Genomic DNA, 53,613 nt, shown 5'->3' with positions numbered 1-53,613 from the left:
CCTGGCCGGTGTGTGTCTCCGGCGGGCGGCACCGCGTCAAGGCGGGAAAGCGTGCCTTGACCCGGTGCCGCCGGCCGTGTTGGGGCTTCGGATCGGGGTTGCGGGGGGCCTGGGCGCCGTGTGGTCCAGTCAGCCCCCGCCCTCCCTGGGGGGCGTGCCCTTGTCCAGCCTATCGGGACCCTCCGACGAAAAGCCGGAAACGGGGGCTCGCAAGCCCCCGTTGTCCACATCACGGCCTGGGTGGGGACAACCGGTCAGGAGTGGCTTGGGGAGGGTGCCGGCAGGGCGCTCGGGTGGTAGTCCGCCGCCACGAGCAACGGGCCCTCCGAATTCGTCGGGGGCCGGAACGACAAGACCCAGAACGAGCCCTTCTTGCTCGGTACCACGCCGCCTCGTGCTGCCCGGATCTCCACGCCGTCGCGGTCGGCCAGGGTGCTCACCAGGTCCGGGATCACTCCGCCCTGGCTGCACACCACCGGTGTTCCGCCGTCGCCCGCCAGGGCCAGCAGGCGGGCCACCCCCAGGACCGGGTCCGGCCAGTAGCCCTCTTCCGACAGCAGGGGCTCGTGGCGCACCTCGGCGCCGATGTCCTCCGCCACGCCGTGGACCGTCTGCACGCACCGCAGGCGGGGGGCCGACAGCACCCGGTCCGGTCCGAACAACGTCAGCACCCGGCGCAGGGCCGCCGCCTGGCGCTGGCCCGCCTCCGACAGGGGGCGGAGGTCGTCGTCGCCGGTCCACTCGTCGCGCTTGCCCGCCTTGGCGTGGCGGACCAGCAGGACCGTCGTCAGGCCCACCGGCAACTCGCAGAACGACCGCAGCACCCGCACGTCCTCGGGCCGCGTCAGCGCTTTCTCGGCCGCCGCCGGTTCGAGCCAGCGCAGCTCGTCGACCTCGTCGTTCGGCGTGAACTCGCCGGTGGCCGCTTCCGCCGCGAAGTAGTCGACCGTCTTCGGCACCGTTCCGGAACCGTGCTTCGACGGCACCGGGTACGCCGTCCGGGTCAGGTAGCGGCCCAGGACCGCGGCGAAGCCGGTCTCCTCCCGCACTTCCCGGACCGCCGCCTCGGCGATCGTCTCGCCCGGGTCGAGCTTTCCCTTCGGCAACGACCAGTCGTCGTACCGCGGGCGGTGCACCAGGGCGACTTCCGTCACCCCTCCGGCGACGCGCCACAGCACCGCGCCGGCCGCCCGTACCTCCTGGGTCATCCGGCGGCCCCGTGCAGCTTCGCCAGCTCCAGCTGGTGGTCCCGCACCCGCGAGCCGTCGGCCGGGAACGGCGACCACTCGCCGCTCGCGGTCAGCACCCAGCACCGCGTCGCCGGGTCGAGCGCCGAGTCGAAGATGTTGTCGAGCTGCGCCGTGAGCTTCGGGTCCTTGACGCGGACCAGTGCCTCGATCCGGCGGTCCAGGTTGCGGTGCATCATGTCCGCGCTGCCGATCCAGTGCGTGCCGCCGGCGCGGAAGTTGAAGATCCGCGAGTGCTCCAGGAACCGGCCGAGGATCGACCGGACGTGGATGTTCTCCGACAGCCCTTCGACGCCGGGCTTGAGCGTGCAGATCCCGCGCACCACGATCTCGACCGGCACCCCGGCCTGCGACGCATGGTAGAGCGCGTCGATGACCTGCTCGTCGACCAGCGAGTTGCACTTGATCCGGATCCCGGCGTCCTGCCCCGCCCGCGCCAGCTCGATCTCTTCGCCGATCGCGCGCACGATGCCGCGGCGGATGCCGTGCGGCGACGTCAGGATCGTCCGGTAGGTGTCCTGGCGCGAGTAGCCGGTGAGCACGTTGAACAGGTCGGTGACATCGGCGCCGATGCTCGGGTCGGCGGTGAACAGGCCGATGTCCTCGTAGAGCCGCGCTGTCTTCGGGTTGTAGTTGCCGGTGCCGATGTGGCAGTAGCGGCGGATCGTCGCGCCCTCCTGGCGCACGATCATCGACACCTTGCAGTGCGTCTTCAGCCCGACCAGGCCGTACACGACGTGCACGCCCGCGCGCTCCAGCGTCCGCGCCCAGGTGATGTTCGCCTGCTCGTCGAAGCGTGCCTTGATCTCGACCAGCGCGACGACCTGCTTGCCGGCCTCGGCCGCGTCGATCAGCGCGTCGACGATCGGCGAGTCGCCGGACGTCCGGTACAGCGTCTGCTTGATCGCGAGGACCTTCGAGTCGGCCGCCGCCTGCTCGATGAACCGCTGCACGCTGGTCGAGAACGAGTCGTACGGGTGGTGCACCAGCACGTCGCCCTCGCGCAGCGTCGCGAACACGCTCTTCGGCGTCTCGCGCTCGCCGAACGCCGGGTGCGTCGCCGGGACGAACGGCCGGTCCTTCAGCTCCTTGCGGTCCACTCCGGACAGCTGGTGCAGGCAGGTCAGGTCGAGCAGCCCGGGCACCTCGACGACGTCGGCCGGGTCGACGTCCAGCTCGCGCAGCAGCAGCTCGAGCATGTGCTCGCTCATGTCCTGCGCGACCTCGAGGCGCACCGGCGGGCCGAAGCGGCGCTGCGCCAGCTCGCGCTCGAGGGCCTGGAGGAGGTCCTCGTCGCGGTCCTCGTCGACCTCGAAGTCGGCGTTGCGGGTGACGCGGAAGACGTGGTGCTCGGTGACGTCCATGCCGGTGAACAGCTCGCCCAGATGCGCCGAGATCAGCTCTTCGAGGGGCAGGAACGTCGCCGTCCGGCTGGAGCGATCGGTCTCGACGCGCATCAGGCGCGGCACGTTGCTCGGCACCTTCACCCGGGCGAAGCGCTCGGTGCCGCCTTCCGGGTCGCGGACCGTCACCGCGAGGTTGAGCGACAGGCCCGAGATGTAGGGGAACGGGTGCGCCGGGTCGACGGCCAGGGGCGTCAGGACCGGGAAGATCTGCTCGGAGAAGTAACTCGACAGCCGGAGCTGGTCGGCGCCGGCCAGGTCGGCCCAGCCGACGATGTGGATGTCCTCCTCGGCCAGCTGGGGGCGCAGGTGCTTCTCGAACGCGCCGGTCTGCCGCTCGACCAGGTCCTGGTTGCGCTTGGCGATGTAGCCGAGCTGCTCGCGCGGGGTGAGGCCGTCCGCGCTGCGGACCAGCAGGCCGGTCTCGTCGCGGCGCTTCAGCCCGGCGACGCGGACCATGTAGAACTCGTCCAGATTGGACGCGAAGATGGCGAGGAACTTCGCCCGCTCCAGCAGCGGCTGCGACTCGTCCTCGGCCAGCGCGAGCACGCGGGCGTTGAAGTCCTGCCACGACAGCTCGCGGTTGAAGTACCGGTCGTCCGGCAGCGTCTCGACGGCGGTCGGCGCGGCGGTGACCGCGGGCGGCGCCGACGGGACGGCCCGGAACTCCTCGGCGTTGCGGGCGTTGCCCTGCGTGGAGCTGCGCCGCCGGGTCGTCGCCGGGGTGGCCGCCGCGGCGGTGGTCTTGCGGGTGCGCGCCTTGCCGGCGGTGGCACGGGCGGCGGCGTCGCGCGCCGTGGACTTCGACGGGACCTTCTTGGCCGCGGCCGGTTTGGCCGCGTTCGTCCGGGCGGCCGTCTTCTTCGCCGTCTCCGAAGATCCGTTCGCCGGGTTCCGTCGCCTCCGCGGTGCGGGCGTGCCGCCGTCGTCTGTGCTCACGGCCCCCATTCTTCACTAAGCCGCGCCGGATTGCGCAGGCCGCGGTGAAGGTCAGATGAACAGCTCGGCAGTGTGTTTTCCGACACCGAGGGCGCGCACGTGGGCGAGATCATCGGGGGTGTCGACGTCGCTGCGCAGGGTCGGGAGGGCCTGGCGCAGGGGGATCGCGCCGGAAGCGGCGTGCTGCCGCGCCGAGCCGGGCCCGAACCGGGGATCGAGGGGCTCGCCGGGCGCGGCCAGCAGGAGGGTGGTGCCGGTGCCCTGCCGATCGGCGGCGAAGGCCCGCTTCCCGGCGGCCTCGGTGAGGGCGGCGGTCAGGTCGCCGGCGGTCAGCGCGGGAAGATCGGCTTGGAGCGCGCCGACGACGGCGCCCGGATCGTCGGCTTTCAGCAGCGCTTCGCCGTGGCGGAAGGCGGCGTTGAGGGACTTCTCGGCGGGTTCGGCTGGTTCGGCGACGATCTCGATGCCGAGCTCGGCGAGCGCTTTGACGGCCTGCGGATCGGCGGCGACGAGCAGCACCCGCCGCACTCGCCCGGCCGACACGACGGCGGCGAGCGTGTCGGCGGCCAGCGCGAGGACCAGCCCCGGGTGCCGATCCGCCGCGACGGCACCACGCAGCCGCGACTTGCCGTCGCGGGGGTGTTTCATCGGCACGACCAGATCCACGTCCACGTGTCCATCTTTACCGGAAAGCCGGGGCGGGGGTGGGCGGGTGGGGTGGGTTGTCCACAGGTGACGGGTGTTGTGGACAACTTGGGGGTGGGGGCGGGCTGGGGGCGGGTTTTGTCGGTCGGGGTGGATACGGTCGGTTCGGGGGTGGGGCCCGGGGGATGGCGGCCCCCTTGGGTGGGTGGGCTGTGGGTGGGTGGGCTGTGGGTCGGCCAAGCCGCAGCGAACCGGCGGCCTCGGTGCCGATCGAGCCCAAGCCGGCCAGCGTTCTTGGCGCCGGTTGAGCCGCAGGGGCCAGCGGTCTTGGCGCTGATCGAGCCGCGGCAGGTCAGCGGCCTCGGTGCCGGCCGAGCCCAAGCCGACCAGCGGTCCCGGCACCGCCCACGCCGTGCGCCGCCGGCACACCCCGGCACCACCGAAACCGGTCGCGAGCTGCTCGAACCCACCCTCCCTGGACTGCTCCGAGCCCGGCGCGGCAGGATCAACGCCGGACGTTGCACATGGAGGAGGAGATCGTGGCCCGGCGTGAAAAGGGTGGCTTCTGGGTGGGGTTGGCCGCCGTTCTGTTCTACCCCCTCACCCGCATTGCGCGGCGGGTCTACGTCGGGGCCGAAAAGATTCCGCGGCAGGGGCCCGCTCTGCTCGTCCTGAACCACATCTCGCACCTCGATCCCGCCGTCGATGCCGTCTTCGTGCACCGGCAGAAGCGCGTCCCGCGGTTCCTCTACAAGGAGAGCCTGCAGCGCGCGCCGATCCTCGGGCCGATCGTCTCGGGGTCCGGGCAGATCCCCGTCTCGCGGGGGTCGGCCGCCGCCGGGGACAGTCTCAAGGCTGCTCACCAGGCCCTTCAGGACGGCAAGATCGTCGTCATCTACCCCGAGGGCACCATCACCAAGGACCCGGCCGGCTGGCCGAAGGAGTCCTTCACCGGCGCCGCGCGGCTCGCGCTGCAGAACGACGTCCCCGTCATCCCCATCGCCCGCTGGGGGACCAGCCAGATCTTCAACGGCTACACGAAGAAGTTCACGCCCTTCCCGCGCAAGACCATCACCCACTCCGTCGGCGACCCGCTCGACCTCTCCGCCTACCGCGGCGGCAACACGCGCAGCGCGTCGAAACTGCGTGAGGTCACCAAGATCATGATGGACGACGTCACCCGGCTGCTCGCCGAGATCCGGCACGAGGAACCCCCGGCCGCGAAGCCGGAGGATCCCGCCTGATGCGCGCCGACGTGCAGCGGGTCACCGTGCTCGGGGCCGGTTCGTGGGGCACCGCCTTCGCCAAGGTGCTCGGCGACGCCGGGCGGGACGTCACCGTGTGGGCGCGCCGCGAGGAGGTCGCCGAGGACATCCGGGAGCGGCACACCAACCGTGCCTACCTGCCCGGCGTGGCCCTCCCGGAGAACATCACCGCCACCAGCGATCCCGCGGAAGCGACGAAGAACGCCGAAGCCGTCGTCCTGGCCGTGCCCAGCCAGAGCCTGCGCGCCAACCTGACCGCGTGGCGGGCACTGCTGCCCGAGGACGCCATCCTCGTCAGCCTCGCCAAGGGCGTCGAGCTCGGCACGCTCAAGCGGATGAGCGAGGTGATCGGCGAAATCGTCGGGATCGATCCGAACGAGGTCGTCGTCGTCACCGGGCCGAACCTGGCCAAGGAGATCGCCGCCGGGCAGCCGTCGGCCTCCGTGCTGGCCTGCGCCGACCACGAACGCGCGGTCGCGATCCAGCGGGCCTGCGCCAACTCCTACTTCCGGCCCTACACCAACACCGACGTCGTCGGCTGCGAGCTCGGCGGCGCCTGCAAGAACGTCATCGCGCTCAGCACCGGCATGGCCGCGGGCCTCGGCCTCGGCACGAACACCATGGCGACGCTCATCACCCGCGGCCTGGCCGAGATGGCCCGGCTCGGCGCGAAGCTCGGCGCCGACCCGCTGACCTTCGCCGGGCTGGCCGGGGTCGGCGACCTGGTCGCGACCTGCTCGTCGCCGCTTTCGCGCAACCGCACCTTCGGGGAGCGGCTCGGCCGCGGCGAGACCCTCGAGCAGGCGCAGGCGGCCGCCGGCGGGCAGGTCGCCGAGGGGGTCATGTCGTGCTCGTCGATCCGGGCGCTGGCGCAGAGCCTCGGCGTGGACATGCCGATCACCGACGCCATGCACCGCGTCTGCCACGAGGGCGTCGACCCCCGCCAGGCCGGCGCGGAGCTGCTCGGGCGGTCGCAGAAACACGAATGGTCCTGATCCGTGGGACGGCTTGACCGGGAAGGACGCGGCTGCGACTCTGGTCGCATGTTCGCGTACGCCATGTCCGAGTCGTGGGGCCGCATGGGCCTCCGCTCCGCCGTGCGCGCGTGTCGCTGTTGTCGGTGAACCCAGCCCCGGCCCAGCTCGACACTTTCTTCCCGTGAGGACCCTCATGTTCGCCGTTCCGGACAACACGCTGCTGCGTCCCGAAAACCCCGCCCTGCGCCACCCGGTGCGCGTCGCGCTCGAGGTCGCCGCCGACCGCGACCGCTGGCGCCACCTGCTGCGCTACGACCCCGAAGAGCGCTTCGCGACGCTCGTCTCGAAGGACGAGCGGGAGGAGGTGTGGCTGATGGGCTGGCTGCCCGGCCAGCACACCGACCTGCACGACCACGCGTTCGCCAGCGGTGCGTTCACGGTGGTCAGCGGCCACCTGACGGAGGCCGTGGCACGGCGGGCGCCGGACGGCCGTGCGGTCACCGAGCTGCACGCCTTGTCCGCCGGGCAGTCCCGGGTGTTCGGGCCCGGGTACGTGCACGAGGTCCGCAACGACGGCCTGGACCCGGCGATCTCGGTGCACGTCTACCGCGACGCGGGCCGCGCGATGCGCCCGTACCACCTGGATCCGGTCGAAGGCCCGGTCCGGGACTGATCAGTCCAGATCGCCGCGCGCCCGGAACTCCTGCTCGATCCGGTCGCGGCCCGCGCCGGACGCCAGGAGCGCGTGCAGCAGGATCCGCGCCTTCCGCGCGTCCAGCCAGCCCGCCATCGTCGCGCCCATCGCGATGAGGCTCGACTCGGAGCCGTGGAAGCCGTACGTCGAACGCAGCGTCGGACCCGCTCCCGTCCGAGAAGCGACCACCACCGGGATCGACGGCACCAGCCGCGAGATCACGTCGGCGGTGCCGGACGAGACGTGCCCCACACCCGTCGCCGCGACCACGACGCCGCGAACTCCCGGCTGCGCGGCCACCGCGGAAAGCACCGCGCCGGAGTCGTCCAGGCCCGCTTCGACCACCGGGACCAGCCCGCCGAAGTCCGTGCCCGTGAGCGCGGGCAGGCGCGGCGGCGACGGGTGGAACCAGTGCACCGCGTGCTCGACGACCATGCCCAGCGGTCCCGCGGGCGCCGACGAAAACGCGTCCAGCCGGCTCGAATGCGCCTTCCGGACCCAGCGCGCCGCGTGGACGTCGTCGTTGAGCGTCACCAGCGCGCCCCGGCCGCGGCTGCGCGGGTCGGCCGCCACGGTGAGGGCGTTGCGCAGGTTCGCCGGGCCGTCCGGGCTGAGCAGGCTCGGGTTGCGCATCGCCCCGGTGACCACCACCGGGAGCTCCGACGGCCAGGTCAGGTCGAGGAAGTACGCCGTCTCCTCGAGGGTGTCCGTGCCCTGGACGACGACGAACCCGTCGGCGTCCTGCCGCAACCCCCAGTCGCGGCAGCGCAGCAGCGTCGCGAAGTCCATCGACGCGCTGCCGATCCCGGCCAGCGTCTCGGCCAGGACGTCCATCGGCAGGTCGCCGAGGCCGCCGAGCAGGTCGGCCGCGCCGAGCCGCGGGACAGCGCCGCCTCCGGCGCCGGCCGGGGCCATCGAGATGGTGCCGCCGAGGGAGGCGAGGGCGATCAGGGGCATGCGGGCCACCCTATTCAGCCGCCCTTGACCGCCTGAAGCGTGTAGCTCGCCGCGAGGCGCGACGGTGTGTCCCTCAGCCGCCACTCGCCGGTGGTCTCGTCGAGTACCATCTGACCGGGCAGCGCGTTCCACGGGACGCTGTCGTGCTCGGTGAACGCCGTCAGGGTCAGGCCGTGCTCCAGCAATGCCGTGATGATCTCGCCCAGCGAGTGGTTCCACTCGTGGGTGACGGTGTGCCGCAGCGGCCGGTCGACGGCGACGTAGGTGCCGGGGTCGTCGAAGACCAGCGGCTCGGCGTGCTCGAAGTACGGGTACCGCGGCACCGGCGGGTCGTTCTCGTCCAGGGTGCCCAGCATCGGGTGTCCTTCCGGACGAAGAGCCGGCCGCCGGGCCGCAGCAGGCCGGCGACGACCGACGCCCAGCGCGTCACCGACGGCAGCCAGCACAGCGCGCCGATCCCGGTGTAGACCAGGTCGAAGCGTCCGGCGCCCAGCACCTCGACGGCGTCGTACACGTTGGCCTCGTGGAATTCGATCGACGCGCCCGCCGCCGCGGCGAGGCGCCGGGCTTCCGCCAGCGCCGCGCCCGAGAAGTCCAGGCCCGTCGTCGACGCGCCCAGCCGGGACAGCGACACCGTGTCCGTGCCGATGTGGCACTGCAGGTGGACCGCGCGCAGCCCGGTGAGGTCGCCCAGGCGCGGAAGGTCGAAGCGCACGACGTCGCTCAGGTGGGCCGGGTCCGCGGCGAACCGGTCGGAGGCGTAGTCCGGCGATGCCGCGTGCAGCACCGCGCGGTCGTCCCAGTTGGCCTTGTTGACGGCGAACGAATCCGTCACGACGTCGCCGCGCGCTCGGCGGCGCTGCGCAGCACGCAGAACTCGTTGCCCTCCGGGTCGGCGAGCACGGCCCAGCCCGTGCCGTCGGGGTTGCGCAGGTCGTTCACCAGCGTCGCGCCCAGGCCCAGGATCCGCTCGATCTCCTCGTCGCGCGCGATGTCCGGCTGCAGGCACACGTGGAGGCGGTTCTTCACCGTCTTCGGCTCCGGGACCCGGAGGAACAGCAGGTCGATCCCGCCTTCGAGCTCGATGGCCACCTCGTCGTCGCCCGGGGAGTCGGTGTCCGGGATCGGCTTCCCGGTGACCTCGCTCCAGAACTGGCACAGCTGGTACGGGTCGGCACAGTCGACGGACACGTGCAGGACGGACGAAGGCATGGCACTCCTCGAAGACGGGTACGGCCCGAGTCTGGCCGAGGCACCCCGAGGAGGGCGAACCGATTTCAGGACGCCAGCGCCAGGCCCGCCGTCCGGTGCACGCGGCGGCTGTCGTCGACGATGAGGATCTCGCAGTCCGGGCGGTCCGCCGCCCAGGTGATGCCCTCCTCGCCCATCGCGAACGCCGCGGTGGCCAGTGCGTCCGCCGTCACCAGGTCCCCGGCCACGACGGTGACGCTCATCAACCCCGTCGCCGGGGTGCCGGAGCGGCCGTCGAGGATGTGCGAGCCGCGCTCGTACGCCGCCGACGTCGCGATCGCGCCGTTGCGCGACTCCAGCACCGCGCACACCGCCAGGGGCTGCTCGGGGTGGCGCACGCCGACCCGCCACGGCCGCCCGGGCTCCGGTTCGCCCGCCGTGACGACGTCGCCGCCGGCGTTGAGGCAGAACGTCGTGGCGCCCTCGGCCTTCAGCAAGTCGGCCGCGCGCTGCACCGCCCAGCCCTTCACCACCGCGCACGGGTCGAGACCGCGGCCGGGCAGCCGCGCGCGGAACGCGCCGCCGGAGAGCTGCTCGTAGTACGCGCAGAGTTCCAGGACCTCCAGGAGGTCGTCGCTCAGCTCGGCGGCCGTCAGCTCGCCGCGGTCGTAGCGGCTGACCTCGCTGTCCTCCCGGAACGGGCTGAACCGGGCGTCGACGTCCCGGAACCAGGCGAAGACGTCGTCGACGACCTCGGCGAAGTCGCCCTCGTCCCGCAGGTCGAGGGAGATCGGCAGGCCCATCACCTGTTCGACGCGGTTCGTCATCGGTTGCCTCTCGCGTCGATCGCGGCCTGCAGGGACGTCTTGTACGACTCGCTGGTCTCGGTGGCGCCGGTGATCGTGTCGATGTCGGCGCTCTGCGCCTTGATCGCTTCCTCCTGCAGCCGCGGGAGCGCGGTGAGGGACCGGCCGCTGTCCGGGGCCTGCAGCAGGGTGATCACGGCGAGCCGGGCGCCGGTGAACGTCACCTGCACCTGCACGGTGCCGTACCGGCTGGACTCGGCGCTGCCCTGCGTGGTCACCGTCTCGGTCTTGGTGTCCCGGGTGGACGGTGCTTCCGAAGGGGCCGGAGCCGAAGACGACGGGGCCGGAGCGGTCGTCGGAGCGGCCGATGTGGACGGTGCGGTGACGCTCGGCGGCGGCGCCTGCGCGACGGCGGCGGTGTTCTGCACCGGCCCCGGTTCGAACCGCCAGACCGCGATGAACCCGGCGATGGACAGCGCAACGACGAAAATGGTCTTCTTCACGACGAGTTCCCCCTAGGCCGCGAGGCTGAAACGTTCGGCGTGCACCTGGGCGTTCGGCACCTTCAGCTCACGCAGGCTGCGCAGGACGGCCGAGGTCATCCCCGGCGGCCCGCAGACGAACACGTCCCGCTCGTGCACGTCCGGCACCATCATGTGCAGGTTCGCCGGCCCGAGCATCACCCCCCGCGGCCCGACCGCCTGGTCCGGTCCGGTGAGGACGCTCACGACGGCGCCGCGGGCCTTCGCCAGCTCGTTCAGCTCCGGCAGCAGCACCGCGTCGGCCTGGGTGCGCACCCGGTACAGCACGACGACGTGGCCGTCGATGTCCTCCAGCAGCGCGCGGATCGGCGTGATCCCGACGCCGCCCGCCACGAGCAGCGCGTTGGGCCGCTTCTGGTGGATCGTCGTGAAGGCGCCGTACGGGCCTTCGGCGAACACCCGCGTCCCGACCTTGAGGCTGCGCAGCCCGGCGCTGGAACCGCCGAGGGCCTTCGCGGTCAGCCGCAGCGTGCGGCCGTCGGGTGCGGCCGACAGCGAGAACGGATTGGCCTGCCACCAGCGGTCCTTCGTGAGGAACCGCCACAGGAAGAACTGCCCCGCCCGGGCCGGCATCTTGTCCAGGTGCTTGCCGGTCATGTACACCGAAACGACGTCGGGGGCCTCGGAAACCACCGCGGTGACGCGCAGCTGGTGGCGCAGGTTCCGCCACAGCGGAAGCAGGACGCGCCCGGCGAGGACGGCGGCGCCGGCCCCGAGCCAGAGCGTCCACCAGTACGCCTCCGCCCATTCCGACCCGGCGAACGACGTGCCGAGCGCGAGCTGGTGGGTGAACGCCAGCAGCACCGCCGCGTAGGTGTAGAGGTGGATGAAGTGCCACGTCTCGTACGCGAGCCGCTTGCGCGCGAACTTCGCCGACGCCCCGCCCACGATGAGGATCACCGCGAAGGCGACCAGCGCGCGCAGGATGCCTTCGAGCTGGTTGGCCATGTCGACCAGCTCGTCGACGACCCCGTGGCGCTCGACCTGGGCGTAGCCGAACACGATGAACACCAGGTGCGCCAGCAGGGTCCACAGGATCGTGAAGCCGGTCCAGCGGTGCCACGTGGTGAGCCGGTCCATCCCGATCCGGCGGTCCAGCCAGGGCAGCCGGGCCACCAGCAGCAGCTGGAACGCCATCGCCAGCCCGCCGTAGAGCCCGGCGAGCCGTCCGATCGTGATCAGCGAGTTCGGGGACAGCCCGGCCTGCGCGAACAGCACCGTGACGGCGGCCACGTTGGCGCCGAGGAAGAGGAAGAGGCCGGATTTCGCGGCGATCCGGGGGCGGATCGCCGGGCGCGCGGCCTCGGCGGTCTGCGTCATGGTGGTCACACGGATTCCCCTTCAGTTCGGTTCACGAAGGCCAGCCTCGCCGCGCAGGCTGTGGCGAGTCTGGGTACCGGCTGTCGGAATCCTGTCGGCCGCCGTCTCGGCTCGCCCGGCGCGCTCGCGGCGGGAGAAGATGCAGGGGTGCAGACCCCCGACCCCGTGCGCCTGCTCGTCGTCGACGACGAGCCGCACATCGCCGACCTCGTCGCCACCGTCGCCCGGTACGAGGGCTGGCAGGCGGTCACGGCCGGCACCGGGCAGGCCGCGCTGAGCCGGGCCGCGGAGTTCGGGCCGGACATCGTCGTGCTCGACCTGATGCTGCCCGACCTGGACGGCTTCACCGTGCTCGACCGCCTGCGGTCCGGTGGGAACGCGGTGCCCGTGGTCTTCCTCACGGCCAAGGACGCGACGGCCGACCGGATCGCCGGGCTCACCCGCGGCGGTGACGACTACCTCGTGAAACCGTTCTCGGTCGAGGAGCTGATGGCGCGGCTGCGGGCGGTGCTGCGGCGCAGCGCCGGGGTCGCGCAACAGCCGGAGGCACGCGGAGCCGTCCTGCGCGTCGGCGACCTGACCCTGGACGAGGACACCCGCGAGGTCCGCCGCGGCGACGTCCCGGCCGAGCTGACGCCGACCGAATACGAGCTGCTGCGCTACCTCATGCGCCGCTCGCCCGCCGTGCTGACCAAGGCGCAGATTCTCGACCACGTCTGGGAGTACGACTTCGGCGGCCGGTCCAATGTGGTCGAACTCGTGATTTCGCACCTGCGGCGCAAGGTCGACGCGGGCGACGGCGAACCGCTGATCCACACCGTGCGCGGCGTCGGCTACGTCGTGCGGCAGGCGCACCGGTGAGGCGCTGGTACGAGGCCTGGCAGCGCACCCGGCTGGGCACCCGGATCACCCTCGGCCTCGGCGCGCTCGCGCTGGTCGTGTTCGCGGCCGTCGGCGTCACGACGGTCGGGATCATGCACGGTTACCTCGACCGGCGGCTCGACGAGCAGCTGTCCAAGAGCCAGAACGGGCAGCTGCCGCTGCTGCGCGAGACGCACGGCTCGCCGCAGTCGGTGTACTCGTGGTACTCGGCGCTGTACAAGGTGCAGGGCGGGGTCGCCGTCCCGGAACCGGGCGGCAAGCTGCCGGGGGATGCCGGGCAGCTGGCGAACATCGCGGCCGAAGCGGTGCACGGCGACGTCACCCGCAACATCTACCTGCACGACGACGGCCCATACCGGGTGCGCGCGTGCCCGGTCGACACCGACTCGGTGCTGCTGTCCGCCGCGCCGCAGAAGGACCTCGACGGCACGGTCGAGCAGCTGATCTGGGTCGAGGTCGGTGCGTTCGCGCTCGCGCTGGCCGTGCTGGTCGTCGTGGGACGGCTGGTGCTGCGCCGCGGCCTGCGCCCGCTGGCCGACATGGCGGGCACCGCCCACGACATCGCCTCCCACGACCTCACCGCGAACCCCGCGCTGCCGGTGCGCGCGGCGGGCGCCGGCGGCGGCGCCGAGGTCGACGAGCTGCGGACCGCGTTCAACGTGATGCTCGCCCACATCGACACGTCGCTGGCCGCGAAGACCGAAGCCAACGAGCGGCTGCGCCGGTTCGTCGCGGATGCCTCGCACGAACTGCGGACGCCGCTGACGTCGATCCGCGGATACGCCGACCTCTTCCGCTACGCCGCGGCGAACGAACCGGCGGAACGCGAGGCGCACCTGGCGAAGATCCGCGAGGAGACCGCGCGGATGACCGTGCTCGTCGACGACCTCCTGCTGCTGGCCCGGCTCGACGCGCGGGCCGCCGAGACGCCGTTGCGGCCCGAGCGCGTCGACCTGGCCGAGCTGGCCGGGGACGCGGCGGACGCGTTCGCCGCCGGCCGGCCCGACCACCCGCTGACTTCGGCGTTCTCGACGGCTTTCGTGGACGCCGATCCGGTGCGGCTGCGGCAGGTGCTCGACAACCTGCTGGCCAACGCGGCCGTGCACACCCCGCCCGGGACGTCGGTGCACGTCTCGGTGACGGCTTCGGGTGGGTTCGCCGTGGTGCAGGTGACCGACACCGGGCCCGGAATCGCCGCGGGGGACCAGGAGCGGATCTTCGACCGGTTCTTCCGCGTCGACGATTCCCGCACCCGCGGCAACGGCGGCACCGGGCTCGGGCTGTCGGTGGTCCAGTCCCTGGTCACGGCGCACGGCGGCACGGTGTCGGTGGCTTCCGAGCCGGGCCGGACGACCTTCAGCGTGCGGCTGCCGCTCGCGCGGTGACGTGCTCCGGCGTGGTCCAGCCGGGGGAGAGGTCTTCGGACGGCTCGGGCTCGCCGTAGACCGTCCGCACCGGCAGCACGCCGGCCCAGGCGACGTCCGCTTCGACGTCCTCGGGCTCGTCGCCCGGGCCTTCGGCGCGCATCTTCACCGACGCCTCGGCGAGGTCGAGCGCGAGAACGCTCACGGCCGCGAACTCCTTCGCGTTGACCTCCCGCGCGTGTTCCCACGAACCGGGCGCGAGGTGGTCGGTGAGCACCTTGAGGCCGTGCATCTTCGCTTCGGCGTCCAGGACCGGCTTCGCCTGGCCGAGGATGACGGCGCTGCGGTAGTTCATCGAGTGGTTGTTGACCGAGCGCGAGTAGACGATGCCGTCGAGGAGGGTGACGGTCACGCAGACGTCGAGGCCGTCGGCGGCGGTGCGGAGGCTGGCCGCGCCGGTCGAACCGTGCAGGTAGAGCGTGTCGCCGTCGCGGCCGTAGCCGGTGGGGAGGACCAGCGGCACGCCGTCGCGGACGACCCCGAGGTGGCAGATGAGCCCTTCGTCGAGGACGGCGTGCAGCGCGGAGTGGTCGGTGACGGCGCGGTGCTTCTTGCGGCCGAGCGTGGTGCGGGGCGTGGTCGACAACATGCGACCAGCGTCTCCCGCGGCAGTGGCCTCGGAGAACGGCCACTTCTCGTACACTTGGGAAGTCCACTTTCGTCGGGAGGTTCCTGTGTCCGATACCGCGCTCCCGGTGAGCCTCGACCGTGCGGCGGTGACGCCACTGGCGGTCCAGCTGGCCGACGCGCTGCGCGAAGCGGCCGCATCCGGACACCTCCGGGGTGGCGACCGGCTGCCCTCGACGCGGGCGCTGGCCGGCCGGCTCGGCGTCAGCCGCACGGTGACGTCGGCGGCGTACGAGCAGCTGCACGCGGAGGGCTGGATCGCCGGGCGGCACGGCTCGGGCACCTATGTGACGACTCCGCCGTCTTCCTCGGCTTCCTCGGTTCCGGCGCCCGCTGTTCCGGCTCCTGAAGTTGTTGTGCCGTCGCTCCTGGACCTCGGCCCGGGTACGCCGTGGGCGGCGGGTCTGGACCGCGCGGCCTGGCGCCGCGCCTGGCGGGCGGCGGCCGACCCGGAGCCGCTGGTCCGCGCCCACCGGGCGGGCCTGCCGGAGTACCGCGCGGCGGTGTCGGAGCACCTGCTGCGCCACCGCGGCCTGGCGGCGGGCTCGGTCCTGGCGACCGGCGGCACGACGGCGGCGGTGGTGGAGCTGGCCGCGGCGGTGCTGGAGCGCGGGGACGTCGTCGCCGTCGAAGAGCCGGGCTACCAGCGGGCGGTCCAGGCGTTCCGGCGGGCGGGGATGCGGGTGGTGGGCGTGCCGGTGGACGACGAGGGGTTGCGGCCTTCCGCGATTCCGGAGGGCGCGCGGGCGGTGTACTGCTCGCCGGCGCACCAGTACCCGATGGGCAGCAGGCTGAGCGCGGCCCGGCGGGTTTCGCTGGTGGAGCGGGCACGGTCGGCCGGGATGCTGGTCATCGAGGACGACTACGACGGGGAGCTGCGGTTCGACGTGGCGCCGCTGCCGATGCTGGCTTCACTGGCCCCGGACGTGGTGGCGCACCTGGGGACGACGTCGAAGATCCTCACGCCGACCTTGGGCGCGGGGTGGATGGTGGCGCCGGAGGCGATCACTTCGGCGGTCCTGGCGTACCGGGATTCGACGGGGACGCGCCCGTCGCCGGCGGGGCAGCGGGTGCTGTACGAGTTCGCGCGGAACGGAGATCTGGGCCGCCACCTGCGGAAGTTACGCCGCGAGATGGCGGAGCGGCGGACGCTGCTGGCGGGGGCTTTGTCGGCGGCGGGGATCCCGGTGCGGGGGGACGACGCGGGGGCGCATCTGGTGGTGCCGTGTGCGTCGGCTTCGGCGGAGGCTTCGGTGATCGCTTCGGCTGAGCGGCGGGGGATCCGGCTGGACGGGCTGGCGCGGCACTTCGCCGGTGAGCCGTCGGTGTTCGGGGTGGCGATCGGGTATGCGGGGTGTTCGCGGGAGGCTTTGGTGGCGGCTTTGCCGGTGTTGGTGGCTTTGCTGCGGTGAGGCTTTGTCCACAGGGCGGTTGTGATGTGGACAGCGTGGTGGGTCGGCGACGCTGAACATGGCGATCCGCTGGCGCCGCTTGGGCTGAGGTGACTTTGCTGGGGCTGAGGCTCTGTCCGCGGTCCGGCGGTGATGTGAACAGCGTGGTTGGGCTGGCGAAGCCGGGGACGGCGATCCCCAGCCGCCCCATGGCACGAGGTGGGTTTGCTGGGCTGGGGCTTGTCCACAGTCCGGCCGTGATGTGGAGAAAGTAGCTCGGCTGGCGCTGGTGGCCTTGCTGCGTTGGGTTTTGTCCGCAGCGTGGCCGTGATGTGGACAAGTGGCTGGGCTGGCGCTGGTGGCTTTGCCGGGCTGAGGCTTCGCCCACAGCCCGGTCGTGATGTGGACATAGTGGCCGGGGCGGCCCATTTCCGCGGTCCTGGTGCCGGTCACCGCCGATATGCTCAATTCGGTTGGTGGTTCCCCCTGGGAGGGCGGGCCCCTGTCCGGCCGGGGTTGCGGGTGGTTGTGTCTGCCGTCTGGTGGCGGCTGCCGAGGTCGCGGCTGGTTGCGTTTGCCGTCCGGTACCGGCCCGGCCGGGGTCGCGGCTGGTTGCATTTGCTGCCGGGTATCGGCTGCCGGGGTTGCGGCTGGTTTCGTTTGCCGCCTGGTACCGCCTGCCGAGGTGGCGGCTGGTTGCGTTCGCCGTCCGGTACCGGCCCGGCCCGAGGTCGCGGCTGGTTGCGTTCGCCGCGTGGGAGTGGCCGTCCGGCGCACCGGGCTCGGCTGTTCCGCGAGGTCACCGGGTACGGTGGCTCACCATGAGCGAGAAGATCCGGGTGGCCGTCGTGTTCGGTGGGCGCAGCAGCGAGCACACCATCTCGTGCCTTTCCGCCGGCAGTGTCCTGGGCCACCTCGACCCCGGCCGGTTCGAAGCCGTCCCCGTCGGGATCACCCGGGAAGGGCGCTGGGTGCTCGGTACCGGCGATTCCGCCCAGCTCGCCATCCGGGGCCGGGAACTGCCGTCCGTCGACGGCGGCAAGGGGCTCGTCCTCGCCGGTGACCCCTCAAGCCGGGGGCTCGTCGCCGTCGAACCCGGGCGGGAAAGCGAACTGCTGTCGCAGGTCGATGTCGTCTTCCCCGTGCTGCACGGGGCCTTCGGCGAGGACGGCACCATCCAGGGCCTCCTCGAACTCGCCGGCATCCCCTACGTCGGGCCCGGTGTACTCGCCAGCGCCGCCGCCATGGACAAGGAGACCGCGAAGAAACTCCTTGCCGCCGAAGGGCTTCCGGTCGGGACCTACTCCGCGCTCAAGCGCGGTCAGTCCACTTTGGACGACCAGGTCAAGGAAACCCTCGGGCTGCCCGTGTTCGTCAAGCCGTCGCGGGCGGGCAGCTCCGTCGGGATCTCGCGCGTCGCGGACTGGGCCGAACTCGACGCCGCCATCGAACTCGCCCGCGCCACCGATCCGAAGGTGCTCGTGGAGGCCGCCGTCGTCGGGCGCGAGGTCGAATGCGGTGTGCTGGAGTTCCCCGACGGCCACGTCGAAGCCTCGCTGCCGGCCGAGATCCGCGTCCTCTCCGAAGACGAGAACGCCTGGTACGACTTCGAAACCAAGTACCTCGGCGACGACGCCGAACTCGACATCCCGGCCAAGCTCGACGACGCCCTCACCGAAAAGCTCCGCGCGATGGCCGTCGAAGCGTTCCGGGCGCTGGACTGCCAGGGGCTGGCCCGCGTCGACTTCTTCGTCACCGAAGACCACGAACTGATCATCAACGAGGTCAACACCATGCCGGGCTTCACGACGAAGTCCGCCTACCCGAAGATGTGGGAGGTCACCGGCATGGACTACGCGACCCTGCTGACCACCCTCGTCGAGACGGCGATCGCGCGCGGAACCGGCCTCCGCTAGGAAAAGCGCAGCGGTCGCGCGGGCAGCTTCGCCGCCACTGTGTCCGAAATCTCCTGCAGCGGCCCGGTTCCGGCTGTGTCCGGCACGGTCAGCGCCGCGTAGACCTCGCGGTCCACCACGTACCACGTCGACGCGCCTTCGCCGGGCACCTGCAGCCACTGCACGCCGTTGACCAGCCGCAGCTGTGCCGTCGGGGTCAGCTCCGGCGGCCGGTTCAGGCCGCAGCGCAGGACCAGCGGGTCGTCGGTGCCCCAGGCCACCGTGGCGGGCGGGGCCGGGGTGGCCAGTTCGCGCACCTTCAGCGCGGTGCCGTTCGACGTCAGCTCGGCCGGCACCGAGCCCAGCAGCGTCGTACAGCCCGGCGACCCGGCGAAGGGGGCGGGCACGGGGACCAGCGGCAGCGGCCCCGCGGTGTCCGAGGGAGAAGGCCGGGTCAGCGCGAACACGGCGACGGCGACCGCCAGGGCCACGGCGAGCGCCGCCGCCGTGACGAGGACCACCCGGGGTGGGGCACCGGTGTCGGAATCAGGCACCCGACCACTACACCACCACTCAGAGATGCACGACCGGGCAGGTCAGGGTCCGCGTGATGCCCTCCACGTTCTGCACCTTCGCGACCACGAGCTGCCCCAGCTGGTCGACGTTGTCGGCGGCCGCGCGGACGATCACGTCGTACGGTCCGGTGACATCCTCCGAGCTGGTCACACCCGGGATGCTGGAGATCTCGGCAGCCACCGCGGCCGCCTTGCCGACCTCGGTCTGGATGAGGATGTATGCGTGGACCACGGCGCGCCCTTTCGTCGGGATCGATCGGCTCAAGGTAGGAACGTCTTCAGCAACGTATCGCCAGCTCACGGAAAAACATAGGGCATCCGACTATCGGTGATCGATCTTTGTCCCGGTAGAGAAAGCAGAGGTGACCGGTGTCACCGAACGACGGAACGGTCGCCGAGACCGGCGAGTTCGCGCTCATCCGCGCCGTCACCGAAGGACGGCGCCAGCCGCCGGGCACGCTGCTCGGCCCGGGTGACGACGCCGCCGTCGTCGCGGCCCCCGACGGGCGGGTGGTCGCCAGCACCGACGTCCTCGTCCAGGGCGTCCACTTCCGGCTCGACTGGTCCACGCCCGAGCACGTCGGGCGCAAGGCCGTCGCGGTCAACCTGGCCGACATCGCCGCCATGGGCGCCAGGCCGACCACCGTCCTGGTCGGCCTGGCCTGCCCGCCCGAGACGCCCGGCGACGTCGTCAAGGCGCTCACCGACGGCATGTGGGCCGAAGCCGAACGCGCCGGGATCGGCGTCTCCGGCGGCGACATGGTCCGCGCCGACCAGCTCGTGATCAGCGTCACGGCGCTCGGTGACCTCGGCGACCGCGAGCCCGTGACGCGCTCGGGCGCGCGGCCCGGCGACCTGGTCGCCGTCAACGGGCGGCTCGGCTGGGCCGCCGCCGGCCTGGCCGTGCTCGGCCGCGGCTTCCGGTCCCCGGTCGGCGTCGTCAACGCCCAGCGCTGCCCGGAACCGCCCTACGAGGCCGGCCCGCGCGCCGCGCTGGCCGGGGCCACGGCGATGATCGACGTCTCCGACGGCCTGCTCGCCGACCTCGGCCACATCGGCGAGGCTTCCGACGTCGGCATTGACGTCCGCACCGCCGACCTCGACATCCCCGCCCGGCTCACCGAAGTCGGCGCCGCGCTGGGCGCCGACCCCCTGGACTGGGTCCTTACCGGTGGCGAGGACCACGCACTGGCGGCCACCTTCCCGCCGTTCACCGAGCTCCCGGACGGCTGGCGCGCGATCGGCGTCGTCACCATGGCCGGCTCCGGGATCACCGTCGACGGGAAACCGTTTTCGCGAGAAGGCGGCTGGACGCACTGGCGCTGATCTAGGCTCGGGAAGCGTGAGAATCGTTCCGGTCCCCTACGACCATCCCGACGCGGCCACGCTCATGGCCGCGGTGCAGCAGGTGTACGTCGAGCGCTACGGCAGCGAGGACATCACCCCGATGACCCCGGCGGACTTCGACCCGCCGCAGGGCCTGTTCCTCGTCGGCTACCAGGGCGACGAGCCCGTCGCGTGTGGCGCGTGGCGGGCCCACGACGGCCCGGAGCCCGACTTCCAGGACGGCGACGCCGAGTTCAAGCGGATGTACGTCGCCGATTCCGCCCGCGGCCGGGGATTCGCGCGGATGATCCTCTCCGAGCTGGAGCGCACGGCGGCGCTGTGCGGCCGCAAGCGCGCCGTCCTGGAAACCGGGACCAAGCAGCCGGAAGCCATCGCGCTGTACACGTCGTCGGGGTACGCCGAGATCCCGAAGTTCGGCGTCTACCGGAACGAACCGGAAAGCCGGTGCTACGGCAAGGACCTCACCTCGGTGTGAGCTTCAGCAGGGCTGCCGCGTGCGGGCGCAGGGTCGCCGAGACGCCGGGTCCGACGTCCCGGTGGGCCCAGAGGTCCCGGACCGCCCACGGGCCGGGGATGTCCGCCGACACGGTCGCGGTGGTGCTGCCGGTGTTGAGCAGCACCACCGCGAAACCGCGGCCGGACAACGGTTTTCCCCACACCTGGTAGCCGGGGCCCGCGGCGAGCCGCCGGCCCTGGCCGCCCGCGAAGTCCTGGTCGACGGCGATCGCCTCGGCGTTGCCGAGCGTCGCGAGGTCGGTGCCGCTCAGCTTCGCCGGGTCGGTGCCGGCGAACAGCGGGGCGTTGAGGACGGCCCAGACGCTGAAGTGCGCGCGGGCCTCGTCGGCGGTGAGGGTGCCGTTGCCGACCTGCAGCATGTCCGGGTCGTTCCAGCCGCCGGGGGCGCCGCTGTGCACGGCGACGGCGGCCTGCTGGTCGATCGTCGCGAGCACCGAGTCCCAGGTCGGGACCAGGTCGTAGGTGGTGCGCCAGAGGTTCGCGACCGGCCGCGCCCAGGTCCACGGGCTGGAGACGCCGTATTCGGAGATCGCGTAGACGATCGGCCGGGGCAGCGCGGCGAGTTCGTCGCGCATCTTCTCGAACGCCGCCTTCCGGTCGAGGCCGTCGACGGTGTCGGCGTTGCACCAGTCGTACTTGAGGTAGTCGACGCCCCAGCGGCCGAACGTCTCGGCGTCCTGGCGCTCGTGGCCGAGCGAGCCGATGCCGGACGCCGGGTAGGCGTCGTTCGCCATCGCGCAGGTCCGGCTGCCGGGCACGGCGTAGATGCCGAACAGCAGGCCGCGGGAGTGGACGTAGTCGGCGAGATCGGCGATGCCGTGCGGGAACCGCTTCGGGTCCGGCTGCAGCGAGCCGTCGGCGGCGCGGGCGGGCGCTTGCCAGCAGTCGTCGACGACGACGTACTGGTAACCCGCGTCACGCAGGCCGGTGTCGGCGAGCGCGTCGGCGGCCTTGCGGACCACGTCCTCGGTGAGGTCGTAGCAGCGGACCTGGTTCCAGCTGTTCCAGCCCATCGGCGGGGTGCCGGCCAGGCCGTTCGCCAGCGCCGGGGTGGCGACGGGCAGGCTGAGCAGCCAGGTCAGCACGACGAGCAGGAGCACGAGTCCGGTGCTCCCGGTACTGGCGTTCCGGTTCGCGGCGATGGCGTGATCCAATCGCACGGGAAGTGAAACCGCGGTCACCCGGAGGCGGCATGCCGATCTACGCACTCGGTTCGCTCGAGCCGACGATCCACCCCGACGCCTACGTCCATCCCGACGCGACGGTGATCGGCGACGTCCGGATCGGCGCGCACGCGTCGGTGTGGCCGCAGACCGTCCTGCGCGGTGACCACGGGTACATCGAGATCGGCGAGCGCTCCAACGTCCAGGACGGCTGTGTCCTGCACTGCACCGAACGGCACCCGACGATCCTCGGGCCGTCGTCGGCGATCGGGCACGCGGTGCACGTCGAGGGCGCGACGATCGGCACCGGCTGCCTGATCGCGTCCGGGGCGGTGGTGCTGAACGGCTCGGTGATCGAGGACGGCGGCATGGTCGGCGCGGGCGCGGTGCTCTCGTACGGCTCCCACGTCAAGACCGGCGAGATCGCCCTCGGCGTGCCGGGCAAGACCCGGGAGAACACGTCGTTCAGCGCGGAGAACATCGCGATGGTCGTCGATTCGTACGTGCAGCGGGCCCGGCGGTTCAAGGCCGAACTGAGGCGGCTCGACCCGCTCGGGTGACGCCGGCCACGCCCGGTAGGCTTGCGCGCCGTGACCGCACGACCGCTGCAGGACATCGTCGAGGCAGGCTGGGCGCAAGCCCTCGAACCGGTGGCGCCGCAGGTCGCCGCGATGGGGGAGTTCCTCCGCGCGGAGATCGCCGCGGGCCGGACCTACCTGCCGGCGGGTGAGCACGTGCTGCGGGCGTTCAAGCAGCCGTTCCACGACGTCCGCGTGCTGATCGTCGGCCAGGACCCGTACCCGACGCCCGGGCACGCGGTCGGCCTGAGCTTCTCGGTGGCGCCGGACGTCCGGCCGATCCCGAAGAGCCTGGTCAACATCTACAAGGAGTACTGCGACGACCTCGGCCACCCGCTGCCGTCCAACGGCGACCTGACGCCGTGGGCCGACCAGGGCGTGCTGCTGCTCAACCGGTCGCTGACCGTGCAGCCCGGGAAGTCGAACTCGCACCAGGGCAAGGGCTGGGAAGCGGTCACCGAGCAGGCGATCAAGGCCCTCGCGGCCCGCTCGGAGCCGATGGTGGCGATCCTGTGGGGCCGCAACGCGCGCAACCTGCGGCCGATGCTGGGTGACGTCCCGTGCATCGAGTCCGCGCACCCGAGCCCGCTCTCGGCGCACAACGGCTTCTTCGGGTCCCGGCCGTTCAGCCGGGCCAACCAGCTCCTGGAGCAGCAGGGTGCGGCCCCGGTGGACTGGAAACTGCCGTAGGTTCGTGTCCGGAACCGCGTGACGGCTCCGACCGAGGGGAAACGAACCCTTTCCGGAGGACACCATGAACGTCACCTCGGCCGACGGCACGACCATCTTCTTCGAGCAGCGCGGCGACGGTCCGCCGGTGATCCTGGTCGGCGGCGCGTTCAACGACCGCACGACCACGGTGGGCCTGGCCGAGGTCCTGGCCGGCGACTTCACGGTGGTCAACTACGACCGGCGCGGTCGTGGTGACTCCGGCGATGCGGCCGAGTACGCCGTCGAGCGCGAGATCGAGGACCTCGCGGCGCTGATCGCCCAGGTGGGCGGGACGGCGTCGGTGTTCGGCCACTCGTCGGGCGCGGTCCTGGCCTTGGAAGCGGCCGCGGCGGGCATCGGCATCGACCGGGTGGTGGCGTACGAGCCGCCGTACGCGACCAGCGAGCACCCGCGTGCGAACATCGTCGACGAGGTCCGGGCGCAGCTCGCGGCGGGGGACCGGGACGGCGCGGTGGCGACGTTCCTGCAGGTCGCGGGCACTCCGGCGGAGATGATCGAGGGGATGAAGCAGGCCCCGGTGTGGGGCTGGTTCACGGCGCTGGCGCACACGCTGCCGTACGACCTGACGATCGTCGGCCCGGACGCCCGCCCGCGTGACTCCCTGGGCCGCATCGCGATCCCGACGCTGGTGATCGGCGGCGGCGCGAGCGACGACGCGCTCCAGTCAGGCGCCCGCGCGGCGGCCGCGGCGGTGCCGGGCGCCCGTCACGAGACGCTGGAAGGGCAGGACCACGGGGTGCTGCAGTACCCGGAGGCCCTCAAGGACCTGCTGACCGATTTCCTGAAGCAGACATGAAAATGGCGGGTGCTCCGAGGAGCACCCGCCACCCAAACTTCTCGGCGTCAGCCTCGAACGACCTTGCCCGCCTTGATGCAGGAGGTGCACACGTTCAGGCGCTTGCGCTGGGACACACCCACCTTGGCGTGGACGGTCTGGATGTTCGGGTTCCACCGGCGGTTGGTACGGCGGTGGGAGTGCGAGACCGACTTGCCGAAGCCGGGTCCCTTGCCACAGACGTCGCACACGGCAGCCACGTCGAACTCCTTTGGATCTGGGTCATAGAAATGAGCCCAGATGCACTGGGCAACTCGACCATAGTAACTACTGGCTTCGCGAGGCCCCGCACCGGGTCGATACGCTGCCTCGGACCGGTCAGGAGGTTACGGGGTGCGGGTGCTGGACGCGGCGGCGGTGTCGGCCTGGGCGGCGGGCTGTGTGCACAGTCTCGCGAGCCTGCGGCCGGCCATCGACGAGATCAACGTCTACCCCGTCGCCGATTCCGACACCGGCTCCAACATGCTCTTCACGATGACCGGCGCGGCCCGGGAACTCGAAAAGTCGACGCCGGAATCCGCGGCCGAAGCGCTGAAGGTCCTCGCGCGGGGCGCGGTCGCCTCCGCGAAGGGCAACTCCGGCGTGATCCTCTCGCAGGTCGTGCGCGGGCTCGCCGACCGCGCCGAAGGCGAGCTGGACGGCGCGTGGCTGGCGAAAGCGCTGGGGCACGCCGACGAGGTCGCCACCGGCGCCGTCAGCCGGCCGGTCGCCGGGACCATCCTGACCGTCCTGCACGCCGTCGCCCTCGCCGTCCGCGGGGCCACGAGCTCCCTGCACGAGGTCGCGCGGAAGGCCGCGGAAGAGGCCGCCCACGCCCTCGAAAAGACGCCCGAGCAGCTGCCCGCGCTGGCCAGGGCCGGGGTCGTCGACGCCGGGGCGCGCGGCCTGGTCGCCGTGCTCGACGCGCTGGTCGGTGTGCTCACCGGCGCTCCCGTCGAGCACGAACACGCCCTCGAGGTCCACACCGGGAGCTCCGGGGCCTACGTCTGGGAGGTCATGTACCTGCTGGACGGCGTCGACGAGCAGAGCCTGCCGACGCTGCAGAAGGAGCTCAGCGGCCTGGGCGACAGCGTCACGGTCGCCGGTGACGGTTCGGGCGGCCACGCGGTGCACGTCCACTGCGCCGACATCGGCGGCGCCATCGAGGCCGGGCTCGCGCTGGGCCGCCCGCGCCGGATCCGCGTCGAGCCGCTGCTCACGCCGACGCCGATCGAGCCGGGCGGCGGGATCGACCGCACGGTCGTCGCCGTCGTCCACGGCGGGGCGCTGGCCGAGCTGCTGCGCGCGGAGAGCATCCCGGTGCTGGCCGTGCCCGAAGGCGGCACACCCAGCGTCGAGGACATGATCAGCCTGCTCAACGAGGCCGCCGGGCGGCACGTCACCGTCCTGCCCGGCAGCGTCGCGCTCACCGCCGCGGCCGACACCGCCGCCGGGCACGCGATGGCCGCCGACCGGGACGTCGTGGTCATCCCGTGCGCCTCCCCGGTGCAGGTGCTGGCCGCCCTCGCCGTGCACGACGCCGGCCGCCGCACCAACGACGACGTCGTCGCGATGGCCGAAGCGGCCGCCGCGACCAGGCGTGGCGAACTGCGGATCGCGCAGGAGGAGTCGCTAACCTGGGTGGGCCGGGCCCAGTCCGGTGACGTGGTCGGCCTGGTCGACGACGAGGTGGTGCTGATCGAGCCCGCGCCCGCGTCCGAGACGAACCTGGTCGCGGCCGCGATGAAGGTGCTGAACCGGATGCTGGCGCTCGGCGGGGAACTGGTGACGGTGCTGAGCGGGGCGGCGGCCCCGCCGGGGGTCGCCGAGGAGCTCGCGGAGCAGCTGCGGGTGGAGCACCCGGAGGTGGAGCTGACCAGCTACGCCAGCGGCCAGGCGGACGCCGTGCTGCTGATGGGAGTCGAATAGCGAGATGGCCGGACTGCGCGACAAGCTGCCGCTGCTGCTGGGCGCCAAGACGGCGAAGGCGCTCGCCACGTCGTTGGACATCGAGACGGTCAGCGACCTGCTGCGCCACTACCCGCGCCGCTACGCCGAGCGCGGCGAGCTCACCGACATCGCCGGGCTGGAGCTGGGCGAGCACGCCACCGTGCTGGCGCGCATCGAAAAGGTGAGCAAGCGGCGGATGAAGGCACGCAACGGGACCATCCTCGACATGGTCATCACCGACGGGAAACGCCGGTTGACCTGCGCGTTCTTCAACCAGGCGTGGCGGGAGAAGGACCTCGTCCCCGGCAAGCACGGCCTCTTCGCCGGCAAGGTGTCCGCCTTCCGCGACACCCTGCAGCTCACCAACCCCGAGTACGAGCTGTTCGAGGCCGACCGCGCCGAGGAGGCGATGGACGACTTCCTCGCCGCGATCATCCCGGTCTACCCGGCGGCGCAGGGCATGCCGACCTGGTCGATCGCCAAGTGCGTGCGGCAGGTCCTCGACGTCCTCGAGGTCGACGACGACCCGATGCCCGCCGAGCTGCGGCGGCTGCACAAGCTGGCCGACCTCGACAACGCCCTGCGCGGCATCCACCGCCCGGAGAACTGGGCGCACCTGGAGGCGTCCCGCAAGCGCCTGAAGTGGGACGAAGCCATGGCCGTCCAGCTGATCTTCGCGCAGCGGCGCCACTCGGCCATTTCCCGCCCGGCGAAGGCCAACCCGCACGTCAGCGGCGGCCTGCTGGACGCCTTCGACAAGCGGCTGCCCTTCGACCTCACCGCGGGCCAGCGGGGCATCGGCGACGAGATCGCCGCGGATCTGGCGTCCGAGCACCCGATGAACCGGCTGCTGCAGGGCGAGGTCGGCTCGGGCAAGACGGTCGTCGCGCTGCGGGCGATGCTGCAGGTCGTCGACAACGGGCGGCAGGCCGCGATGCTGGCCCCGACCGAGGTCCTGGCCGCGCAGCACGCGCGCTCGCTGCGGGAAATGCTCGGCGACCTCGGCCAGGCGGGCGAGCTGGGCGCGGCCGAGAACGCCACGCGCGTCACGCTGCTCACCGGGTCGATGGGGGCGAAGGAGCGCAAGAAGGCACTGCTGGAGATCGTCAGCGGCGAAGCCGGCATCGTCGTCGGCACGCACGCGCTGATCCAGGACCACGTCGAGTTCGCCGACCTCGGCCTCGCCGTCGTCGACGAGCAGCACCGCTTCGGCGTCGAGCAGCGGGACGCGCTGCGCACCCGCGGGGCCGGTGACACCAGCCCGCACGTGCTCGTGATGACCGCGACGCCGATCCCGCGCACGGTCGCCATGACCGTGTACGGCGACCTGGAAGTCTCGGCGCTGCGCGAGATGCCGGTCGGGCGGTCGCCGATCTCGACCACGGTCGTGCCGGTCGCCGAGAAACCGGCCTGGTTCGACCGGATCTGGCAGCGCGTCCGCGAAGAGGTCGGCAAGGGTCACCAGGCGTACGTCGTCTGCCCGCGAATCGGCGACGAGCCGCCGTCGGACAAGAGCGACAAGCGGCCCCCGCTGGCCGTGCTGGACGTGGCGCCCGAGCTGGAGCACGGGCCGCTGCAGGGCCTGAAGATCGGCGTGCTGCACGGCCGGATGCCGCCCGACGACAAGGACGCCGTGATGCGTGCGTTCTCCGCGGCCAAGCTGGACGTCCTGGTGGCCACCACGGTCATCGAGGTCGGCGTGAACGTGCCGAACGCCACCGCGATGGTGATCATGGACGCCGACCGGTTCGGCGTCAGCCAGCTGCACCAGCTGCGCGGCCGCGTCGGCCGGGGCAGCGTGCCGGGGCTGTGCCTGCTGGTCACCGAGACCCTCGACGGCACGGCGACCCGCGAACGGCTGGCCGCCGTCGAGTCCACGACGGACGGCTTCGAGCTGTCGCGGCTGGACCTCGAACTGCGCCGCGAAGGCGACATCCTCGGCGCCGCGCAGTCCGGGAAGCGGTCCACGCTCAAGCTGCTGTCGCTGCTGCGGGACGAGGACGTCATCGCCGCGTCCCGGCAGAGCGCGCAGGAAATCGTCGAAAAGGACCCGGACCTGAAGAAGTACCGTGGGCTGGCCCAGATGGTCGGGGACGTCGTCGACGTCGACCGCGCGGAGTACCTGGAGAAGAGCTGAGTGCCGTCCGCGCCGCCACGGTGGCCGACGCCCCGGCGATCGGCGAGATCCACGTGCGGTCCTGGCAGGCGGCCTATGCGGGCCTGATCCCGGCGGACTTCCTCGCGCGCCTGTCGGCCGAAACGCGGGCGGCGGCGTGGGCGCGGCGCATCGGGAACGGCGGCCGGGTGCTGGTCGCCGAGGGCGACGGCGTCGTCGCCGGATTCGCGGCGTTCGGCCCGGAGCAGCTCTACGCGCTCTACCTGCTGTCGGAGTACTGGGGCCGGGGGCTCGGCCGGCTGCTGCACGACCGGGTCGTCGCGGAGATGTCCGGCGACAGCGCCGTCCTGTGGGTGCTCGCGACGAACGAGCGGGCGAAGGCCTTCTACGTCCGGCAGGGCTGGGTGGACGACGACGCCCGCCGGACCGAGACGGTCGACGACGGGCGCGTCACGCTGGAGGAGATGCGGTTCCGCCGCCGGTTGCGGTGAACACGCCGGCCTTCGCGGCGGCCGCGGCGGCTTTCGCGGCGACGTCGGCGTCCCGGGGCGTCACGCCTTCGCGGGAGACGAACAGGCGGTAGAAGATCGGCCCGCAGGCCACCCGCACCACCTCGACGGCGTCCGTGCCGGGCGGGACCTCGCCGCGCTCGATCGCCCGGTGCACGGCGGCGGCCGAGCGGGCGTGGCGGTCGACGTAGAACTCCTGCAGGGCATCGGCGGCGCGCGCGGAGAGGAACGCGGCCGAGATCGACGCCGTCGGGAGCTCGCGCTCGCCCGGGGTGGTGAAGTAGCGCACCAGCTCGAGGTTGATCCCGCGCAGGTCGCCTTCGAGCGAGCCGGTGTCCGGGGCGGCCCACTCCTGCTCGGTGCCCATCAGCAGGGCCGCCGCGACCAGGCCCTCGGCGGACTCCCAGCGCCGGTACAGCGTCGTCTTGTGCACGCCGGAGCGTTCGGCCACCGCCTCGACGGTCAGCTCCGCGTACCCGCGGTCGCCGAGCAGCTCGAGGGTCGCGTTGAGCGCGGCGAGGCGGGTCCGCTCGGTGCGGCCGCCCGGACGCTTCGTCCCGGAAATCTCGGTTGCCAACTGCTACTCCTGTTGCGTTAGTGTCTCCAGTATGACAGGAACCGTCGCCGTTGCCGAGATCGCCGACCTGATCGGCGACGCCGAGGTCGTCGCCATCGGCGAGAACAACCATCACATCCGCGAGTTCGGCGTGCTGCGCGACCGCCTCCTGCGCCACCTCGTCACCGAGCGCGGGTTCACCGTGCTCGGGTTCGAGGGCGGCTTCCCGGAGGGGCACCTGGTCGACGCGTGGCTGCAGGGCGGCCCCGGCGAGGTCGCCGACATCGCGCGGGACGGCTTCACGTTCGGCCTCGGCGACTCGGCCGAGATGCACGAGATGCTGACGTGGCTGCGCGGCCGCGGGGTCCGGTTTTCCGGCCTCGACGTGCCGGGTTCGGCGGGCTCGCCGGTGCCGTCGCTGGAGGCGGTGCGTGAAGTCCTCACGCGGGTGGATCCCGCCAACGTGTTCCTGGTGGACAATGCGTTGGCGGCCTGCGAGGCGTACGCGTCGGTCAGCAGCGCGGTGGCGCCGGACCGGTACCGGGAGATGAGCGGCGCGGCGCGGGACGCGGCCACCGTGGCGCTGACTGTCCTCAAAGGACACGTCGAGTCGGTCGCGCCCGAAGCCGCGCACGACGCGGAGGGCGCGTTGCGCGTCGACCTGTACCTGCGGGAGCTGGACGCGCTGATGGCCGGGCAGGCGCCGGAGCCGCAGAGCTCGTCGCGGGACACGTACATGGCGGCCACCGTGCGGCTGCTGCGGCGGCGGTTCCCCGGCGAGAAGATCGTCTTGATGCTCCACAACGGACACTTGCAGCGTGTCCCGTTGTCGCCGGTGCCGGGCATGCTGGCGCCGACGGCGGGCACGCACCTGGCCGCCGAGCTGGGGGACCGGTACTTCGCGCTCGCGTTGACCGCCGTCTCCGGGACGACGACCGGCCTGGCGTCCGATCCGGCCTTCCCACTGGGGTTCCGGATGTTCGAGCAGGCTCTCGACGAGCCGGCGGAAGGCAGCGTCGAGGCGGCGCTGGCCTCGCGGGCGCCGTGCGTGGTCGCGCGTCCCGCGGCGTCGGGTATCCGGCACGCGCACGTGACCGTGTCGGTCGATGTCGCTTCGGCGTTCGACGCGGTGGTTTGCCTGGAGAAGCAGGAAACGATTTTCCGGTCCGCCGCTGAATAGGTGTGCCCGTTCGGCTGCTTGCCGTAGTGCGCGCGGTGGGCGTTTCCTACCGGTATGGCCGGGCGGAGGCGGGCGCTGATCGTCGCCAACGGCGAGTACGACAACGCGGGGCTGCAGCGGCTGGGCTCGCCCGCGGCGGACGCCGACGCCCTGGCCGGGGTGCTCGCCGACCGGGCGATCAGCGACTTCGACGTGCGAGTGGTGCGCAACGAGACCGCGTACACGGTGCAGGCGGAGATCGAGGACCTCTGCGTGGAGGGCAGGCCCGACGACGTCCTGCTGCTGCACTTTTCGTGCCACGGCCTCAAGGACGACACGGGCGCGGTGTACTTCGCCGCCCGCAACACGCGCCCCGACCGGCTGCGCTCGACGGCGGTGCCCGCGCAGTTCGTGCAGCAGTGCATCCGGCAGAGCCGGTCGCGCAGCATCGTCCTGCTGCTGGACTGCTGTTATGGCGGCGCGTTCGGCCAGGGGGTGGCGGTCCGGGCGTCGGGTGACGCGAACGTGCTCGACAGCTTCCGCGGCGGCCACGGCCGGGCGGTGATCACGGCGTCGAACTCGATCGAGTACGCGTTCGAGGGCGCGCGCTTGGCCTCGGACGAGCCCGCGCAGCCGTCGGTGTTCACCTCGGCGCTGGTGGAGGGCCTGCGCACGGGCGAAGCCGACCGCGACGAGGACGGCTGGATCGCGCTGGGCGAGCTGTACGAGTACCTGTTCGACCGGGTCCGTGAGCGCAACCCGAAGCAGACCCCGAGCCGCGACATCGAGATGCAGGGCGAGTTGTACCTGGCGAAGAGCCGCCGGCGGCGCATCAAGCCCTCCCCGGTCCCGGCCGACCTGGCGGCGGCGACCGCGGCGGAGAACCCGTTCACCCGCCTGGGCGCGGTGGCGGAGCTCCGGCGCCGGCTGTCGAGCGACAACCTGCCGGTGGCGATGGGCGCGTTCGAGGCGCTGCGGGCGATGGCATCGACGGACATCGAGCACGTGTCGGCGGCGGCTTCGGACGCGATGGCGTTCGCGGTGGTGCGGGTGGATGCGGATGTCCTGAGCTTCGCGGGGGACGTGGTCCGCAGGCGGATCCGGTTGCTGGGCCCGCCGGTGGCGCGGGCCTGCCGGTTCGAGGCTTCGCACGGGTGGATCGAGGTCCACGAGACCACGGGCGGCGCCGAGGTGACGGTGACACCGGGAGCGGAGGCCCGGCAGGGCAAGGTGGTGGTGACGGGCCCGACGGGCGAGACGGTGGTGGAGATCAAAGCCGCGGCGGTCGTCGCCGGGCCGGGGGTGCCGTCGGGCGAGGAGCCGGAGCAGGCGGCGGGGGGCGCCGCGGATGCTGCCGTCGGGACTGAGGTGGCGTCGGCCGGATCGGCGGAATCGGATCAGGGCGCGGTGGCCGAGCCGGCGGCTGCTGCCGAGGCCGGGGTGGGATCGGCCGAGGCGGCGGAATCGGAGCCGGCTGCCGTGGCCGAGCCGGGGGCAGCCACCACCGAATCCGCCGGACCGGAGCCGGCAGCGCCCGCCGAGGCGCCGGATCCGCTTGCCACCCAGCCCGGCGCGGCGAGCTTGCCGTCCGCTTCCCGCCCCTCCACTTCCCGCGAGCCCGTCGCCGTCTTCCTCGGCCTGCTCGCCGTCGGTGGTGGTGTCCTGATGGCCGTCAGTCTCGCCTTCGAATACCAGTACAACCTCAGCGACTACAGCCACACCCTCGCCGGTGCGCTTCCCGGGCTCGAGTGGTACGTCTGGCTCGCCGCCCTGGCCGCGATCGTCGCCGGGATCGCCGCAACCGCAACCGCCTACACCGCCGGGGTGGCCGTCGCCGCACTGTGGGGGCTCGTCACGACCTTCACCACCGGCCGGGCCCTCACCGTCGAAGACGGGTACCACCTCGGGGCCGCCTTCGGGTTCCTCTTCGCCGGGCTGCTCGCCGTCTTCGCCGCCGGGGCCGGTGCCGTGTGGCTCGCCCGGCGGCAGCTCGGCTTCCGGCGGCCCGGCCGGTACGAATGGGCCGCGATGGCGCTCGGCCTGATCGGCGCGGCCGGGCTCTTCCTCCAGTTTTCGGCCGACAGCAGCAGCGTCGGCGCGGTCGGCGCCGTCGCGCTCACCGCCGTCCTCACCGTCGCCGTCCCGGTGCTCGCCGGGGTCACCGGAGCCGGCCGGTTCGCCGCCGGCTGGTCCGCCGCCGCCCTCGGGATCGCGGTGGCCATCGGGAAGTCCGAACCGGAGGGAGCGAACCTCGCCGGGCTGATCGTCTTCACGGCCTCGCTCGTCCTCGGGGTCGTCGCCGGCGTGCTGATCACGCGGAATCAGCCGAACGGGCGACAGCTTTGACTTGTCGCCCGGACACCGCCGGGGTACCACGACGATCATGAGGATGCTTCTCGCGGCCGTGGCCGTGCTCGCCGGTCAGGTCTCGGGCAGCGGTGTGCAGCCCGATCCGCCGAGCTGGGGGCTGGACCGGATCGACCAGCGCACCGGCCTCGACCACGCCTACCACTACGCGACCGACGCCTCGGGCGTCACCGTCTACGTCATCGACAGCGGCGTCGACGCGAAGCACCCCGACTTCCAGGGCCGGGTCGCGCCCGGCCGGGACTTCCTGAACGGCGGCACCGACACCACCGACACCAACGGCCACGGCACCCGCCTCGCCGGCATCGCCGCCGGCAAGGACTACGGCGTCGCGAAGGGCGCCCAGATCGTGCCCGTGCGAGTGCTGGACAAGGATGGCGGCGGCGCCATCGACCAGATCATCGCCGGCATCGACTGGGTCGCGCAGAACGCCCAGCAGCCCGCCGTCGCCGTCCTCGGCATCGGCGGGGTGCCCAGCGACCAGCTCGACGCGGCCGTGAAACGGCTGGCCGAGGTGGTGCCGATCGCCGTCCCCGCGGGCAGCGAGACCGCCGACGCCGGTGGCTTCTCCCCGGGCCGGGTGCCCGAGGCACTGACCGTCGCCGCCTCCGACGCCCAGGACCGGCCGGACAAGACGTCGAACTCCGGCCAGGCCGTCGACCTGTACGCCCCGGGCGCCGACATCCCGTGCCCCGTCGCGGGCGGCACCGGCGCCGGCCCGGAGTCCGGCACGTCGATGGCGGCGGCGTTCGCGGCCGGCGTGGCCGCGCTCTACCGGGCCCAGCACCCCGGCGAAACCCCCGCCCAGGTGACCGACGCCCTGGTCAAGGCGGCGACCCCGGACGTGCTCAAGGGCGTCCCGGACGGCACCGCCAACCGGCTGCTGTACGCGCCCGCCGGATCCTGAAAAGCTGCCCAGAGGGCTCACCCGGCAACCTTGCGCGACGCATGATGTCCATCACCCGGGACTGAACTCCCGCAGAGCGGGAAGAACCGGGTAACGTGCGTTGACTTACCGATCCAAGAGGGAAGGACCGGGCATGTTCCGCAAGGTTCTGGTGGCCAACCGCGGGGAGATCGCGATCCGGGCGTTCCGCGCCGGCTACGAACTCGGTGCGGGGACGGTCGCCGTGTTTCCGCACGAAGACCGCAACTCCCTGCACCGGCTGAAGGCCGACGAGGCGTACGAGATCGGCGAACCCGGTCACCCCGTGCGCGCCTACCTCTCGGTCGACGAGATCGTCGCCGCGGCGAAGAAGGCGGGGGCCGACGCCGTCTACCCCGGCTACGGCTTCCTCTCGGAGAACCCCGATCTCGCGCGCGCGTGCGAAGAAGCGGGCATCACCTTCGTCGGGCCGAGCGCCGAGATCCTCGAACTCACCGGTAACAAGGCCCGCGCGGTCAAGGCCGCGCGCGAAGCCGGCGTACCCGTGCTCGGGTCTTCCGAGCCCTCCAGCGACGTCGACGCGCTGGTCGCCGCGGCCGAAGACCTCGGCTTCCCGGTCTTCGTCAAGGCCGTCGCCGGTGGTGGCGGCCGCGGGATGCGCCGGGTCGAGGACCCCGCCCTGCTGCGCGAGTCCATCGAGGCCGCCGCGCGCGAGGCCGAATCCGCCTTCGGCGACCCGACCGTCTTCCTGGAGAAGGCCGTCGTCGAGCCGCGGCACATCGAGGTGCAGATCCTCGCCGACGGCGAAGGCAACGTCATCCACCTCTACGAGCGCGACTGCTCGGTGCAGCGGCGCCACCAGAAGGTCATCGAGCTCGCCCCGGCGCCCAACCTCGACCCCGAACTGCGGACGCGCATCTGCGCGGACGCGGTCAAGTTCGCGAAGCAGATCGGCTACCGCAACGCCGGCACCGTCGAGTTCCTGCTCGACAAGCAGGGCAAGCACGTGTTCATCGAGATGAACCCGCGCATCCAGGTCGAGCACACGGTCACCGAAGAGGTCACCGACGTCGACCTCGTGCAGTCGCAGCTGCGGATCGCCTCCGGGGAAACCCTCGCCGACCTCGGCCTCTCCCAGGACAAGATCTACCTGCGCGGTGCCGCGCTGCAGTGCCGCATCACCACCGAGGACCCGGCCAACGGCTTCCGCCCGGACACCGGGATGATCTCCGCCTACCGCTCCCCGGGCGGCTCGGGCATCCGGCTCGACGGCGGCACCGCCTTCTCCGGCACCGAGATCAGCGCCCACTTCGACTCGCTGCTGGTCAAGCTCACCTGCCGCGGCCGGGACTTCAAGACCGCCGTCGGCCGCGCGCGCCGGGCCGTCGCCGAGTTCCGGATCCGCGGGGTCGCGACGAACATCCCGTTCCTGCAGGCCGTCCTCGACGACCCGGACTTCCGCGCCGGCCGCGTCACGACGTCGTTCATCGAGGAGCGCCCGCACCTGCTCACCGCGCGGACCTCGGCCGACCGCGGCACGAAGCTGCTGACCTACCTCGCCGACCAGACGGTCAACAAGCCGCACGGCGAGCGCCCGAAGACCCCGGACGCCACGCTCAAGCTGCCGAACCTCCCGAAGGACGCCGAGCCGGCGCCGGGGTCCAAGCAGAAGCTCGTCGAGCTGGGCCCGGCCGGGTTCGCCGAATGGCTGCGCAAGTCGCCGCACATCGGCGTCACCGACACGACCTTCCGCGACGCGCACCAGTCGCTGCTCGCCACCCGCGTCCGGTCGAAGGACCTCCTCGCGGTGGCGCCGGTCGTCGCGAACACGCTCCCGCAGCTGCTGTCCCTCGAATGCTGGGGCGGCGCGACCTACGACGTCGCCCTGCGGTTCCTCGCCGAGGACCCGTGGGAACGGCTCGCGGCGCTGCGCGAGGCCGTGCCCAACATCTGCCTCCAGATGCTGCTGCGCGGGCGCAACACCGTCGGGTACACGCCGTACCCGACCGAGGTGACCACCGCCTTCGTCCGGGAGGCGACGAAGACCGGCATCGACATCTTCCGGATCTTCGACGCGCTCAACGACGTCGAGCAGATGCGCCCGGCCATCGAAGCCGTGCGCGAGACCGGGACCGCCGTCGCCGAGGTGGCGCTCTGCTACACCTCGGACCTGTCCGACCCGGCCGAGAAGCTCTACACGCTCGACTACTACCTCAAGCTGGCCGAGCAGATCGTCGGCGCCGGGGCGCACGTCCTGGCGATCAAGGACATGGCCGGGCTGTTGCGCGCGCCCGCGGCGACCAAGCTGGTCACCGCGCTGCGCAAGGAGTTCGACCTGCCGGTGCACATCCACACCCACGACACCGCGGGCGGCCAGCTGGCCACCTACCTCGCGGCGATCAACGCGGGCGCGGACGCCGTCGACGGCGCGGTCTCGTCGATGGCGGGCACGACGTCGCAGCCGTCGCTGTCCTCGATCGTCGCGGCCACCGACCACTCGGCCCGGACCACCGGTCTGGACCTGCGGGCGATCGGCGACCTGGAGCCGTACTGGGAGAGTGTGCGCAAGATCTACGCGCCGTTCGAGGCGGGGCTGGCGTCGCCGACCGGGCGCGTCTACGACCACGAGATCCCCGGCGGCCAGCTGTCGAACCTGCGCACGCAGGCCATCGCGCTCGGCCTCGGTGACCGCTTCGAGGACATCGAGGCGATGTACGCGGCCGCGGACAAGATCCTCGGCCACCTGGTGAAGGTGACGCCGTCGTCGAAGGTCGTCGGCGACCTCGCGCTGCACCTGGTCGGCGCGGGCGTCTCGCCGGCCGACTTCGAGGCGGAGCCGAACAAGTTCGACATCCCCGACTCGGTGATCGGCTTCCTGCGCGGCGAGCTGGGCGACCCGCCGGGCGGCTGGCCGGAGCCGTTCCGCACCAAGGCCCTGGAGGGCCGGGCCGCCGCGAAGCCGGTCGTCGAACTGTCCGAAGAGGACCGGTCCGCGCTGGCTTCGGAGCCGCGCCGGACGCTCAACCGGCTGCTGTTCCCCGGCCCGACGAAGGAGTTCGAGGCGCACCGCGAGGCCTACGGCGACACCTCGGTGCTGCCCAGCAAGGACTTCTTCTACGGACTGCGCCCGGGGGAGGAGTACTCGGTCGACCTCGAGCCGGGCGTGCGGCTGCTCATCGAGCTGGAGGCCATCGGCGAGGCCGACGAACGCGGCGTCCGCACGGTGATGTCGACGCTGAACGGCCAGCTGCGGCCGATCCAGATCCGCGACAAGTCGATCGCCTCGGACATCCCGGCGACGGAGAAGGCCGAGAAGGGCAACCCGAAGCAGATCGCGGCGCCGTTCGCGGGCGTGGTGACGCTGCAGGTCGCCGAGGGCGACACGGTCGAAGCCGGGGCCACGGTCGCGACGATCGAGGCGATGAAGATGGAGGCGTCGATCACGGCGTCGGCCGGCGGCAAGGTGGCCAGGCGGGCGATCACGGCGGTGCAGCAGGTCGAGGGCGGTGACCTCCTGCTGGTCCTCGAGTGAGCCCTCGTGAGTGGTAAGGCGCGTCAGAACGCGCCTTACCACTGACGACCGCGATACGCTCGGCGGATGCTGATCAACGCGGTACCGCAGCGGCAGGGCGCGGTGGGGCCGCGCGCGGCGGAATTGCCGGACGGCTGTCTGGCGCTGGCGGAGCTGGCCGGGCACGTGCTCGGCCGGCCCGTCCACCACGTCCGGCAGACGCGCGCGGTGTCCGAAGTGGACGCCGGCGTCGCGTCCCGTGCCGTGCTCACCGGCCCGAACCGCGCGGCCCAGCTGGCCGCCCTGGAGGCCCCGGGCGGTCCGGTCCTGACCATCGGCGGTGACTGCGGCGTCGAGCTGGTCCCGATCGGGGTCGCCCGGTTCCGCCACGGGCCGGGGCTGGGCGTCGCGTGGTTCGACGCCCACCCGGACCTGAACACGGCGGAATCGTCGCCGTCCGGGGCGTTCCACGGAATGGTGCTGCGGTCGCTGTTCGGCGAAGGCGACCCGCAGTTCGCGGCGGACCCGGCGTTGACGCCCGGGAACGTGGCTCTCGCCGGGACGCGGGTGTTCGACCCGCAGGAGCGGGCGGCGGTTTCCCGTGGCCTGGTGGTCGAGACCCTCGGCGCCTTGGCCGGCGTGGAGAAGCTGTACGTGCACGTGGACCTCGACGTGCTGGACCCGGCGGAGTTCCCGGGGCTGAACTACCCGGAGCCGGACGGCTGGACGATCGACCGCCTGGTCGCCGAACTCGACGCGCTGGCGCGGTTCGAGGTGATCGGCGCGGGGATCACGGAGTGCGTGGGGACACCGCGCGAGGTCGAGGTCCTGGAGCCGGTGATCGCCGCGATCGGCCGCCTGCTGGGCTGAGCCTCACGACCGGTAGGCCGCGCGGACCGCGTCGAGGGCGGTGCCGAGGTCCGCGCCGAGGTCCTGGGCCGCCGCCGCGAAGTCCGCGGCGGCGGAGCGGAGCAGGGCACCGGGGTCCGGGCGGCCCGGCGGGATCGTCACCACCGTGCCGCGCGCGCGGGCCGTCGTCACCCAGCCCGCCGCCTCCAGCTCGCGGTAGGCCCGGGCGACCGTGCCCGAGGCCAGGCCCAGGTCCCGGGCCAGCTGGCGGATCGGCGGCAGCCGGGTGCCCTCGGGCAGCGCGCCCGCCGTGACCGCCCGGACCACCTGGTCGTGCACCTGCCGCCAGGGTGCCAGGCCGTTCTCCGTGTCGACGACGATCTTCACGCCGCAGCCGGCAGCCGTTTCGCCGGGGCCGTGACGGCCAGGAACGCCACCAGGCCGGCCACGACGACCAGGAACGACCCGAAGTCGCCGGACGGCCAGCCGATCGCCGTGCACGCGCCGATGCCCAGCCCGATCGCGACCCGGGCACTGCGGCTGCGCAGCGCCAGGTCGGTGCGCGGCTCGCCGACCGCCGGGCGGCGCACCGCGAGCAGCGTGATCGCCGCGCAGACCACCACCGTGCCCGCGGCCACCGCCAGCAGCTTCCACTGCGCCGTCAGCCCCAGGTGCACCATCGCCCCCGCGGCCGCCAGGCCGCCGAGGACCAGCACCCACACCGGGACGATCCCGAGCAGCGTCCGCGGGGCCAGCACGGCCTCCCGGCGGGCGCCGCGGGCCGGGCGCTGCGCCAGCAGCTCGGCGATCAGGCCGCCCAGCAGCAGCGTGACGACGATCGTGCCCGCCCCGCTGTCGTCGAGCAGCGGCGGGATCGCGAGGAACAGCCACGGGTACCAGAACCGGCGCCGCTTGAGGTACCGGACGGCCAGCGCGACCTCGTCGGCACCGGGGTCGGTCACCCCCCACCGCTGCAGCAAGCGCTTACCGTGCTTCTCACCCGGCCAGAGCACGATCAGGATCGCCAGGCCGATCAGGCCCGTGAAGAGCGCGACAGCGAGCACGTTGTCCCACGGCATGCCGTTACCTCCCGAAGCTTGTATCAACCATATGATACAAGCGGGGCGCGTAACCGCAGCGCGGGGCGCTCGTTACTGCGTTCGCCCGTTCGCACGCACGGTGCGGGGCACTCGGCGGGACGCTTGTCAGCTGATCGCAGCCCGGCCTCCCGAAATTTGTCATCGTCGTGACAAGAAATCGGTTTTCTTTCACCGGCGTGACACGTTTGGCGTTAGTTTTTCGATGTGCTCGTTGTCACCCCGCAACAGGCGCGGGGTGCCCGGTCGCGGGTGCTCCGCGGCCGGATTCCCGGGGCGGAGCGAAGGAGCTGCGATGTCGGTGGAGCGCGGATTCGAACACGCTGCGCCGCCCGCCGCACTGCCCCGCAAGCTCGCCGACATCCTGCGGCCGGAGCTGGCCAGCCTCGCTGCCGAAATCGTCGAAGAGATCCGCGCGACCATCCCGGCCTACGCCCGCCCGCTCGACGGGCCCTACGGCAAGTCGATCCGGGCCGGCGTCGAATACGCGATCACGTTGTTCGTCGCGCAGATCGCCGACCCGACCGTCTCGAAGGAACAGTCCCACGAGGTGCACCACCGCCTGGGGCAGAACGAAATGCGCGAAGGCCGCAGCCTCGACACGCTGCAGTCGGCCTACCGCGTCGGCGCGCGGGTGTCGTGGCGGCGGATCATGCGCGTCGGGCGGCGCAGCGGGCTTTCCTCGGCGGTGATGTCGCAGCTGGCCGACGCGATGCTGGCGTTCATGGACGAACTGGCGTCGGTTGCGCTCGACGGCTACCTGGAGGCGAAGGCGCGCACGGCGGGAGCGCTGGACACCTGGCGCCGCAAGCTGCTGCACCTGATCCTCGAGACGCCGCCGGCATCGCCGAAAGCGATTGCCGAGCTGGCGCAGCTGATCGGCTGGCCGGTGCCGTCGGACGCGACACCGGTGGCGGTCTGCCCGGCCGGCGGCGTCGCCCCGGCCCGCCGCCACGCCGGGCTGGACGCCGACGTCCTCGCCGAACTCGACACCCCGGACCCGAAACTGGTCGTCCCCGGCGAGCTGAGCAGCGCGCGCCTGGCCGCGCTGCAGGTGGCCCTGCCGGACTGCCGGCTGTCGATCGGCCCGTGCGTCCCGCTCGCGTCCGTCGCGGATTCCCTGCGCTGGGCCCGCAACGCCCTCCAGCTGGCCGAGCGCGGCGTGCTGGCGCCGCGGCCGGTGCTGCGCGCCGAAGAGCACCTGGCGACCCTGCTGGTCAACAGCGACACCGGCCTGGTCGGCACGCTGCGGCACCGCCTGTTCGCCCCGCTGGCGGACATGACGGGCAAGCAGCAGGAGCGGCTGCTGGAGACGCTGCGGGCGTGGCTGGACAGCCAGGGCAACGTGGTGGAGATCGCCGAGCGCCTCGGCGTGCACCCCCAGACGGTCCGCTACCGCATGCGCCAGCTGCAGGCCACCTTCGGCGAGAGCCTGCGCGACCCGTCGGCCCGCTTCGAGATGGAGCTGGCCCTGCGGGCCGGTGCGGCCCCGCTGCCGCTGCGGTACCCGGTCAGCGATCTGCTGCCGTCACCGCGGTCGGGTGGCTCCCGTCCACAGTGGACGTCCAGCTGACCGGGGTGCCGCCGGCCGTGCGGGGCGGCACCCCGCCGGGTCAGGTGATCGGCAGGGCCGGGGTGAACGCGCTGTTCTGGCCGGCCTGCGGCTGGCAGAGCACCGAGTAGAACGTGGGTGTGCCGTCCGGCCGGTGGAGTGACAGCAGGAGGACGAGCTGCCCCGGGGTGAACGTGATCGTGCCCGAGGCGCCGGCGGTGTGCGACGACCGCCCGCCGGCGAACTCGACCACGACCGGGCCGGGACCCCACGTCGCCGGTTTGTTCGTCGCGGCGGGCGGGTTGTCGGTCGACCGGGGCCCGTTCACCGCTTCGATGAAGACCCCGGTCCGCCCGCCCAGGAGGCCGTCGATCCCCCGGCCGGTCAGCCACGCGGACGCGGCCGGGGACAGTGTGACGCTGCCCGAAACGTCCGAGAGCCCGAAGGCGGCCCCGGGAGCGACGGTGTCCGGACCGGTGAACCCGGCCGTCAAGGTCGCCGTCTGCGGCGAACCGTCGGGGAACTGGCAGGTGTAGCCGGCGGAATCGACGTGGAACGTCGTGCTCGCGTGGGCGGGAGCGGCCGCCCCGGCGAGCGCGATGGCGGTGCCGAGCGCCAGTGACAGACTGCGGAAGACGCGCATGGTTTCCTTCCTGCGTCAGGAGATCGCGATGTCCGGCTGGAAAGCCGGGTTCTGCGCGGGATTGGTGAGCTTCAGCGAGCACATCGACGACCACGCGGTCCAGGTCCCGGTCGATTTCCGGTGGAACTGCAGGCTTTCGGAGACCTGCGGGCCCAGCGTGAACCTGATCGGACCCGAGGCGCCGGCCGTGAAGGTCAGGTCGCCGCCGAACTCGGTGAACGTCAGCGAGCCCGTGGTGGGGATCGGCTGCTCGGGGAAACTGCCCGAGATGAACGCGGTCTCCGGCGTGGCGTTCACCGCGGTGATCGAGGTGCCGAACGAACCCTGGACCGCGTCGTAACCGGCGGCGGTGAAGAGCGAGCGGACCGCCGGGGACATGACGTGGCTCAGGAAGGCGCCGGTGAGGGTGAAGGCGGCGCCCGGCGCAACGTGGTCGGGGGCGTCGAACGTGCCGGTGAAGGTCGAGCTCTGCGGGCTGATCCCCGGGTAGGTGCAGGTGTAGGTCAGCGGCGCGGTCTGCGATGTCACCGTCGCCGCCTGTGCCGTTCCCGTCGCCGCGCCCGTGACGAGCACGGCCGCCGCGACGGCCGTTCCGATCCTCATCGTTTCCCCCCTCGATCCGGTGTTACCTCGGTTTCGTGGCCGCCTTCTTCGCGGCCGCGCTCTGCGAGCCCGGCGCCGGCGGGTAGGACTCGGGCGGGCAGCTGGCGGGGTCGGGTTCGGTGCAGCCGACCAGGTTGTAGGTGTCGACGTAGGCCTGGTTGCCCGGGCCCGAGCTCATGCCGTCGAGCAGCGGGTTCAGGTCCTGCCCGCCGGTGCCGCAGCCCTTGAACCCCGGCAGCGTGAAACCGCCGTTCGGCTCGGTGCTGACGTGACCGACGCCGAACGCCTCGTACGGGCCGTCCAGGACGAGGTGCACCGGGTCCTTCGTCACGCAGTCGGCACCGAGGTCGAGCGGGACGCCGTTGATCTCGGCGTGGCTCATCCGGGCCATCACCCGCAGATCCGCGTGCAGGGAAGGGAGCTGGGTGACCGGGTCGGTGTACAGGTTGCCGCTGAAGTCGATCATCCGCTGGGTCTGGTACTCGACCGGCAGGAACTCGACCGTCGCGCTCACCGGCACGAACCCGAAGCCGAGGAAGGTCGCGGTGACCGGGCTGAACGCGGTCGAGCCGGTGACCCACGACTCACCGGTGTCGATGTTCACGTTGATGAACCCGTTGACCAGGATGGACGGGTTCGCCAGGACCGTGGCCCCCAGCTTCTTGACCGTCGACTTCGTGAGCACGCTGACCAGGCCGAGCGGCTGGGTGTACACGTTGGGGGGCGGCTCTTCGTCCATGGTCTTCACGCCGCTGCCGGCGGCGGCCGCCTGCTGTTTGGGGCCGGGCAACGTCTTCGGCAGCACGAGGATCTTCCCCAGCGTGGCCTGCTGGCCCTCGTCCAGGGTGCACGCGACCTTCGGCGGCGCGGTGGTGGCCGCGGGCGCGCCGGGAGCCGGGACGGCTTCGAGCGTGAGGGACGGCGCGGTGACTTCGAAGGTGACGGCGCCGACGGTGTTGATCGCGATCTCCGGCACGGTGCCGGTCGCGGTCAGCACGACGTCACCGGTCTCGGGCAGCGCGGTCGGGGCCACGACGAGGGAGACCGGGACCTTGTCCGAGCGGTCGTCCTGGTGGACGGCGAGGTCGAGCTGCACGGCTCCGCGCAGGGAACCGGTGGTGGCGCCCGCGGGCAGGAACGAGAGCGCGACGTCGCGGGGGAGGCTCAGCTTGACGGAGTAGGCGCCGATCGTGGCCGACGTGCCGGTCTTCGCCTGCGCGGGCAGCGTCGCCGTCGTCTCGACGGTGAGCGCGCGCGGGCCGGCCGGGTCGGCGAACGGGCAGTGCACCGAGACCGACGCGCTCGCCTGGGTGTCGGGCGGGACCGCGGGACCGGGAGCGGCCGAACCGACCCCGGTCAGCGCGCCGTTGGCCGCGGACAGCAGGCCGGCGGCCGCCAGCGCGGTCACCGTGACGGAACGGGGCCGGACTCGACGTGGCATCGGTATCCCTGTGTGTTTTCGTGGTGCGGAAGACGGAAATCCCGGTGCGGGCCCCTCTCGCGAGGAGACCCGCACCGGGAACCGGCGTCAGGAGACGGTGATGCTCGGGCTGAACGCGGTGTTCTGCGCCGGGTTGGTGACCTTCAGGGTGCAGCTCATCGTCCACGGCGTCCAGGTGTTGGTGGCCTTCTTGTGGAACTCGAGGCTCGCCGTGACCGAGTTGCCCATCGACAGCGTGTCCGTGCCCGCCGTCGCCGGCGCGGTGTAGGTCGGCACGGTGGACGTCGCGACCTGCGAGATGTTCACCGTGATCGGGCCGCCCGCCGGGTAGATGGTCTCCGGGATGTTCAACCCGGTGGCCGCCGGCTGCGACAGCGTGCCCGACGCCGCCGTCACCGGCACCGTGGCGGTGCCGCGGATGCCGTCGTAGCCGACCGCGGTGAGCAGCGCGTGGACACCGGCGCTGATCGTCGCGGAGCCGCCCACGTTGACCGGGGTGACGGTGCCACCGGCCGGCACCGTGTCGTCCGCGTCGAGGTGCGAGGTGACGAGGACCGGCTGCGGCGTGATGCCCGGGAACGAGCAGGTGTAGGTCAGGGGCGTGGTGCCACCGGCGGTGTAGGTGACCGTGGCGGCGGCCGCGGTGCCCGCGGTCAGCACCGCGATGGCGCCGACGGCGGTAGCGGTGGTCGCGATTCCGGCGGACAGCCTGCTGAGTCGGGACATACCCATCTCCTTTGATTCAGTACAGTCTCGGCTTTGGCTGATCGATTGCTCGCCGTCGTGGCTCTGTCGATCACGTTCGCCCGCCCCCATTGCCCCGAGCGGCGGGACGTGAATTCACCGACGTGCGAGGTGGAGGTCCATCTGCCGGGAATGAGGTTACTCGCGAGTTCAATGCGGAACAAGGCTTTGTGGCATCGTCAGTCCGCCGCACCGGGGCGGCTCGGGTTTCTTGTTCGCTCCCGCGCAGGACCGGTGCCGGCTTCATCGGATTTTGACAAAGATGCACCGCGTGGCCGAACGGTGCCGAGAACGGTCTACCATTCGCGATCTTGCCGAAGCAATCTGGGATAACGAAACGGAGAAAGGAGGCTACCGTGCCACTTACTTCACGTTGTGAACGGGTATCGCTCAGGGGAGCCGTATTGACGGCGTCGGCGGCGATCGCCCTGTCCTTGTGCGCGCCGGCGGCGTCCGCGGACACCGTCGGTGGCGTGATCGCCTGGGGGAAGCAGGACTACGGCATCACGGTCCCGCCGTCGAACGTGCTGTCCGGGGTTTCCGCCGTGTCGGCGGGCAGCACGACCGTGCTGGTCCTGCAGAGCGGCGCGGTCTTCGCGTGGGGCGCGAACAACTGGGGCGCCAACGTGATCCCCGCCGACGCGAAGTCCGGGGTCGGCCAGATCTCCTCGGGCTGGGGCCACGAGCTCGCCCTCAAGAACGGCAAGGTCATCGCCTGGGGCAACAACTGGTACGGCCAGACCACCCTGCCGGCCTCGGTGAGCAGCGGCGTCATCGCGATCTCGACGTCCAACCTGCACAGCCTGGCGCTCAAGCAGGGCGGGCAGGTGGTGAGCTGGGGCACGCGGACCGACGTGCCCGCGGCCGCGCAGTCCGGCGTGACCGCGATTTCCGCCGGGGGCGACCACAACCTCGCCCTCAAGAACGGCGGGGTGCTGGCCTGGGGCAACAACGCCTACGGGCAGGCCACCGTCCCGGCCGGACTGTCCTCGGGGGTCTCGGCGATCTCCGCCGGGTTCAACCACAGCCTGGCGCTCAAGGACGGCCGCGTTTACGCGTGGGGCCGGGACAACTACCACCAGACCGACGTCCCGGAGGCGGCGCTGTCCGACGTCGCCGGCATCGACGCCGGGTCCAACCACAACCTGGCCTTCAAGACCAACGGCGACATCATCGTCTGGGGCTCGGACTTCGTCACCGAGTCGGAGCCGGTGACGTGCGGGCCGGTGTTCGCCGTTTCCGCCGGGGACAACGACAGCTTCGTGCTGAAGGAAAACGTCAACGCGCCCTGCTGACCCCGGGCGGCCGGGTGGCGGGCGGATCGCCCGCCACCCGGTGGGTCAGCTCTGGGGAGCGGTCAGGTTGAGCGAAATGGTGTTGCCCGGCCCGGAAACCAGCGCGCCGAGCGCGAGGTCGGCGATGAAGCAGTTGCTGAACTCCGGAATCGTGTACGTGGCGCCGATGGTGATGGTCGGCGACGTGATGTCGATGTTCGGCGCGACCAGGTTCAGGTCGACCGGGGTCTTCGTCCGGCAGGCCTTGGGCACGGTCGGCAGCGGGATCACCGGCACGAGCAGCCCGACCCAGATGTCGGAGATCTCCATGTCCGCCTTGGCGTGCGTGGTCAGCGTGCCGTCGGCGATGGTCCCGGTGGCCGGCCCGAGCGGGAGCACCTTGACCTTGGCCTTGATCCGGAACAGGCCCGAGACCAGGGAGATGTCGGCCTGCGACGTCGGCAGCGACAGGTTCGCGCTGAGCCCGACCGAGCCGGTCTGGTCGTCGATGATCAGGTTGCCCTGGAGGGTGCCGGGGCCGAGCTTCATGGTGCTGCCGGTCTTCTTGACCGTGGTGGTGCCGTTCACGCTGTAGGACACGGGGATTTCGATGACGTCGGCCGAGGCCGGCGTCACGGCCACCCCGCCGAGCACGACGGCCGCCGCCGACGTGAGCACGGCCAGTCTCTTCAGCTGCGTTGCCACGGACATGGTTGTCCTCCTTTTGCGTTTCCCGTCCGTTTCCGGGTGCTCCCGGAAACGGTGACGTGCGCTTTGTTTCAGCGGGGTTCGAGCTGGGTGACGACCCAGCCGTCACCGGTGTGCTCCGCGGTCACGGAAAGCTGGGCCGCGGCGCTGTCGGTTGCATTGTTGTCGGCTCGGACGGCGGATTGGTCGAGAAAGACGAGTAACCGCGCGTGACCATTCTTGAGTTCTTGGACCGCGATGGCCGAAACGCGCGAAGTGAGCACGAGTTTCTGTTCCGGAGCCTTGCGCCTGACTTCGGCGAAGAGCTTGTCGTAGGAATCCTTGGCCGACCCGCGCAACACGGCGGCGGCCGCCTTTTCGGTGACGTCGGTCCGGTCGTAGGAATAGGAGAAGATCCGGTTCACGGCGAGGGTGACGGCGGAGGTGACATCGGCGGTGGCCCCGACATCGGTGAGCGCGACGTTCGCGGCGGCGGGGTTGCCGGCGGCGGAGCGGGCTTCGAGGGTGAACCAGACACCGGCGCCGGTGAGGACGAGCGCGGCGGCGAGGAGGAGGACGGGGAGGCGGCGCCAGGCCGGCCGGGGTGTGGCGGAGGTGGTTCCGGCGGTGGGCTCGCCTTCGGCCTGCTCGGCTTCGGCGACGGCGGGAGCGCCCTCGGCGGCGGCCGGGGCGGCTGTGCCGCCGGTCTCGGCGGTGGGTTCGCTGGTAGCGGGTTCGCCCTCGGCGGCGGCCGGGGCGGCTGCGCCGCCGGTCTCGGCGGTGGGCTCGCTGGTAACGGGTTCGCTCCCCGCGTCGGCGGCGGCCGGTCCGGTCTCGGCGGCCGACTCGTCGGTGGTGGCGCCATCGGCCGCCGCGGTCGGTTCGCTTCCGGCCGTAGCGGCCTCGCCAGCGGCGCCGGAGATCCCAGCGCCCCGGCTGCCTCCCGGCTCGCCCCCGGCGGTGTTCGCGTTAACGGTTCCGGTCTCCGCCGAAACCTCCTCCACCTGCGTCACCGTCTTCGCGCGGCTCATCGGGCACCCACCGGCAGCTGGTCGAGCGCGCTGAGCTTCCACCCGTCCGGCGTCCGGCTCAGCGCCGCCGCGAAGCGGTTGCGCTTGACCGCCGGGGCCGCTCCCTGCTTGGCCATCGTGATCTCCACCGAGGCCAGCAGCTTCGCCGTGCCCGCGTGCTCGTCCAGTTCGCTCAGCGCCGCGTCCACCACGCGGCCCGTGGCCACCGTTGCGTTCGCCGCCAAGGTCTTCTTCGTCGTCTCGTCCGTGCGGGCCAGCTGGTCGTGCAGCGGGCCCGTCGAGGCCGACAGCCAGCGGGCCAGGCCGCCGTTCACGTCGTGGTAGTCCAGGGTGTTCAGCTCCGCCACCAGCGTCCGGCCGGTCGTCAGCGCCTCGTCCCTGGCCACTCCGTACGTCACCGAAGGCGCGTGCGCGGCCGCGTACCACGAGTATCCCGACCAGCCCGCGAACACCGCCGCCGACGCGGCCAGCACCACCGGGACCACCTTCACCGCAGCCACAGCATCTCCTCGAGGCTCGTCGCCGTCGCCTGCGTTCCGACGCCGAGGGGGCCCGCCAGCCCGCCCGGCAGGGCCGGGGCCGGGGCCGGGGGGTGCGGGGCGTTCTGCGCGCCGCGCACCGAGCTCGGGTTCCCGTACGGCAGCGTGCACGCCGCGTCGGTGTTCAGCGGCAACGGTGAAAGGTCCGTGCTCGGCCGGTGCGGGGTGTCCTCGTAGCCCTGCAGGCACGGTGGCGGGCCGTTGAAGTTGAGCACCAGGCCCATCCTCAGCGCGTCGCCGGAGTCGTTCAGCGCCGAGCCCACCGCCGCCACCGCCTTCGGCGTGCCGGACAGGAACTGCTCCTCCGCCGCGGTGCGGGTGCCGAACACCCGGGCCGTCGTCAGCAGGTTGGCCAGCAGGATCGGCAGGCCTGGGTCGTTCTCCTTCAGCAGCCCGCTCAGCTCGGACGCCGCGGGCGGGGCGCTCGCGATCAGCCGGCGCAGGTCGCCGTCGGACTTCGCCAGCTGCTGCGCGAAGACGCGGGCGTTGCTGCTGAACGACCGCCACTCCGCCGAGGAATCCACCTGGGTGCGCAGCACCGTCGCGCCGTCGCCGATCAGCTTCGACGTCTGCGGCAGGTGGTTGCTCGCTTCCTGGGTGAACGTCGTCGCCGAGTCCATCAGCGTCTGCAGGTCCGGGCCCGCGCCGCGGAGGGCGTCGTCGAGCTCGTTCACCACCGTGCGCAGGTCCTGGGTCGGCACCGACGCGGTGAACGAGTCCAGGTCGGTCAGCAGGCTGTTCACCGGCAGCGGCAGCGTCGTCGACTCGCGCCGGATCACCGAACTGCCGTCGAGATAGGGCGCGTCGGACGTGCGCGGCTGCAGGTCGACGTACTGCTCACCGACCGCCGAGCGGTTCGCCACCACCGCGGCCGAGTCGGCCGGGATCGGCGGGGCGCCGTCGTCGATCAGCAGGTCGGCCTCCATGCCGGTGACGGTGAGCCGCAGCTCGCCGACCCGGCCGACGGCGACCCCGCGGTAGGTCACCTCGCCGTTGGTGAACAGCCCGCCGCCCTCGGCGAGCTCCAGCTTCACCGTGTAGCTGCCGGAGCCGAACAGCCGGCCCAGCCCGGCGTAGTTCGCCCCGACGAACGCCGTCGTGGCCAGCGCGATCACGACGAACAGGACGACCTGGACGCGTACTCTGCGGCTCAGCATCAGCTGCCTCCGGACGAGACCCGGGTCCCGCTGCTCGGCAGCGGGAGCGTCGGCAGGCCGGGCGGGACACCCTGGCCGGGCGGGGGCAGCGGCACCCCGGGCGCCGGGATCATCGAGGCGTACGCGTTGATGTAGTCGCCCTTCACCGCGCCGAGCACCGAGTCCGGGAACGGGAACGTCGGGAGCATCTGCAGCGACTGCGGCAGGTTCTGCCCGGCCGCGGCCAGCTGCTCCAGGATCGGGGCGAGCGCGCGCAGGTCGGCGACCATGTCGTCGCGGCTGCGGTCGACGACGTCGGTCGCCACCGTCGAGAGCCGGTCCAGCGACTGCAGCATCGAGACCAGCTGCGTGCGCTGGTCGCTCAGCGCCTGCAGCCCCGGTGTCAGGTCGGTCAGCGCGCCGGACACCTGCTCGTGGCGGTGCTCGAGCGTCGCCGACAGCCGGTTCAGCCCGTCCAGCGCCTCGGTGATGTCGGAGCGGTGGGCGTCCAGGTCGGTCATCAGGGTGTCCACCCCGGACAGGAACGACCGGATCTGCGCTTCGTTGCCGTCCATCACCTTCGACAGCTCGCGGTTGATCGTCTGCAGCTGCCCGATGCCGCCGCCGTTGAGCAGCAGCGAAAGGGCGCCGAAGATCTCCTCGATCTCGGGGTTGCGGTTGGTCCGGTCCAGCGTGATCGTGGCGCCGTTGGCCAGCCGCGCGGTTCCGGCGGGCTTCGGGTCTCCGTCCGGCGGGGCCAGCTCGACGAACTTCTCGCCGAGCAGGCTGGACTGGCGCAGCCGCGCGACGGCGTTCGCGGGGAGCACGACGTCGCCGTTGACCTCCAGGACCGTTTCGGCCGTCCAGCCGTCGCCGCCCAGCCGGACCTCGCGGACCCGGCCCACCGGGACGTCGCCGACCTTCACCGCGGCCTGCGGCACCAGGTCGAGCACGTCGGCGAACTGCACGGTCACCGAGTACGGGTGGTCGCCGACGTCGGCGCCGCCGGGCAGCGGCAGGTCGTAGACGCCCTTGAACTCACCCGACGAACAGCCCGCGAGGGTCAGGCATCCGACGGCCACGGCCGCGACAACGCGCTTCACCGCTGCCCTCCGTTCGTGTACACGTCGCCGGTCACCGGCAACGGCAGCGGCTGGAGGTAGTAGTCGAAGTTGCCGCGGCCCCGCAGCAGCCCGGTGGCCGGGTCGACCGCGTTCAGCACGTTGGACACCGCGAGCGGGACGTCGTCGAGCGTTTCGGCCAGCGCCGCGCGCTGCTCGACGAGCGTCCGCGTGGTCGTCACCAGGTTGTCCACATTGGTCTTGAGCGCGCCGCGGTTGTCGCGGATGAACCGCTGGACGTCGGCGAGCGCGCGGCCGAGGCCGTCGAGGGCCCGGGCCAGGTCGCCGCTGTCGGCGGCCAGGGTGCCCGAGATCTGGGACAGCTGCTGGTTGACGGCGCTGACCTGGTTGTCGTTGGTGGCCAGCATGGTGGTGAACTGCTGCAGCTGGTCGACGGTGCCGAACAGGTCGCTCGAGTTGCCGGCCAGGGTGCGGGCCAGCTGGGCGAAGTTGCGGACGCTGTCGTTGAACGCGCGGCCGTTGCCCTGCAGGTTCTGCGCGCCGGTCTTGAGCAGGTCGGACAGCGCGCCCTGGGCGTTGGCGCCGTTCGGGCCGAGCGCCTTCGAAATCGTGTCCAGGCTGGCGTAGAGCTGGTCGAGCTCCACCGGGGTGGCCGTGCGCTGGATCGGGATCGTCGCGCCGTCCGGCAGCCGCGGCCCGCCGCGGGCCGGCTTGGCGAACTGCAGGTAGCGGTCGGCGACGACGCTGGGCGCGATCACCAGGACCGTGGTGTCCTCGGCGATCCCGACCGAGCCGTCGACGCTCATGTCCACCTGCACCTGCTCACCGCGCGGGGTGACCTGGTCCACCTGGCCGATCCGGACGCCGAGCACGCGCACGTCCGAACCGGGGTAGACGCCGACCGCGCGCGTGAAGAACGCCGTGACGTGGTGCTGGCCGGAGCCGGAGAACACCCACCACAACGCCGCGGACACGACGAGGGCGAGCAGCAGGGCGGCGGCGACGAACCGGCTCGTCAGGACGCCGGCGCGGGTCGTGGTCAGCGCGCTCACTTCGACCCTCCCGGGTTCTTCGGCGGGGTGCAGGGGTCGTGGTTCTCGGGCAGCAGCCCGCAGAGGTAGGCGTCGATCCAGCGGCCGTTGCCGGTCGTGTTGGTGAGCACCCGGAAGTACGGCCCGGCCAGCTGCAGGCTCTTGGTGAGGTTGTCGTTCTGCCGCTTGAGCAGGTCGGTCACCTGGCTCAGCGCCTGCAGCGCCGGCTTGAGCTGGTCGTTGTTGTCCTTGACCAGCCCGCTGAGCTGGTCGGCCAGCCGGGCCGAGCCGGTGAGCAGGTCGTGGATCGCGTCGCGGCGCCGGTTGAGCTCGGTGAGCAGCAGGTTGCCGTCGCCGATGAGCTGCTCGAAGTCGTCGTTCGAGTTCGCCAGCGTCGTGGTCAGCTTCCGCGCGTTGGCCAGCAGCTCGGCGATCTGGCTGTCACGGCTCGACACCGTCTTCGACAGCTGCGACAGCCCGTCGAGCGCGCTGCGGACGTGCTCGGGGGAGTTGCGGAAGGTGTCCGACAGCGTGGTGAAGCTGTCCGCGAGCTGCTTGGTGTCGATCGCGCCCACGGTGCCGGCGAGGCCGTTGAAGGCGTCGGTGACGTCGTAGGGCGTGACGGTCCGGGTCCGCGGGATCGGCTGGTCCGGGTTCTGGACGCCGTCGCCGGTGGGGTCGAGGGCGAGGAACTTCCGGCCCAGCAACGTCTTGATCTTGATCTGGGCGGAGGTGCGGTCGCCGATCCAGGCGTTCTTGACCCGGAACGAGACGAGCACGTGGTCGTCGGCCAGCTGCACCCGGCGGACCTCGCCGACCTTGATGCCGGCGATCCGGACCTCGTCGTCGGGCTGCAGGCCGGCGGCCTCGGAGAACTCGGCCTGGTAGGTGGTGCCGCCGCCGACGACCGGGAGGTTGTCGTAGTTGAGCGTGACGGTCAGCACGGCGGCCAGCGCGACACTGCCGATCACGCCGAGGACGACCGGGTTGCGCTCCTTGAAGGACTTCACGATTCGCACCTCGGCGTGGGGACGTACACGCCGCGCTGAGGCGTGGTTTCGAGCGTGGCGCGGCAGAGGAAGAAGTTCATCCACGAGCCGTAGGAGGCGGTCCGGGCGATCTCGTTGAACTTCACCGGCAGGTTGGTCAGGAAACTGTCCACATCGGACTGGTTCTGGGCCAGGGTGCCCGCGACCTCCTTCAGCCCGCCGATGCTGTCCTTCAGCGGCGGCCGGGCCTGCTCGAACAGCCCGGCGGTGGACTCGGTCAGCGCGCCGATGCCGCTGATGGCGTCGCCGATCGCGGCGCGGTCGCCGGCCAGGCCGGACACCAGCTGCCGCAGGGTCGAGACGAGGTTCGCCAGCGCGTCACCCTTGCCGTTGACCGTCTTGAGCACCTTGTTGAGGTTCCCGATCACCTCGCCGATCACCTTGTCGCGCCCGGCGAGGGTGGTGGTCAGCGAACCGGTGTGGGCGAGCAGGCTCTCGACGGTGCCGCCTTCGCCCTGCAGCACCTGGACGATCTCGCCGGACAGCTCGTTGACGTCGTTCGGCGACAGCGCCTGGAACAGCGGTTTGAAGCCGTTGAAGAGGTCGGTGAGGTCCAGCGCGGGAGTCGTCCGGTCCAGCGGGATCTCGGCACCCTCGGGCAGCTGGTCCCGGGTGGCGGTGTTCCCGCGTTCCAGGGCGACGTACCGCTGGCCGACCATGTTGCGGTACTTGATGACCGCCCGGACGTCGGCCGGCAGCCGGCGGCCCTGGTCGAGGGAGAACCCGACCACCGCCCGGTTGCGGTCGCCGATGTCGAGTGATTCGACCTGGCCGACGCGGACACCGGAGATGCGCACGTCGTCGCCGACGTTGAGCGCGGTGGCGTCGAGGAACTTCGCGGTGTACCGCTTGGTCGCGCCGACGCCGGAGTTCGTGATGGAGATGGCCAGTACCGCCGTGGCGAGCGCGGTGACGGCGATGAAGATCAGGCTCTTGATCAGCGGGGAGGCGATGTTCCTCACTTGAGCGTCACCTCCGTGCCGCGGTAGAGCGGGCCGACGAGCACGCTGCTCCAGCCCGGCACCTGGGCCGTCGGCACGCCGATCGACGGCGCGACCAGGGTGGCCAGCAGCTGCTGTTCCTGCGGTGAGTTCGCGAGCCCGAGGTCGCCCTGGCCGCCGGTGAGCAGCGGGTGCCCGGTGGTCCCCGGCGCCGCCGCGGCGGTGCCGATCGTCGGGGAGACGCCGGAGGGGTAGCACCGCGGCTCGCCGCCGCCGGTGAAGCGCGGATCGTCCTGGCCGGGCAGGTACTTGCCGCTGTCGGGGAGGACCGCGACGTCGGCGTGGAAGCCCGGTTCGCCCGTGCCCGCCCCGAGCACCTTGTCCATGGATTTCCTCAGTGCGTTGAGCGAGCCGATCGTGCAGGCGAAGCTGGGGGAGTACTTCGCCGCGATCTCCAGCGGCGCGCGGCTGTCCGCGGCCAGGGAGATGAGGTTGGTGCGGTTGTTGGCCAGGAAGGCGGCGACCTCCTGGGACGACGAGGTGACCTGCTGGTACACCCCGGCCAGGTCGGCCTGCTTCTCCTTGACCGTGTCGAGCGTGACGGCGGAGGCGGTGAGCGCGTCGAGCAGGTCGGGCGCGATGTCGCCGTAGAGGTTCGAGACCGTCGCGAGGTCGTGCAGGTCCGCGGTCAGCTGCGGGAGGTCGGGGTTGAAGTTCTTCAGGTAGTCCGCGGCCGTGCTGATCGTCTTCCCGAGCTGCTCGCCGCGTCCTTCCAGGGCCGTCGAAACCGCGGTCAGCGTCGTCGCGAGTTTCTGCGGCTGGACGGCCTGCAGCACCGGGAGCAGGTTGTCGAAGACCCGTTCCAGCTCGACCGCGTTCGCCGAGTGGTCCTGCTCGATGACGTCGCCGGCGGCCAGGTGCGGGGCGCGC

At 72.0% G+C, this 53,613-nt stretch carries 51 protein-coding genes and 1 pseudogene (1 of these 52 only partly in view); 22 read left to right on the top strand and 30 right to left on the bottom strand.

Annotated features, from left to right (window positions below):
• Nucleotides 1-254: 254 nt before the first annotated feature.
• From AB0J55_RS23275 to cofC, 3 genes are read right to left on the bottom strand one after another with little or no spacing between them, the layout of a single operon-like run.
• The gene (locus AB0J55_RS23275; RefSeq protein ID WP_364251915.1) at nucleotides 255-1,208 is read right to left on the bottom strand and encodes an NUDIX hydrolase; all 954 of its coding nucleotides are present in this window, start codon (nucleotides 1,206-1,208) and stop codon (nucleotides 255-257) included.
• Entirely contained in the window at nucleotides 1,205-3,598 is a 2,394-nt protein-coding gene (locus tag AB0J55_RS23270; RefSeq protein ID WP_364251913.1) for an RNA degradosome polyphosphate kinase, read from the bottom strand. Before AB0J55_RS23270 ends, AB0J55_RS23275 begins: the two co-directional genes overlap by 4 nt.
• A gap of 42 nt (nucleotides 3,599-3,640) precedes the next feature.
• Nucleotides 3,641-4,261, bottom strand: a complete 621-nt coding sequence (gene cofC, locus AB0J55_RS23265; RefSeq protein ID WP_364251910.1) for a 2-phospho-L-lactate guanylyltransferase — start codon at nucleotides 4,259-4,261, stop codon at nucleotides 3,641-3,643.
• 497 nt (nucleotides 4,262-4,758) lie between these two features.
• On the opposite strand from cofC, the gene AB0J55_RS23260 reads away from it, so the two are divergent.
• From AB0J55_RS23260 to AB0J55_RS23250, 3 genes are all read left to right on the top strand, one after another.
• The gene (locus AB0J55_RS23260) at nucleotides 4,759-5,478 is read left to right on the top strand and encodes a lysophospholipid acyltransferase family protein (RefSeq protein WP_364251907.1); all 720 of its coding nucleotides are present in this window, start codon (nucleotides 4,759-4,761) and stop codon (nucleotides 5,476-5,478) included.
• Nucleotides 5,478-6,494 carry an NAD(P)H-dependent glycerol-3-phosphate dehydrogenase gene (locus tag AB0J55_RS23255; RefSeq protein WP_364251904.1) on the top strand — a complete coding sequence of 339 codons (1,017 nt, stop codon included), beginning with the start codon at nucleotides 5,478-5,480 and terminating at the stop codon, nucleotides 6,492-6,494. Before AB0J55_RS23260 ends, AB0J55_RS23255 begins: the two co-directional genes overlap by 1 nt.
• Before the next feature lie 175 nt (nucleotides 6,495-6,669).
• Nucleotides 6,670-7,149: a cysteine dioxygenase family protein gene (locus AB0J55_RS23250; protein ID WP_364251975.1), complete on the top strand. Its 480-nt coding sequence runs from the start codon at nucleotides 6,670-6,672 to the stop codon at nucleotides 7,147-7,149.
• Here AB0J55_RS23250 and AB0J55_RS23245 read toward each other — a convergent pair whose 3' ends face one another.
• From AB0J55_RS23245 to AB0J55_RS23220, 6 genes and pseudogenes are all read right to left on the bottom strand, one after another.
• Complete coding sequence (locus AB0J55_RS23245) at nucleotides 7,150-8,127, bottom strand: asparaginase (protein ID WP_364251901.1); 978 nt, start codon at nucleotides 8,125-8,127, stop codon at nucleotides 7,150-7,152. It lies immediately after the preceding gene.
• A 14-nt stretch (nucleotides 8,128-8,141) separates the two neighbouring features.
• A pseudogene (locus AB0J55_RS23240) lies at nucleotides 8,142-8,962 on the bottom strand (methyltransferase).
• Nucleotides 8,959-9,339: a VOC family protein gene (locus tag AB0J55_RS23235; protein ID WP_364251898.1), complete on the bottom strand. Its 381-nt coding sequence runs from the start codon at nucleotides 9,337-9,339 to the stop codon at nucleotides 8,959-8,961. The pseudogene AB0J55_RS23240 and the gene AB0J55_RS23235 overlap by 4 nt, the downstream one beginning before the upstream one ends.
• Nucleotides 9,340-9,404: 65 nt before the next feature.
• On the bottom strand, nucleotides 9,405-10,145 hold the full coding sequence (locus AB0J55_RS23230) for an FAD:protein FMN transferase (RefSeq protein WP_364251895.1): 741 nt from the start codon (nucleotides 10,143-10,145) through the stop codon (nucleotides 9,405-9,407).
• Complete coding sequence (locus AB0J55_RS23225; RefSeq protein WP_364251892.1) at nucleotides 10,142-10,627, bottom strand: FMN-binding protein; 486 nt, start codon at nucleotides 10,625-10,627, stop codon at nucleotides 10,142-10,144. Before AB0J55_RS23225 ends, AB0J55_RS23230 begins: the two co-directional genes overlap by 4 nt.
• A gap of 12 nt (nucleotides 10,628-10,639) precedes the next feature.
• Nucleotides 10,640-11,986, bottom strand: coding sequence for a ferredoxin reductase family protein (locus AB0J55_RS23220; protein WP_364251972.1), 1,347 nt, complete (start codon nucleotides 11,984-11,986; stop codon nucleotides 10,640-10,642).
• Nucleotides 11,987-12,133: 147 nt separating this feature from the next.
• Here AB0J55_RS23220 and AB0J55_RS23215 point away from each other — a divergent pair, with 147 nt between their 5' ends.
• A complete protein-coding gene (locus tag AB0J55_RS23215) occupies nucleotides 12,134-12,847 on the top strand; it encodes a response regulator transcription factor (RefSeq protein ID WP_364251889.1) in 714 nt (237 codons plus the stop codon).
• The gene (locus AB0J55_RS23210) at nucleotides 12,844-14,253 is read left to right on the top strand and encodes a HAMP domain-containing sensor histidine kinase (protein WP_364251886.1); all 1,410 of its coding nucleotides are present in this window, start codon (nucleotides 12,844-12,846) and stop codon (nucleotides 14,251-14,253) included. Before AB0J55_RS23215 ends, AB0J55_RS23210 begins: the two co-directional genes overlap by 4 nt.
• On the opposite strand, the gene AB0J55_RS23205 is transcribed toward AB0J55_RS23210, so the two are convergent.
• Nucleotides 14,225-14,881 (bottom strand): pyridoxamine 5'-phosphate oxidase family protein, encoded by a 657-nt coding sequence (locus tag AB0J55_RS23205; RefSeq protein WP_364251883.1) that lies wholly within the window; start codon nucleotides 14,879-14,881, stop codon nucleotides 14,225-14,227. The genes AB0J55_RS23210 and AB0J55_RS23205 overlap by 29 nt on opposite strands.
• Before the next feature lie 85 nt (nucleotides 14,882-14,966).
• Here AB0J55_RS23205 and AB0J55_RS23200 point away from each other — a divergent pair, with 85 nt between their 5' ends.
• Nucleotides 14,967-16,331 carry a PLP-dependent aminotransferase family protein gene (locus tag AB0J55_RS23200; protein ID WP_364251880.1) on the top strand — a complete coding sequence of 455 codons (1,365 nt, stop codon included), beginning with the start codon at nucleotides 14,967-14,969 and terminating at the stop codon, nucleotides 16,329-16,331.
• A gap of 800 nt (nucleotides 16,332-17,131) precedes the next feature.
• Entirely contained in the window at nucleotides 17,132-18,226 is a 1,095-nt protein-coding gene (locus AB0J55_RS23195; protein WP_364251877.1) for a D-alanine--D-alanine ligase family protein, read from the top strand.
• On the opposite strand, the gene AB0J55_RS23190 is transcribed toward AB0J55_RS23195, so the two are convergent.
• Both AB0J55_RS23190 and AB0J55_RS23185 read right to left on the bottom strand, forming a co-directional pair.
• On the bottom strand, nucleotides 18,223-18,759 hold the full coding sequence (locus tag AB0J55_RS23190; RefSeq protein ID WP_364251874.1) for a DUF3515 domain-containing protein: 537 nt from the start codon (nucleotides 18,757-18,759) through the stop codon (nucleotides 18,223-18,225). The genes AB0J55_RS23195 and AB0J55_RS23190 overlap by 4 nt on opposite strands.
• 19 nt (nucleotides 18,760-18,778) lie before the next feature.
• Nucleotides 18,779-19,012, bottom strand: coding sequence for an Lrp/AsnC ligand binding domain-containing protein (locus tag AB0J55_RS23185; protein ID WP_003091994.1), 234 nt, complete (start codon nucleotides 19,010-19,012; stop codon nucleotides 18,779-18,781).
• 137 nt (nucleotides 19,013-19,149) lie between these two features.
• Between AB0J55_RS23185 and AB0J55_RS23180 the strand changes: the two genes are divergently transcribed.
• A complete protein-coding gene (locus AB0J55_RS23180) occupies nucleotides 19,150-20,106 on the top strand; it encodes a thiamine-phosphate kinase (RefSeq protein WP_364251871.1) in 957 nt (318 codons plus the stop codon).
• A 16-nt stretch (nucleotides 20,107-20,122) separates the two neighbouring features.
• Nucleotides 20,123-20,602, top strand: coding sequence for a GNAT family N-acetyltransferase (locus AB0J55_RS23175; protein ID WP_364251868.1), 480 nt, complete (start codon nucleotides 20,123-20,125; stop codon nucleotides 20,600-20,602).
• On the opposite strand, the gene AB0J55_RS23170 is transcribed toward AB0J55_RS23175, so the two are convergent.
• Nucleotides 20,589-21,743, bottom strand: a complete 1,155-nt coding sequence (locus tag AB0J55_RS23170) for a glycoside hydrolase family 27 protein (protein ID WP_364251865.1) — start codon at nucleotides 21,741-21,743, stop codon at nucleotides 20,589-20,591. The two genes, AB0J55_RS23175 and AB0J55_RS23170, sit on opposite strands and share 14 nt — an antisense overlap.
• Before the next feature lie 92 nt (nucleotides 21,744-21,835).
• On the opposite strand from AB0J55_RS23170, the gene AB0J55_RS23165 reads away from it, so the two are divergent.
• From AB0J55_RS23165 to AB0J55_RS23155, 3 genes are all read left to right on the top strand, one after another.
• The gene (locus AB0J55_RS23165; protein WP_364251862.1) at nucleotides 21,836-22,366 is read left to right on the top strand and encodes a gamma carbonic anhydrase family protein; all 531 of its coding nucleotides are present in this window, start codon (nucleotides 21,836-21,838) and stop codon (nucleotides 22,364-22,366) included.
• A gap of 30 nt (nucleotides 22,367-22,396) precedes the next feature.
• Nucleotides 22,397-23,074 carry a uracil-DNA glycosylase gene (locus tag AB0J55_RS23160; protein WP_364251859.1) on the top strand — a complete coding sequence of 226 codons (678 nt, stop codon included), beginning with the start codon at nucleotides 22,397-22,399 and terminating at the stop codon, nucleotides 23,072-23,074.
• Nucleotides 23,075-23,138: 64 nt separating this feature from the next.
• Nucleotides 23,139-23,912, top strand: coding sequence for an alpha/beta hydrolase (locus tag AB0J55_RS23155; RefSeq protein ID WP_364251856.1), 774 nt, complete (start codon nucleotides 23,139-23,141; stop codon nucleotides 23,910-23,912).
• Nucleotides 23,913-23,959: 47 nt separating this feature from the next.
• Here the strand turns inward: AB0J55_RS23155 and rpmB are convergent, their stop codons facing one another.
• Nucleotides 23,960-24,151: a 50S ribosomal protein L28 gene (gene rpmB / locus AB0J55_RS23150; protein ID WP_003091970.1), complete on the bottom strand. Its 192-nt coding sequence runs from the start codon at nucleotides 24,149-24,151 to the stop codon at nucleotides 23,960-23,962.
• 133 nt (nucleotides 24,152-24,284) lie between these two features.
• Between rpmB and AB0J55_RS23145 the strand changes: the two genes are divergently transcribed.
• From AB0J55_RS23145 to AB0J55_RS23135, 3 genes are read left to right on the top strand one after another with little or no spacing between them, the layout of a single operon-like run.
• Nucleotides 24,285-25,859 carry a DAK2 domain-containing protein gene (locus AB0J55_RS23145; RefSeq protein ID WP_364251853.1) on the top strand — a complete coding sequence of 525 codons (1,575 nt, stop codon included), beginning with the start codon at nucleotides 24,285-24,287 and terminating at the stop codon, nucleotides 25,857-25,859.
• A gap of 4 nt (nucleotides 25,860-25,863) precedes the next feature.
• Nucleotides 25,864-28,017 (top strand): ATP-dependent DNA helicase RecG, encoded by a 2,154-nt coding sequence (gene recG / locus AB0J55_RS23140; protein ID WP_364251850.1) that lies wholly within the window; start codon nucleotides 25,864-25,866, stop codon nucleotides 28,015-28,017.
• Entirely contained in the window at nucleotides 28,014-28,487 is a 474-nt protein-coding gene (locus AB0J55_RS23135; protein WP_364251969.1) for a GNAT family N-acetyltransferase, read from the top strand. Before recG ends, AB0J55_RS23135 begins: the two co-directional genes overlap by 4 nt.
• Here the strand turns inward: AB0J55_RS23135 and AB0J55_RS23130 are convergent.
• Nucleotides 28,447-29,082 carry a TetR/AcrR family transcriptional regulator gene (locus AB0J55_RS23130; protein WP_364251848.1) on the bottom strand — a complete coding sequence of 212 codons (636 nt, stop codon included), beginning with the start codon at nucleotides 29,080-29,082 and terminating at the stop codon, nucleotides 28,447-28,449. The two genes, AB0J55_RS23135 and AB0J55_RS23130, sit on opposite strands and share 41 nt — an antisense overlap.
• 31 nt (nucleotides 29,083-29,113) lie before the next feature.
• On the opposite strand from AB0J55_RS23130, the gene AB0J55_RS23125 reads away from it, so the two are divergent.
• The 5 genes from AB0J55_RS23125 to AB0J55_RS23105 all read left to right on the top strand — a co-directional run bounded on the left by AB0J55_RS23125 (nucleotide 29,114) and on the right by AB0J55_RS23105 (nucleotide 37,854).
• Nucleotides 29,114-30,241 carry an erythromycin esterase family protein gene (locus tag AB0J55_RS23125; RefSeq protein WP_364251845.1) on the top strand — a complete coding sequence of 376 codons (1,128 nt, stop codon included), beginning with the start codon at nucleotides 29,114-29,116 and terminating at the stop codon, nucleotides 30,239-30,241.
• 54 nt (nucleotides 30,242-30,295) lie between these two features.
• Nucleotides 30,296-32,566 (top strand): caspase family protein, encoded by a 2,271-nt coding sequence (locus AB0J55_RS23120; RefSeq protein ID WP_364251842.1) that lies wholly within the window; start codon nucleotides 30,296-30,298, stop codon nucleotides 32,564-32,566.
• Between the two features lie 43 nt (nucleotides 32,567-32,609).
• A complete protein-coding gene (locus AB0J55_RS23115; protein ID WP_364251966.1) occupies nucleotides 32,610-33,494 on the top strand; it encodes a S8 family peptidase in 885 nt (294 codons plus the stop codon).
• 133 nt (nucleotides 33,495-33,627) lie between these two features.
• Nucleotides 33,628-37,005 (top strand): pyruvate carboxylase, encoded by a 3,378-nt coding sequence (locus tag AB0J55_RS23110; RefSeq protein ID WP_364251839.1) that lies wholly within the window; start codon nucleotides 33,628-33,630, stop codon nucleotides 37,003-37,005.
• Between the two features lie 66 nt (nucleotides 37,006-37,071).
• Complete coding sequence (locus AB0J55_RS23105; RefSeq protein ID WP_364251836.1) at nucleotides 37,072-37,854, top strand: arginase family protein; 783 nt, start codon at nucleotides 37,072-37,074, stop codon at nucleotides 37,852-37,854.
• Nucleotides 37,855-37,857: 3 nt separating this feature from the next.
• Here the strand turns inward: AB0J55_RS23105 and AB0J55_RS23100 are convergent, their stop codons facing one another.
• Nucleotides 37,858-38,220, bottom strand: coding sequence for a GntR family transcriptional regulator (locus tag AB0J55_RS23100; protein WP_364251833.1), 363 nt, complete (start codon nucleotides 38,218-38,220; stop codon nucleotides 37,858-37,860).
• Nucleotides 38,217-38,912: a hypothetical protein gene (locus tag AB0J55_RS23095; protein ID WP_364251830.1), complete on the bottom strand. Its 696-nt coding sequence runs from the start codon at nucleotides 38,910-38,912 to the stop codon at nucleotides 38,217-38,219. The genes AB0J55_RS23100 and AB0J55_RS23095 overlap by 4 nt, the downstream gene beginning before the upstream one ends.
• Nucleotides 38,913-39,225: 313 nt before the next feature.
• On the opposite strand from AB0J55_RS23095, the gene AB0J55_RS23090 reads away from it, so the two are divergent.
• Entirely contained in the window at nucleotides 39,226-40,503 is a 1,278-nt protein-coding gene (locus AB0J55_RS23090; protein ID WP_364251827.1) for a helix-turn-helix domain-containing protein, read from the top strand.
• 40 nt (nucleotides 40,504-40,543) lie between these two features.
• On the opposite strand, the gene AB0J55_RS23085 is transcribed toward AB0J55_RS23090, so the two are convergent.
• From AB0J55_RS23085 to AB0J55_RS23070, 4 genes are all read right to left on the bottom strand, one after another.
• Complete coding sequence (locus tag AB0J55_RS23085) at nucleotides 40,544-41,125, bottom strand: DUF6801 domain-containing protein (protein ID WP_364251824.1); 582 nt, start codon at nucleotides 41,123-41,125, stop codon at nucleotides 40,544-40,546.
• A gap of 15 nt (nucleotides 41,126-41,140) precedes the next feature.
• Nucleotides 41,141-41,728 (bottom strand): DUF6801 domain-containing protein, encoded by a 588-nt coding sequence (locus AB0J55_RS23080; protein ID WP_364251821.1) that lies wholly within the window; start codon nucleotides 41,726-41,728, stop codon nucleotides 41,141-41,143.
• Nucleotides 41,729-41,750: 22 nt separating this feature from the next.
• Nucleotides 41,751-43,169: a DUF6801 domain-containing protein gene (locus AB0J55_RS23075; RefSeq protein WP_364251818.1), complete on the bottom strand. Its 1,419-nt coding sequence runs from the start codon at nucleotides 43,167-43,169 to the stop codon at nucleotides 41,751-41,753.
• A gap of 87 nt (nucleotides 43,170-43,256) precedes the next feature.
• Entirely contained in the window at nucleotides 43,257-43,895 is a 639-nt protein-coding gene (locus tag AB0J55_RS23070; protein ID WP_364251815.1) for a DUF6801 domain-containing protein, read from the bottom strand.
• Between the two features lie 422 nt (nucleotides 43,896-44,317).
• Here AB0J55_RS23070 and AB0J55_RS23065 point away from each other — a divergent pair, with 422 nt between their 5' ends.
• Nucleotides 44,318-45,208 (top strand): hypothetical protein, encoded by an 891-nt coding sequence (locus AB0J55_RS23065; protein ID WP_364251812.1) that lies wholly within the window; start codon nucleotides 44,318-44,320, stop codon nucleotides 45,206-45,208.
• Between the two features lie 45 nt (nucleotides 45,209-45,253).
• Here AB0J55_RS23065 and AB0J55_RS23060 read toward each other — a convergent pair whose 3' ends face one another.
• From AB0J55_RS23060 to AB0J55_RS23020, 9 genes are all read right to left on the bottom strand, one after another.
• Nucleotides 45,254-45,898 (bottom strand): hypothetical protein, encoded by a 645-nt coding sequence (locus AB0J55_RS23060; RefSeq protein ID WP_364251809.1) that lies wholly within the window; start codon nucleotides 45,896-45,898, stop codon nucleotides 45,254-45,256.
• A gap of 68 nt (nucleotides 45,899-45,966) precedes the next feature.
• The gene (locus AB0J55_RS23055; RefSeq protein ID WP_364251806.1) at nucleotides 45,967-46,905 is read right to left on the bottom strand and encodes a hypothetical protein; all 939 of its coding nucleotides are present in this window, start codon (nucleotides 46,903-46,905) and stop codon (nucleotides 45,967-45,969) included.
• On the bottom strand, nucleotides 46,902-47,405 hold the full coding sequence (locus tag AB0J55_RS23050) for a hypothetical protein (protein ID WP_364251803.1): 504 nt from the start codon (nucleotides 47,403-47,405) through the stop codon (nucleotides 46,902-46,904). The genes AB0J55_RS23055 and AB0J55_RS23050 overlap by 4 nt, the downstream gene beginning before the upstream one ends.
• Nucleotides 47,393-48,601, bottom strand: a complete 1,209-nt coding sequence (locus AB0J55_RS23045) for an MlaD family protein (RefSeq protein WP_364251800.1) — start codon at nucleotides 48,599-48,601, stop codon at nucleotides 47,393-47,395. The genes AB0J55_RS23050 and AB0J55_RS23045 overlap by 13 nt, the downstream gene beginning before the upstream one ends.
• Entirely contained in the window at nucleotides 48,601-49,683 is a 1,083-nt protein-coding gene (locus AB0J55_RS23040) for an MCE family protein (RefSeq protein WP_364251797.1), read from the bottom strand. Before AB0J55_RS23040 ends, AB0J55_RS23045 begins: the two co-directional genes overlap by 1 nt.
• Nucleotides 49,680-50,714 (bottom strand): MCE family protein, encoded by a 1,035-nt coding sequence (locus AB0J55_RS23035; protein WP_364251794.1) that lies wholly within the window; start codon nucleotides 50,712-50,714, stop codon nucleotides 49,680-49,682. The genes AB0J55_RS23040 and AB0J55_RS23035 overlap by 4 nt, the downstream gene beginning before the upstream one ends.
• Entirely contained in the window at nucleotides 50,711-51,703 is a 993-nt protein-coding gene (locus AB0J55_RS23030) for an MCE family protein (protein ID WP_364251791.1), read from the bottom strand. The genes AB0J55_RS23035 and AB0J55_RS23030 overlap by 4 nt, the downstream gene beginning before the upstream one ends.
• The gene (locus AB0J55_RS23025) at nucleotides 51,700-52,704 is read right to left on the bottom strand and encodes an MCE family protein (RefSeq protein WP_364251788.1); all 1,005 of its coding nucleotides are present in this window, start codon (nucleotides 52,702-52,704) and stop codon (nucleotides 51,700-51,702) included. Before AB0J55_RS23025 ends, AB0J55_RS23030 begins: the two co-directional genes overlap by 4 nt.
• Nucleotides 52,701-53,613, bottom strand: partial view of an MCE family protein gene (locus tag AB0J55_RS23020; protein ID WP_364251785.1) — the 3' portion only. Its footprint extends 362 nt past the window's final position; only the last 913 of its 1,275 coding nucleotides appear in the window; the start codon falls outside the window, past its right edge — the gene reads right to left on this strand; the stop codon is at nucleotides 52,701-52,703. The genes AB0J55_RS23025 and AB0J55_RS23020 overlap by 4 nt, the downstream gene beginning before the upstream one ends.

It is taken from the genome of Amycolatopsis sp. NPDC049688, assembly GCF_040674975.1.
Lineage (GTDB): Bacteria > Actinomycetota > Actinomycetes > Mycobacteriales > Pseudonocardiaceae > Amycolatopsis.
The sequence above is the reverse complement of the archived record's forward strand: the minus strand, read 5'-3'. Positions and strand labels throughout refer to the sequence as shown.

Bases quoted from the DNA above. Each gene is read 5' to 3' on its own strand.
- AB0J55_RS23275 (WP_364251915.1), bottom strand. From the start codon at position 1,208: ATGACCCAGGAGGTACGGGCGGCCGGCGCGGTGCTGTGGCGCGTCGCC.
- AB0J55_RS23270 (WP_364251913.1), bottom strand. From the start codon at position 3,598: ATGGGGGCCGTGAGCACAGACGACGGCGGCACGCCCGCACCGCGGAGG.
- AB0J55_RS23260 (WP_364251907.1), top strand. From the start codon at position 4,759: ATGGAGGAGGAGATCGTGGCCCGGCGTGAAAAGGGTGGCTTCTGGGTG.
- AB0J55_RS23255 (WP_364251904.1), top strand. From the start codon at position 5,478: ATGCGCGCCGACGTGCAGCGGGTCACCGTGCTCGGGGCCGGTTCGTGG.
- AB0J55_RS23250 (WP_364251975.1), top strand. From the start codon at position 6,670: ATGTTCGCCGTTCCGGACAACACGCTGCTGCGTCCCGAAAACCCCGCC.
- AB0J55_RS23245 (WP_364251901.1), bottom strand. From the start codon at position 8,127: ATGCCCCTGATCGCCCTCGCCTCCCTCGGCGGCACCATCTCGATGGCC.
- AB0J55_RS23235 (WP_364251898.1), bottom strand. From the start codon at position 9,339: ATGCCTTCGTCCGTCCTGCACGTGTCCGTCGACTGTGCCGACCCGTAC.
- AB0J55_RS23230 (WP_364251895.1), bottom strand. From the start codon at position 10,145: ATGACGAACCGCGTCGAACAGGTGATGGGCCTGCCGATCTCCCTCGAC.
- AB0J55_RS23220 (WP_364251972.1), bottom strand. From the start codon at position 11,986: ATGACGCAGACCGCCGAGGCCGCGCGCCCGGCGATCCGCCCCCGGATC.
- AB0J55_RS23205 (WP_364251883.1), bottom strand. From the start codon at position 14,881: ATGTTGTCGACCACGCCCCGCACCACGCTCGGCCGCAAGAAGCACCGC.
- AB0J55_RS23195 (WP_364251877.1), top strand. From the start codon at position 17,132: ATGAGCGAGAAGATCCGGGTGGCCGTCGTGTTCGGTGGGCGCAGCAGC.
- AB0J55_RS23165 (WP_364251862.1), top strand. From the start codon at position 21,836: ATGCCGATCTACGCACTCGGTTCGCTCGAGCCGACGATCCACCCCGAC.
- AB0J55_RS23155 (WP_364251856.1), top strand. From the start codon at position 23,139: ATGAACGTCACCTCGGCCGACGGCACGACCATCTTCTTCGAGCAGCGC.
- recG (WP_364251850.1), top strand. From the start codon at position 25,864: ATGGCCGGACTGCGCGACAAGCTGCCGCTGCTGCTGGGCGCCAAGACG.
- AB0J55_RS23125 (WP_364251845.1), top strand. From the start codon at position 29,114: ATGACAGGAACCGTCGCCGTTGCCGAGATCGCCGACCTGATCGGCGAC.
- AB0J55_RS23120 (WP_364251842.1), top strand. From the start codon at position 30,296: ATGGCCGGGCGGAGGCGGGCGCTGATCGTCGCCAACGGCGAGTACGAC.
- AB0J55_RS23115 (WP_364251966.1), top strand. From the start codon at position 32,610: ATGCTTCTCGCGGCCGTGGCCGTGCTCGCCGGTCAGGTCTCGGGCAGC.
- AB0J55_RS23110 (WP_364251839.1), top strand. From the start codon at position 33,628: ATGTTCCGCAAGGTTCTGGTGGCCAACCGCGGGGAGATCGCGATCCGG.
- AB0J55_RS23105 (WP_364251836.1), top strand. From the start codon at position 37,072: ATGCTGATCAACGCGGTACCGCAGCGGCAGGGCGCGGTGGGGCCGCGC.
- AB0J55_RS23095 (WP_364251830.1), bottom strand. From the start codon at position 38,912: ATGCCGTGGGACAACGTGCTCGCTGTCGCGCTCTTCACGGGCCTGATC.
- AB0J55_RS23090 (WP_364251827.1), top strand. From the start codon at position 39,226: ATGTCGGTGGAGCGCGGATTCGAACACGCTGCGCCGCCCGCCGCACTG.
- AB0J55_RS23085 (WP_364251824.1), bottom strand. From the start codon at position 41,125: ATGCGCGTCTTCCGCAGTCTGTCACTGGCGCTCGGCACCGCCATCGCG.
- AB0J55_RS23080 (WP_364251821.1), bottom strand. From the start codon at position 41,728: ATGAGGATCGGAACGGCCGTCGCGGCGGCCGTGCTCGTCACGGGCGCG.
- AB0J55_RS23075 (WP_364251818.1), bottom strand. From the start codon at position 43,169: ATGCCACGTCGAGTCCGGCCCCGTTCCGTCACGGTGACCGCGCTGGCG.
- AB0J55_RS23070 (WP_364251815.1), bottom strand. From the start codon at position 43,895: ATGTCCCGACTCAGCAGGCTGTCCGCCGGAATCGCGACCACCGCTACC.
- AB0J55_RS23060 (WP_364251809.1), bottom strand. From the start codon at position 45,898: ATGTCCGTGGCAACGCAGCTGAAGAGACTGGCCGTGCTCACGTCGGCG.
- AB0J55_RS23055 (WP_364251806.1), bottom strand. From the start codon at position 46,905: ATGAGCCGCGCGAAGACGGTGACGCAGGTGGAGGAGGTTTCGGCGGAG.
- AB0J55_RS23045 (WP_364251800.1), bottom strand. From the start codon at position 48,601: ATGCTGAGCCGCAGAGTACGCGTCCAGGTCGTCCTGTTCGTCGTGATC.